General features: G+C 61.8%; 55 protein-coding genes, 1 tRNA gene and 1 pseudogene (1 of these 57 running past the window's edge). 26 read left to right on the forward strand and 31 right to left on the reverse strand.

The annotated features are described in order from the left end of the window. The 10 genes and pseudogenes from ASE04_RS10375 to ASE04_RS10415 all read left to right on the forward strand — a co-directional run. Nucleotides 1–722, forward strand: a 722-nt coding sequence (locus ASE04_RS10375; RefSeq protein ID WP_244490383.1) for a formyltetrahydrofolate deformylase, incomplete at both ends; no start/stop codon positions are given. A gap of 1 nt (nt 723) precedes the next feature. Next, nucleotides 724–967, forward strand: a pseudogene (locus ASE04_RS30955) (formyltransferase family protein); the annotation flags it as partial. Between the two features lie 97 nt (nt 968–1,064). Beyond that, nucleotides 1,065–3,992 (forward strand): aminotransferase, encoded by a 2,928-nt coding sequence (locus ASE04_RS10380; protein WP_056816166.1) that lies wholly within the window; start codon nt 1,065–1,067, stop codon nt 3,990–3,992. Nucleotides 3,993–4,509: 517 nt separating this feature from the next. Continuing rightward, complete coding sequence (locus ASE04_RS10385) at nt 4,510–4,704, forward strand: hypothetical protein (RefSeq protein WP_037130987.1); 195 nt, start codon at nt 4,510–4,512, stop codon at nt 4,702–4,704. A gap of 121 nt (nt 4,705–4,825) precedes the next feature. Next, the gene (locus ASE04_RS10390; RefSeq protein WP_056816169.1) at nt 4,826–5,842 is read left to right on the forward strand and encodes a P1 family peptidase; all 1,017 of its coding nucleotides are present in this window, start codon (nt 4,826–4,828) and stop codon (nt 5,840–5,842) included. Nucleotides 5,843–5,873: 31 nt separating this feature from the next. Further along, nucleotides 5,874–6,788: a LysR family transcriptional regulator gene (locus ASE04_RS10395; protein ID WP_056816172.1), complete on the forward strand. Its 915-nt coding sequence runs from the start codon at nt 5,874–5,876 to the stop codon at nt 6,786–6,788. A gap of 145 nt (nt 6,789–6,933) precedes the next feature. Then, nucleotides 6,934–8,463 (forward strand): ABC transporter substrate-binding protein, encoded by a 1,530-nt coding sequence (locus ASE04_RS10400; protein WP_200960707.1) that lies wholly within the window; start codon nt 6,934–6,936, stop codon nt 8,461–8,463. 42 nt (nt 8,464–8,505) lie between these two features. Further along, complete coding sequence (locus ASE04_RS10405) at nt 8,506–9,453, forward strand: ABC transporter permease (RefSeq protein WP_056816183.1); 948 nt, start codon at nt 8,506–8,508, stop codon at nt 9,451–9,453. Nucleotide 9,454: 1 nt separating this feature from the next. Next, the gene (locus tag ASE04_RS10410) at nt 9,455–10,315 is read left to right on the forward strand and encodes an ABC transporter permease (RefSeq protein WP_056816186.1); all 861 of its coding nucleotides are present in this window, start codon (nt 9,455–9,457) and stop codon (nt 10,313–10,315) included. A 28-nt stretch (nt 10,316–10,343) separates the two neighbouring features. Beyond that, nucleotides 10,344–11,735 carry an amidase gene (locus ASE04_RS10415; protein WP_056816189.1) on the forward strand — a complete coding sequence of 464 codons (1,392 nt, stop codon included), beginning with the start codon at nt 10,344–10,346 and terminating at the stop codon, nt 11,733–11,735. Here the strand turns inward: ASE04_RS10415 and ASE04_RS10420 are convergent. The 3 genes from ASE04_RS10420 to ASE04_RS10430 all read right to left on the reverse strand — a co-directional run bounded on the left by ASE04_RS10420 (nt 11,728) and on the right by ASE04_RS10430 (nt 14,449). Beyond that, nucleotides 11,728–12,585, reverse strand: a complete 858-nt coding sequence (locus ASE04_RS10420; RefSeq protein ID WP_056816192.1) for a C40 family peptidase — start codon at nt 12,583–12,585, stop codon at nt 11,728–11,730. The genes ASE04_RS10415 and ASE04_RS10420 overlap by 8 nt on opposite strands. A 10-nt stretch (nt 12,586–12,595) precedes the next feature. Further along, entirely contained in the window at nt 12,596–12,946 is a 351-nt protein-coding gene (locus tag ASE04_RS10425) for a MarR family transcriptional regulator (RefSeq protein WP_056816196.1), read from the reverse strand. Between the two features lie 114 nt (nt 12,947–13,060). After that, entirely contained in the window at nt 13,061–14,449 is a 1,389-nt protein-coding gene (locus ASE04_RS10430) for a leucyl aminopeptidase family protein (protein ID WP_056816199.1), read from the reverse strand. A gap of 142 nt (nt 14,450–14,591) precedes the next feature. Here ASE04_RS10430 and ASE04_RS10435 point away from each other — a divergent pair, with 142 nt between their 5' ends. Beyond that, nucleotides 14,592–15,416 carry a tetratricopeptide repeat protein gene (locus tag ASE04_RS10435; protein WP_056816204.1) on the forward strand — a complete coding sequence of 275 codons (825 nt, stop codon included), beginning with the start codon at nt 14,592–14,594 and terminating at the stop codon, nt 15,414–15,416. A gap of 4 nt (nt 15,417–15,420) precedes the next feature. On the opposite strand, the gene ASE04_RS10440 is transcribed toward ASE04_RS10435, so the two are convergent. The 10 genes from ASE04_RS10440 to ASE04_RS10485 form a co-directional block, all read right to left on the reverse strand. Beyond that, nucleotides 15,421–16,053, reverse strand: coding sequence for a LysE family translocator (locus tag ASE04_RS10440; protein WP_056816207.1), 633 nt, complete (start codon nt 16,051–16,053; stop codon nt 15,421–15,423). Between the two features lie 102 nt (nt 16,054–16,155). After that, on the reverse strand, nt 16,156–17,139 hold the full coding sequence (locus tag ASE04_RS10445) for a type II secretion system F family protein (protein ID WP_056816209.1): 984 nt from the start codon (nt 17,137–17,139) through the stop codon (nt 16,156–16,158). Between the two features lie 13 nt (nt 17,140–17,152). Next, nucleotides 17,153–18,160: a type II secretion system F family protein gene (locus ASE04_RS10450; RefSeq protein WP_056816212.1), complete on the reverse strand. Its 1,008-nt coding sequence runs from the start codon at nt 18,158–18,160 to the stop codon at nt 17,153–17,155. Between the two features lie 4 nt (nt 18,161–18,164). Continuing rightward, nucleotides 18,165–19,634, reverse strand: coding sequence for a CpaF family protein (locus tag ASE04_RS10455; RefSeq protein WP_056816215.1), 1,470 nt, complete (start codon nt 19,632–19,634; stop codon nt 18,165–18,167). A 29-nt stretch (nt 19,635–19,663) separates the two neighbouring features. Then, on the reverse strand, nt 19,664–20,941 hold the full coding sequence (locus ASE04_RS10460) for an AAA family ATPase (RefSeq protein ID WP_056816218.1): 1,278 nt from the start codon (nt 20,939–20,941) through the stop codon (nt 19,664–19,666). 16 nt (nt 20,942–20,957) lie between these two features. Beyond that, nucleotides 20,958–21,704 carry a CpaD family pilus assembly protein gene (locus ASE04_RS10465; protein ID WP_056816223.1) on the reverse strand — a complete coding sequence of 249 codons (747 nt, stop codon included), beginning with the start codon at nt 21,702–21,704 and terminating at the stop codon, nt 20,958–20,960. After that, entirely contained in the window at nt 21,701–23,203 is a 1,503-nt protein-coding gene (locus ASE04_RS10470) for a type II and III secretion system protein family protein (RefSeq protein WP_056816226.1), read from the reverse strand. Before ASE04_RS10470 ends, ASE04_RS10465 begins: the two co-directional genes overlap by 4 nt. A gap of 11 nt (nt 23,204–23,214) precedes the next feature. Next, nucleotides 23,215–24,030: a Flp pilus assembly protein CpaB gene (cpaB, locus tag ASE04_RS10475; protein WP_056816229.1), complete on the reverse strand. Its 816-nt coding sequence runs from the start codon at nt 24,028–24,030 to the stop codon at nt 23,215–23,217. A 107-nt stretch (nt 24,031–24,137) separates the two neighbouring features. Further along, a complete protein-coding gene (locus ASE04_RS10480; protein ID WP_056816232.1) occupies nt 24,138–24,653 on the reverse strand; it encodes an A24 family peptidase in 516 nt (171 codons plus the stop codon). Between the two features lie 77 nt (nt 24,654–24,730). Beyond that, on the reverse strand, nt 24,731–24,910 hold the full coding sequence (locus ASE04_RS10485) for a Flp family type IVb pilin (RefSeq protein WP_056816236.1): 180 nt from the start codon (nt 24,908–24,910) through the stop codon (nt 24,731–24,733). A 402-nt stretch (nt 24,911–25,312) separates the two neighbouring features. On the opposite strand from ASE04_RS10485, the gene ASE04_RS10495 reads away from it, so the two are divergent. The 7 genes from ASE04_RS10495 (at nt 25,313) to ASE04_RS10525 (ending at nt 30,740) form a co-directional block, all read left to right on the forward strand. Next, nucleotides 25,313–25,729, forward strand: coding sequence for a pilus assembly protein N-terminal domain-containing protein (locus tag ASE04_RS10495; protein WP_056816242.1), 417 nt, complete (start codon nt 25,313–25,315; stop codon nt 25,727–25,729). An 87-nt stretch (nt 25,730–25,816) separates the two neighbouring features. Continuing rightward, the gene (locus ASE04_RS10500) at nt 25,817–26,434 is read left to right on the forward strand and encodes a TadE/TadG family type IV pilus assembly protein (protein ID WP_056816247.1); all 618 of its coding nucleotides are present in this window, start codon (nt 25,817–25,819) and stop codon (nt 26,432–26,434) included. Then, nucleotides 26,434–27,015 carry a TadE/TadG family type IV pilus assembly protein gene (locus ASE04_RS10505; RefSeq protein WP_056816251.1) on the forward strand — a complete coding sequence of 194 codons (582 nt, stop codon included), beginning with the start codon at nt 26,434–26,436 and terminating at the stop codon, nt 27,013–27,015. Before ASE04_RS10500 ends, ASE04_RS10505 begins: the two co-directional genes overlap by 1 nt. 102 nt (nt 27,016–27,117) lie before the next feature. Then, nucleotides 27,118–28,338: a phosphopentomutase gene (locus ASE04_RS10510; RefSeq protein ID WP_056816255.1), complete on the forward strand. Its 1,221-nt coding sequence runs from the start codon at nt 27,118–27,120 to the stop codon at nt 28,336–28,338. Further along, nucleotides 28,335–29,303: an adenosine deaminase gene (locus ASE04_RS10515; RefSeq protein ID WP_056816259.1), complete on the forward strand. Its 969-nt coding sequence runs from the start codon at nt 28,335–28,337 to the stop codon at nt 29,301–29,303. The genes ASE04_RS10510 and ASE04_RS10515 overlap by 4 nt, the downstream gene beginning before the upstream one ends. Before the next feature lie 108 nt (nt 29,304–29,411). Further along, nucleotides 29,412–30,041 carry a uracil phosphoribosyltransferase gene (gene upp / locus ASE04_RS10520; protein ID WP_056816263.1) on the forward strand — a complete coding sequence of 210 codons (630 nt, stop codon included), beginning with the start codon at nt 29,412–29,414 and terminating at the stop codon, nt 30,039–30,041. A 159-nt stretch (nt 30,042–30,200) separates the two neighbouring features. After that, a complete protein-coding gene (locus tag ASE04_RS10525) occupies nt 30,201–30,740 on the forward strand; it encodes a TIGR02281 family clan AA aspartic protease (protein ID WP_056816266.1) in 540 nt (179 codons plus the stop codon). Between the two features lie 2 nt (nt 30,741–30,742). Here the strand turns inward: ASE04_RS10525 and deoA are convergent, their stop codons facing one another. The 9 genes from deoA to ASE04_RS10570 form a co-directional block, all read right to left on the reverse strand. After that, on the reverse strand, nt 30,743–32,050 hold the full coding sequence (deoA, locus tag ASE04_RS10530; protein WP_056816270.1) for a thymidine phosphorylase: 1,308 nt from the start codon (nt 32,048–32,050) through the stop codon (nt 30,743–30,745). Between the two features lies 1 nt (nt 32,051). Beyond that, nucleotides 32,052–32,828, reverse strand: coding sequence for a deoxyribose-phosphate aldolase (gene deoC, locus ASE04_RS10535; RefSeq protein WP_056816274.1), 777 nt, complete (start codon nt 32,826–32,828; stop codon nt 32,052–32,054). After that, on the reverse strand, nt 32,825–33,631 hold the full coding sequence (locus ASE04_RS10540) for a purine-nucleoside phosphorylase (protein ID WP_056816277.1): 807 nt from the start codon (nt 33,629–33,631) through the stop codon (nt 32,825–32,827). The genes deoC and ASE04_RS10540 overlap by 4 nt, the downstream gene beginning before the upstream one ends. Continuing rightward, nucleotides 33,628–34,017: a cytidine deaminase gene (locus tag ASE04_RS10545; protein WP_056816281.1), complete on the reverse strand. Its 390-nt coding sequence runs from the start codon at nt 34,015–34,017 to the stop codon at nt 33,628–33,630. The genes ASE04_RS10540 and ASE04_RS10545 overlap by 4 nt, the downstream gene beginning before the upstream one ends. A gap of 4 nt (nt 34,018–34,021) precedes the next feature. Next, entirely contained in the window at nt 34,022–34,993 is a 972-nt protein-coding gene (locus tag ASE04_RS10550) for an ABC transporter permease (protein ID WP_056816284.1), read from the reverse strand. A gap of 10 nt (nt 34,994–35,003) precedes the next feature. Then, entirely contained in the window at nt 35,004–36,107 is a 1,104-nt protein-coding gene (locus tag ASE04_RS10555; protein WP_056816289.1) for an ABC transporter permease, read from the reverse strand. Nucleotides 36,108–36,114: 7 nt separating this feature from the next. Then, the gene (locus ASE04_RS10560; RefSeq protein ID WP_056816292.1) at nt 36,115–37,626 is read right to left on the reverse strand and encodes an ABC transporter ATP-binding protein; all 1,512 of its coding nucleotides are present in this window, start codon (nt 37,624–37,626) and stop codon (nt 36,115–36,117) included. Between the two features lie 70 nt (nt 37,627–37,696). Beyond that, nucleotides 37,697–38,689: a BMP family lipoprotein gene (locus ASE04_RS10565; RefSeq protein ID WP_056816295.1), complete on the reverse strand. Its 993-nt coding sequence runs from the start codon at nt 38,687–38,689 to the stop codon at nt 37,697–37,699. 283 nt (nt 38,690–38,972) lie between these two features. Next, nucleotides 38,973–39,290: a hypothetical protein gene (locus ASE04_RS10570; protein ID WP_056816297.1), complete on the reverse strand. Its 318-nt coding sequence runs from the start codon at nt 39,288–39,290 to the stop codon at nt 38,973–38,975. 225 nt (nt 39,291–39,515) lie between these two features. Between ASE04_RS10570 and ASE04_RS10575 the strand changes: the two genes are divergently transcribed. Beyond that, nucleotides 39,516–39,605, forward strand: a tRNA-Ser gene (locus ASE04_RS10575). A 158-nt stretch (nt 39,606–39,763) separates the two neighbouring features. On the opposite strand, the gene ASE04_RS10580 is transcribed toward ASE04_RS10575, so the two are convergent. The 8 genes from ASE04_RS10580 to ASE04_RS10615 all read right to left on the reverse strand — a co-directional run bounded on the left by ASE04_RS10580 (nt 39,764) and on the right by ASE04_RS10615 (nt 49,057). Continuing rightward, nucleotides 39,764–40,117, reverse strand: coding sequence for a hypothetical protein (locus tag ASE04_RS10580; RefSeq protein WP_056816299.1), 354 nt, complete (start codon nt 40,115–40,117; stop codon nt 39,764–39,766). Nucleotides 40,118–40,298: 181 nt separating this feature from the next. Continuing rightward, complete coding sequence (pncB, locus tag ASE04_RS10585) at nt 40,299–41,603, reverse strand: nicotinate phosphoribosyltransferase (RefSeq protein WP_056816302.1); 1,305 nt, start codon at nt 41,601–41,603, stop codon at nt 40,299–40,301. A gap of 171 nt (nt 41,604–41,774) precedes the next feature. Continuing rightward, nucleotides 41,775–42,125, reverse strand: a complete 351-nt coding sequence (locus tag ASE04_RS10590) for a hypothetical protein (RefSeq protein WP_056816304.1) — start codon at nt 42,123–42,125, stop codon at nt 41,775–41,777. 90 nt (nt 42,126–42,215) lie between these two features. After that, nucleotides 42,216–43,175 carry a 2-hydroxyacid dehydrogenase gene (locus ASE04_RS10595; RefSeq protein WP_056816307.1) on the reverse strand — a complete coding sequence of 320 codons (960 nt, stop codon included), beginning with the start codon at nt 43,173–43,175 and terminating at the stop codon, nt 42,216–42,218. An 8-nt stretch (nt 43,176–43,183) separates the two neighbouring features. Then, nucleotides 43,184–44,821: an ABC transporter ATP-binding protein gene (locus ASE04_RS10600; RefSeq protein WP_056816309.1), complete on the reverse strand. Its 1,638-nt coding sequence runs from the start codon at nt 44,819–44,821 to the stop codon at nt 43,184–43,186. Then, a complete protein-coding gene (locus tag ASE04_RS10605) occupies nt 44,818–45,966 on the reverse strand; it encodes an ABC transporter permease (RefSeq protein WP_056816312.1) in 1,149 nt (382 codons plus the stop codon). Before ASE04_RS10605 ends, ASE04_RS10600 begins: the two co-directional genes overlap by 4 nt. Further along, nucleotides 45,966–47,060 (reverse strand): microcin C ABC transporter permease YejB, encoded by a 1,095-nt coding sequence (locus tag ASE04_RS10610; protein WP_056816315.1) that lies wholly within the window; start codon nt 47,058–47,060, stop codon nt 45,966–45,968. The genes ASE04_RS10605 and ASE04_RS10610 overlap by 1 nt, the downstream gene beginning before the upstream one ends. Before the next feature lie 158 nt (nt 47,061–47,218). Beyond that, nucleotides 47,219–49,057, reverse strand: a complete 1,839-nt coding sequence (locus ASE04_RS10615; RefSeq protein WP_056816317.1) for an extracellular solute-binding protein — start codon at nt 49,055–49,057, stop codon at nt 47,219–47,221. A 192-nt stretch (nt 49,058–49,249) separates the two neighbouring features. On the opposite strand from ASE04_RS10615, the gene mepA reads away from it, so the two are divergent. From mepA to ASE04_RS10645, 6 genes are all read left to right on the forward strand, one after another. Beyond that, the gene (mepA, locus tag ASE04_RS10620) at nt 49,250–50,323 is read left to right on the forward strand and encodes a penicillin-insensitive murein endopeptidase (protein ID WP_056816320.1); all 1,074 of its coding nucleotides are present in this window, start codon (nt 49,250–49,252) and stop codon (nt 50,321–50,323) included. Between the two features lie 85 nt (nt 50,324–50,408). Next, on the forward strand, nt 50,409–50,789 hold the full coding sequence (locus tag ASE04_RS10625) for a methylglyoxal synthase (protein WP_056816323.1): 381 nt from the start codon (nt 50,409–50,411) through the stop codon (nt 50,787–50,789). A 32-nt stretch (nt 50,790–50,821) separates the two neighbouring features. After that, a complete protein-coding gene (locus ASE04_RS10630) occupies nt 50,822–51,847 on the forward strand; it encodes a glucokinase (RefSeq protein ID WP_056816325.1) in 1,026 nt (341 codons plus the stop codon). 94 nt (nt 51,848–51,941) lie between these two features. Further along, complete coding sequence (locus ASE04_RS10635; protein ID WP_056816329.1) at nt 51,942–53,729, forward strand: ABC transporter ATP-binding protein; 1,788 nt, start codon at nt 51,942–51,944, stop codon at nt 53,727–53,729. 19 nt (nt 53,730–53,748) lie between these two features. Further along, a complete protein-coding gene (gene dapB / locus ASE04_RS10640; RefSeq protein WP_056816332.1) occupies nt 53,749–54,573 on the forward strand; it encodes a 4-hydroxy-tetrahydrodipicolinate reductase in 825 nt (274 codons plus the stop codon). Between the two features lie 19 nt (nt 54,574–54,592). Next, entirely contained in the window at nt 54,593–55,228 is a 636-nt protein-coding gene (locus ASE04_RS10645) for a 2,3-bisphosphoglycerate-dependent phosphoglycerate mutase (RefSeq protein WP_056816335.1), read from the forward strand. 159 nt (nt 55,229–55,387) lie between these two features. Here ASE04_RS10645 and phnF read toward each other — a convergent pair whose 3' ends face one another. Then, nucleotides 55,388–56,119, reverse strand: coding sequence for a phosphonate metabolism transcriptional regulator PhnF (gene phnF, locus ASE04_RS10650; RefSeq protein WP_056816336.1), 732 nt, complete (start codon nt 56,117–56,119; stop codon nt 55,388–55,390). Nucleotides 56,120–56,217: 98 nt separating this feature from the next. On the opposite strand from phnF, the gene phnG reads away from it, so the two are divergent. Further along, a protein-coding gene (phnG, locus tag ASE04_RS10655; RefSeq protein ID WP_056816338.1) for a phosphonate C-P lyase system protein PhnG crosses the window boundary here: on the forward strand, nt 56,218–56,567 show its 5' portion. It continues 118 nt past the right edge of the window; 350 of the gene's 468 nt are visible here — the first part of the coding sequence; the start codon lies at nt 56,218–56,220; its stop codon lies off the right edge, out of view.

The raw sequence follows: 56,567 nt of genomic DNA on the forward strand, positions 1-56,567 counted from the left end.
ACGGTAACCTGCCCATCGACGCGCGGGATTGTTGCGGCGATTTCGAACTATCTGGCCGACCAGGGCTGCAACATCACCGATTCCTCGCAGTTCGACGATCTGAGCACCGGCAGGTTCTTCACCCGCGTCAGCTTCATCTCCGAAGAAGGCGTGGCGCTGCCGGCGCTGAAGGAAGGCTTYGCGCCTGTGGCGGAGAAGTTCGGCATGGATGCCGAAATCTACGACGGCGATCAGCGCATGAAGGTGCTGCTGATGGTCTCGCGCTTCGGCCACTGCCTCAACGACCTGCTCTACCGCTGGAAGATCGGCGCACTGCCGATCGAGATCGTCGGCGTCGTCTCCAACCATTTCGATTACCAGAAGGTGGTCGTCAATCACGACATTCCCTTTTACCACATCAAGGTGACGAAGGAGAACAAGCCGCAGGCGGAAGCGCAGCTGCTCGATCTCGTCGACCAGACCGGAACGGAGCTGGTGGTTCTGGCCCGCTACATGCAGGTGCTGTCGGATGCGATGTGCCGCAAGATGTCCGGCCGGATCATCAACATCCATCACTCGTTCCTGCCGAGCTTCAAGGGTGCCAACCCCTACAAGCAGGCCTACGAGCGCGGCGTGAAGCTGATCGGCGCGACGGCACACTATGTCACCGCCGACCTCGACGAAGGTCCGATCATCGAGCAGGACACGGCCCGCATCACGCATGCGCAGAGCGCCGACGACTANCGGCGCGACGGCACACTATGTCACCGCCGACCTCGACGAAGGTCCGATCATCGAGCAGGACACGGCCCGCATCACGCATGCGCAGAGCGCCGACGACTAYGTCTCGATCGGCCGCGATGTCGAAAGCCAGGTGYTGGCGCGCGCCATCCAYGCCCATATCCACCGCCGCGCCTTCCTGAACGGCAACCGCACCGTCGTCTTCCCGGCAAGCCCGGGAAGCTATGCATCCGAGCGGATGGGCTAAGCCGGACAGGCACCTCTCCCGCGGGCATTCGATCTTGCCGATGGTAAGCATTTGATTATCTGCTTATCGTTGCGAATCGAATCGCGCGGGGGATTGCATGACTGATGAAACGCTTGCTCGGCGTCTTGAGCTTCCGCGTCCTGATGTATCGGCCGCGGACGCGTCGGATATTCTCCTGTCGCGGTACGGAATTTCGGGCGTCATCACCGAACTTGGAAGCCAGCAGGATCGGAATTATCGGGTCGAGACCGATGACCGCCGTTATGTCCTCAAGATTTGCCATATGGCCTACGAGACACTGGAGCTCGAGGCGCAGAACGCAGCGATCCGGCACATCGCAGACCAGGCGGGCGCACCGCGCGTTCCCCAGGTCGTGCCTTCGGCCGACGGCCAGGATATCGTTGCCGTTACCGTGCGCGAGCAGACGTTCCAGGTTCGGCTGCTCGAGTATCTGGATGGCGAAGGCCTGACCGGTCACAACCATCTGCCGGAAACATCGATCGCCGCGCTCGGCGCGGTCTGCGCACGGCTTGCAAGATCGCTCGCGGACTTCAACCATCCCGGCCTTGATCGCAATCTGCAATGGGATCTGCGCCGGGCCGGCCCGGTCGCGGTCCAGCTTTTGTCCGCGATAACGGACGGCGCCGCACGGGACCGGATCGCCAAGACGATGGTTTCGGCCGTACGCCGCATACAGCCCTTTGCCCCGGCGCTTCGCCTGCAGGCCGTGCATCACGACGTGACCGGCGATAACGTCGTCTGCCATCGCGACGAACAGGGGCGGCCGATCCCGGATGGCGTGATCGATTTCGGCGACATCATTCGCGGTTGGCTGGTCGGCGACCTTGCAGTCACCTGCGCGTCGTTGCTCCATCAGGCCAACGGAAATCCCCTGAATGTGTTGCCTGCGGTCAGCGCATATCAGGAAGTCTATCCGCTCAAGATCGAGGAATTGAGGGCCCTTTGGCCGCTGGTGGTGGCGCGCGCCGTCATCCTGGTCGCCAGCAGCGAACAGCAGATTTCGATCGATCCCGACAATGATTACGTCCGCACCAACCTCGAACTGGAGCGGCGCATACTGGATACGGCGACATCACGGCCGTTCGATCTCATGGAAGCCGCCGTTTTGAAGGCGGCGGGCACGGAGCCGACCACAGTCTCCACCGCCGATTGGCGGCCGCTCCTGCCTGATCTCGATATTGCTCAGATCGAGTATGTTGACCTCGGTGTCCAGAGCCCCCACTTTGCCGCGGGCAACTGGATGCAAACGGATATGGACTGGCGCATCCTGGCCCGCGCCGCGGCGAATGCCGGCGCTGCTGCAACGCGTTACGGTGAATACCGGCTTTCGCGCTCCGGTCTCCTCGCGGAGAAATCACCCGCCACCTATGCATTGCACTCGGATATCTGCCTTCCTGCCGGCGTGGCAGTCGCCGCGCCGTTTGCCGGCAATATCGACTGGCAGAATCACCACCTGATCCTGGCCGGCGAGGGGATCTCCCTGCACCTCGATGGCCTGGAGCTCGCGGTCGAGGCTGGAAGCACGGTCGAGGCCGGCGATGTGATTGGCGCCGTCTCCGGTGAGGCCTCCTCGCTCGGAGGGCTCCGGGTTCAGCTCTCGACCCTTCAGGGAACCGACGTACCGCTGTTCTGTACGCCGTCCGAGGCATTTGCCTGGGCCGCGCTTTGCCCTTCTCCGGCTGCGCTGCTGGGTGAAGGTGCCGAAGCGCCGAAACCGGCCGCCTCAAGTCTTCTCGCCAAGCGCCAGGCGCATTTCGCAAGCACGCAGAAGCACTATTATGCGACGCCGCCCGAGATGGAGCGCGGCTGGCGCGAGCACATGTTCGATGTCGAAGGCCGCGCCTATCTCGATATGGTCAACAACGTCAGCATCCTCGGCCACGGGCATCCTCGGCTCGCGGAGGCAGTCGGTGATCAGTGGCTGAGGTTGAACACCAATTCACGCTTCCACTACGCTGCCGTCGCGGATTTTTCCGAACGACTGGCATCGCTGGCACCGGAGGGTTTGGATACAGTCTTTCTCGTCAACAGCGGTTCGGAGGCCAACGATCTGGCGCTTCGGCTCGCATGGGCACATACCGGCGCCCGCAATATGCTGTGCCTTCTCGAGGCCTATCACGGCTGGTCGGTGGCGAGCGACGCCGTCTCGACGTCGATCGCCGACAACCCGCAGGCGCTGACGACGAGGCCCGCCTGGGTCCACCCGATAGCTTCGCCAAACACCTATCGCGGCGCGTTTCGCGGTCCCGATACGACCGGCGACTACCTTCTGGACGTCCTGGACACCCTGGGAGACATCGAGTCGAGGGGCGAGGGACTGGCCGGCTTCATCGCCGAGCCGGTTTACGGCAATGCCGGCGGCATCGCGCTCCCGGATGGCTATCTCGCAGCGGTCTACGCGCAGATAAGGGCGCGGGGAGGGGTGTGCATCGCCGACGAGGTCCAGGTTGGCTACGGCCGGTTGGGCCACCACTTCTGGGGCTTCGAGCAGCAGGGCGTCGTGCCCGACATCATTACCATCGCTAAGGGCATGGGAAGCGGCCATCCGCTGGGCGCGGTGATCACGACGCGCGCCATTGCCGATTCGCTCGAGAAGGAAGGTTATTTCTTCTCGTCGACGGGCGGCAGCCCTGTGAGCTCCGTGGTTGGCATGACGGTCCTCGACATCATGGCTGACGAGGAATTGCAGCGGAACGCGCGCGAGGTGGGCGACCATCTGAAGAGCCGCTTGGCGGCCTTGATCGACCGCCATCACCTGATCGGCGCGGTTCACGGCATGGGACTTTATCTCGGCGTCGAATTCGTTCGCGACCGCGAAACTCTCGAACCGGCCACCCGCGAGACGGCGGCGATATGCGCTCGCCTGCTCGATCTTGGCGTCATCATGCAGCCGACCGGCGATCACCTGAATGTGTTGAAGATCAAGCCGCCGCTTTGCCTGTCGATGGAAAGCGCCGATTTCTTCGTGGACACGCTGGAAACCGCTCTGTCGGAGGGGTTCTGATGCTTGCCGCGCTGCGTTAACCATTTAGGTCATTCTGAGTCTTTCCGATTTTTAATCAAATACCCCATTGCCGGAATCGGACGCTGTTCTTATGTCTGGCTGCGAGCGACGGAAGTGTCTGTCGTCACACGAATTGCATAAAGACATGGTACACGTCTTCTAGTCAGTTCAGGTGTGGCGGAATGATTTTTTCCCAATCGCCGACATTTTGACACGTTTCGGAATATGTTTCCGACAGACTGTCCGGTATTGTCTACTAATAATGTAGATTAAAGAAGACAGTCATCGCCGGTCCCGGCACGCTGGGGCCAACCGCAAGCACAACGCCAAACGAAAGGAACGAGACATGATGGAAATCGATATTCTTGCCGCGCTTCCGGGGCGTTGCGTGCTTGGAAATGACCGTCCGGGCGCCCTCTCCCGCCCGAACTGTCGAATGTGACCTAAGTCCCCCTCAACGGTTCAAGACAGTCAATTCGCCATCGCCGACGCATTCAGCGCGGCAGGAGTTCTATGCATGAAAAAAGAAGTTATCGAGTATGCGGGCGTTCCCGTCGGCATCGTCATCCCGGATGAGAACCGGCTCAAGTTTATCGCCGTGAAGTTTCACGTGCACGATCTGGACGAACAGCATTTCAGCTCGCCTGCCGAGGTGAAGCTTGCCATCCACGATCTGATGACGCGCCGCCATCCAAAACCGCTGCATGCCTGAGAACCAGGCCTGCACTACTCTTAAGAGTTTCGAGATTTAAAGACCGGTCCCGCAGATGCAGGGCCGGTCTTGTGTTTTCAGGCCCCTTGGGCTCCTATCGCGCGCTCCGGCCATATGAAGGATGCTGCGCGTGCCCAATCTTCTGACAGATATCGAGGGTGTTTCCGTCGGCCACGCGACCGATCTGCGCCTCGGTTCGGGCGTAACCGCAATCGTCTTCGACAAGCCTGCGGTGGCCTCTGGCGTGGTGCTTGGTGGCGCACCGGGCGGCCGAGATACCGCGCTCCTTGATCCCTCCATGACCGTCGGCGAGGTCGATGCCTTCGTGCTGTCAGGGGGCTCCGCATTCGGCCTAGATGCCGCCGGCGGCGTGCAGGCGGGCTTGCGCGAGGCGGGCAGGGGATTTCCGGTCGGCAACGTGCGCGTGCCGATCGTGCCGCAGGCAATTCTGATGGATTTGCTGAATGGCGGCGACAAGGACTGGGGCACGCATTCGCCATATAGGGAGATGGGCTACGACGCGTTTCGCGCTGCCACACCGGGAGCTTTCGCGCTCGGAACGATGGGTGCCGGGACGGGAGCGACGACGGCGACCTTCAAGGGCGGTCTTGGCTCGGCGAGTGCCGAAACGAGCAGCGGGCTTCGCGTCGCTGCGATCGTCGCCGTCAATGCGCTCGGTTCCGCCACTGTCGGCAACGGCCCGCATTTCTGGGCGGCTCCATTCGAGCGAAACGGCGAGTTCGGCGGCTTGGGTTATCCCTCTTCGATCGAAGAGGGCGATGTCGCGATGCGTCTCAAGGGCATGAACACGACCGCGACGACAATTGGCGCGATCGTCACTGATGCGGCCATCACCAAGGCCGAGGCGCATCGACTAGCGATCATGGCGCATGACGGGCTCGCGCGTGCCCTGTTGCCGGCGCATCTTCCGCTCGATGGAGACACGGTCTTCGCCGCATCGACGGGCGCTCGGCCGTGTCAGGGTATGGCTGACTTCCTCGAGCTCTGCCATCTCGCCACCCTGGTCATGGCTCGGGCAATAGCGCGCGGCGTGTATGAGGCAACGCCTCTTCCGGTCACGGGCGCACAGGAAGCCTGGAGCAGACGCTATCGCAATCGTCAGGGATCGCCTAAGTAAGGCGGAATTGCCTGCTGGCGGAGACAGTGAGATGCAGATTCGGGCCCTGATGTATTTCGACGAGCTGGTGCGCACGAATTCCATGCGCCAGGCGGCCGAGAATCTGAATGTGGCACCGACGGCGATCAGCCGGCAGATCGAGAATCTCGAGTATCACTTCGGCGCACCGCTGGTCGAGCGCAGCGCGCGCGGCGTCAAGCTGACCGCGGCAGGCGAGCTGCTCGCCGCTCGCGCCGGTCGCACCTTGCGGGAGCTCGATCATGTCGGGCAGCTGATCGAGGATCTGAAGGGCCTGCAGCGGGGGCGCGTCAGCATCTACGCGAACGGCGCGACCGTCGCAAACCTGCTGGCGCCGGCGCTGGCGGAGTTCAGCCTGAAATACCCGAAGCTTCGGTTCGAGGTGACGATAGCAAGTGCCCGGCAAGCGGTGGAGGCGGTCAATGCGGCCGAGGCCGATATCGCGATGATCCTGTTCGCGCCGCCGGTCTCCGGCACCAAGGTCCGGCTCCGCTCCGAAATCCATTATGACCTCATCGTCTCTCCCCGGCACGCTGCGGCCGACAGGGAAGAAGTGCAACTCAAGGATATAGCCGACTATGCATTGGCGCTGCCGGATCAGTCTTTCGGATTTCGGCAGGCGCTCGATGCATTGCTGGAAAAGGCGGGCCTGTCTCCCGAGCCGGTCTTCGTCACCAGTTCCCTGGAGATGCTGAAGGAACTCGTCCTCAGCGGTGCGGCCGTAACCCTGCTGCCGGCGCTGACCGTGCGGCGCGAGATCGAAGCCGGGCAGTTGGTGGCGGTACCGCTTGCCGCAAGAAGCGCCATTCGAACGCATGTCGATCTATGCGTCGCCCCTGACCGTCAGCTGTCTTTCGCGGCGACGAAGCTCCTCGACTTCATCGAGCGCTTCATGCGGGAACGCCAAGGTGGTGAACGCAAGAGCTGATCTTATGCCTTGCGTGAAAGACTAAATTCCGGTGTAGCTGTTTCCGCAACACTGAGCACACAATAACGACGTTGTGTGTGCACGGTGTCGATGTCACTCTTACCGCAAAGTCCGGCTGCCGAGCAGCGCGAGACAGGGGAACATGATGGTCAAGGTTTCATGCGCGCTTTCTGCGCGTCTTGTTCGGCACATCTCTTTGGCGACTGCCTTCGGCTTGGCAACAGGCTTCCTCGGCCTGACCCCCGCCGAAGCCGCAAAGACGACGCTGAGCCTTGGCATGACGATCGAGCCGACAGGCCTTGATCCGACGATCGCGGCGCCGGTGGCGATCGGTCAGGTAACCTGGCAGAACGTCTTCGAGGGTTTGGTGAGCATCGACGAAAGCGGCAAGGTTCAGCCGCAGCTCGCCACGAGCTGGGAGATCTCGCCGGATGGCCTGACCTACACGTTCAAGCTTCAGACCGGCGTGTCGTTTCACGACGGTGAAGCCTTCGATTCGGCTGCGGCGAAATTCGCCCTCGAACGCGCGCGTGGTGCCGACTCGGTCAATCCGCAGAAGCGCTTCTTCGCATCCATCGCATCGATCGATACGCCCGATGCGGAAACATTGATCCTGCATCTCTCCGAGCCGACGGGCAGCCTTCTCTACTGGCTTGGCTGGCCGGCATCGGTAATGGTCGCGCCGAATTCGGCAGCCGAGGACAAGACGAAACCTGTTGGCACCGGGCCGTTCAAGTTCGTCAACTGGGCCAAGGGCGACAAGGTCGAACTCGAGAAGAACCCGACCTATTGGAACAAGGCGGTATCGCCGAAGCTCGACAAGGTGACGTTCCGCTTCATCGCCGATCCCCAGGCGCAGGCCGCGGCATTGAGATCCGGTGACGTGGACGCGATCCCCGAATTCGGTGCGCCGGAACTGATGAACTCCTTCAGCGACGACGCCAAGCTCGTCACGAAGATCGGCAACACCGAGCTGAAGGTCGTTGCTGGCATGAACAATGCAGCCAAGCCCTTCAGCGACAAGCGTGTGCGCCAGGCGCTGATGATGGCGATCGACCGCAAGACGATCGTCGATGGTGCTTGGTCCGGCCTTGGGACACCGATCGGTAGCCACTACACGCCCAATGACCCTGGCTATATCGACCTCACCGGCAAGCTGCCCTATGATCCGGAAAAGGCCAAGGCCCTGTTGGCGGAAGCCGGCTATCCAGATGGCTTTACCTTCACGATCAAGTCTCCGCAAATGGCCTATGCGCCCCGTAGCGCCCAGGTCATGCAGGCGATGCTGGCCGAGATCGGCGTGACTATGAACATCGAGCCCACGGAGTTTCCTGCCAAGTGGGTCCAGGATGTGATGAAGGACCGCAACTACGAGATGACCATCGTCGCCCATGCCGAGCCGATGGACATCGACATCTATGCGCGCGATCCCTACTACTTCAACTACAAGAATCCAGCTTTTAGCGGCCTGATGAAGAAGGTTCAGGAAACAACCGATCCGGCGGTGCAGGCAAAGCTCTACGGCGAGGCCCAGACCATCCTGGCGGAGGATGTTCCAGCGCTCTATCTTTTCGTCATGCCCAAGCTCGGCGTCTGGGACCGGAAGCTGAAAGGCTTGTGGGAAAACGAGCCGATCCCGTCGAACGTGCTGAGCGGCGTTTCCTGGGAAGAGTGATCGTGGAGTTAGGATGAGGCGGGAAGCGGCAGGGAGCCTTGCATGTTAGCGCTGGTGTCGCGCCGTCTCGCGGGCCTTCTCGTGACGCTCCTCGTCGTCTCGCTGCTGATTTTCGCGGTGATGGATCTTCTGCCGGGTGATCCCGCGTCGATCATGCTCGGCACGTCGGCATCGCCGGAAACACTGGCGGCGCTTCGCCACGACCTCGGCCTGGATCAGCCGTTGATCCTGCGATACGGCCGCTGGCTGGCGGGGGTCTTCATGGGCAACCTCGGGCAGTCCTACACTTACGGCGTGCCGGTTGCGGGATTGCTCGTCGAGCGGCTTGCGGTCACGCTGCCGCTTGCGCTGCTGGCAATCGTCCTGTCGATGCTGATCGCCATTCCGCTCGGCGTTGCCGCTGCATCCCGGCGCGGCGGTGTTGCCGACGTGATCGCTTCGGTCTTCTCGCAGCTTGGCATCGCGGTTCCGGCCTTCTGGATGGCTCTTCTCCTCATCATCCTGTTTTCGACAACGCTCGGCCTCATGCCCGCTGGCGGTTTTCCGGGATGGAGCAGCGGTGTCTGGCCGGCGTTGCGTGCGCTGTTGATGCCGGCGATGGCGCTCGCATTGCCGCAGGCGGCCGTGCTGACGCGGGTGACGCGCTCCGCTGTGCTGGAGACCCTCCACGAGGATTTCACACGCACCGCGTTGGCAAAGGGGCTGTCTGCTCGCAAGGTCCTGTGGCGGCATTCCGTGCCGAATGCGCTGGTGCCGATCTTCACGATCCTTGGGCTGCAGTTCACCTTTCTCGTCGCCGGCGCGGTGCTGGTCGAGAATGTCTTCAACCTTCCCGGCCTCGGCCGTCTCGCCTATCAGGCGCTGTCGCAGCGCGACATCGTCGTCATGCAGGATGTCGTCCTGTTTTTTGCGGCACTGGTCATCATCATGAACTTCCTCGTTGATCTGTCCTATCTGGCGATCGATCCGCGGCTGCGAAAGGGGCTCTGAGATGGCGCCGATTGCCTGGGCCGAAGCGTTCACCAGCCGCCGCAGGAGATTGAGCCGGCGAACCAACCTTATGGCAGGTGCAGCGATCGTTGCGTGCCTTGTGCTGGTCGCCGTCGTCTCGTTACTGTGGACGCCGCTGCCGCCTGCCAAGATGCAGATCATTCACAAGCTCCAGCCGCCACTGTCGTTCGGATTGCTTGGCACCGATCAGTTCGGTCGCGATGTTCTTTCGATGCTGATGGTCGGTTGCTGGAATTCCCTGTCGATTGCCGTTCTGGCGGTTGGTATCGGCGGCACGATCGGCTCGATCGCCGGCATTTCTGCGGCGGCTTTTCGTGGCCCGTTCGAGAGCATCCTGATGCGGATATGCGACGTCATTTTCGCGCTGCCGCCGATCCTGTCGGCGATGATACTCGGTGCCTTTCTTGGGCCGGGACGCCTTACCGCCATCGCCGCCATCGCCACCTTCCTGATTCCGGTCTTCGCGCGCGTCACGCTGGCAAGTGCGTTGCAGGCCTGGAGCCAGGACTACGTGCTTGCAGCCCGCGCCATCGGCAATACCCGCCTGGCGATTTCCGTTCGCCATGTGCTGCCGAACATTGCCGGTCAGATCATCGTCCAGGCAACCATCCAGCTGGGGCTCGCGGTCCTGACCGAGGCCGGGCTCAGTTTCCTTGGCCTGGGCCTTGCTCCCCCGGCACCGACCTGGGGACGCATGCTCGCCGATGCGCAGACCTATCTCGCCCTGGCGCCCTGGCTGGCAATCCTGCCGGGCCTGGCGATTGCCTTGACCGTCCTCGGCTTCAACCTGCTCGGCGACGGCTTGCGGGATCTGCTCGATCCGAGGGAAGCAAGCCGATGACACCGGGCGACCACAGAAGGGGAGCGGGATGAGCGAGACGGATCTGACGATCAACGAACTGCGACGCCGTTTCGCCGAGAAGAGCCTGTCTCCCCTCGAATACTGGCTTGCGCTGGAAAAGCATATCGACCGCTGGGAACCCACCATCTGTGCGCTCTATGCTTTCGATCGCGACGCCGCACGCCGTCAGGCAGAGGCTTCGACTGATCGCTGGTGGCGCGGTGCGACGCTCGGCGTGCTCGACGGCATACCGGTGACCTTGAAGGAGCTTATCGCGACGAAAGGGCAGCCCATCCCGCTTGGGACGAAGGCGACCGAATTGAAGGCGGCGATGGAGGATGCCCCGGTTGCAGCCCGTCTTCGCGAGGACGGCGCCATCATCTTCGCCAAGACCACATGCCCTGACTACGGCATGCTGTCTTCAGGCCTGTCGAGCTTTCATCATCTCAGCCGCAATCCGTGGGACATCACCCAGAATCCCGGCGGATCGAGTGCGGGCGCGTCGGCAGCAGCTGCCGCTGGTTACGGTCCGCTCCACATAGGGACCGATATTGGCGGCTCCGTTCGTCTTCCCGCAGGATGGACCGGAATTTTCGGCTTTAAGCCGAGCCACGGGCGCGTACCGGTGGACCCCTACTATGTCGGCCGCTGCGCCGGGCCGATGACGCGCACGGTCGAGGATGCGGCGCTGGCGATGGCCACGCTTTCGCGCCCGGACTGGCGCGACGGCACCAGCCTGCCGCCGAACGATCTAAATTGGAGAGCGTTGCCTGATGATGTCGAAGGCCTGACGATCGGCCTCATGCTGGACGCCGGTTGCGGCCTGCCGGTCGACGATGAAATTCTGGTCGCCGTCGAAAAGGCCGCGCGCCGCTTCGAAGAGGCGGGGGCGAAGATCGTTCCTGTTGGGCCGGTTCTCAGCCGGTCGATGCTCGATGGATTAGATAAGTTCTGGCGGGCTCGCTTCTGGGGCGACATCGAAACCCTCGACGAGAGCCGCAGGAAAAGTATCCTTCCCTACATCTATAGCTGGGCTGTTGGAGCAGCCGGGATCAGCGGCGTCGAGGCGGTCAGGGGCTTCAACCAGACGATCGAGATGCGCAAATCGTGCGGACGGTTGTTTTCGGAAGTGGATGCCGTGCTCTCGCCGACCAATCCGATCGTCTCCTATCCGGCCGACTGGGCTTCGCCGACGAACGATCCGGCCAAGCCTTTCGAGCATATCTGCTTCACGGTGCCCTGGAACATGTCCGAGCAGCCAGCCGCTTCCATCAATTGCGGCTTTTCGAAATCGGGCATGCCGATCGGGCTGCAGATTATCGGGCCGCGTTTCGACGACCTGCGCGTTCTCGGCCTGTCGAAGGCCTTCGAAGAGTGGACGGGTGGCGTTGCCTCCTGGCCGCAGCCGCCGATCAGATGATCGGACGGCGGTATCCGGTCGGCTGTTCGTAGAGCCAGCCGATGCGTTTGATGGCCGCTTCGAAGTTTTCGCGGGCAACGGTCATGGTGTGGCCATTGGCGTGGATGATGGTCTCTGAATCTTCCATGGCGGCGACATGCCCTTTCCAGAAGACGAGATCGCCGCGTCGCAGCTCGGCCCGGTCGATTGGTTCGCCGAGCGCTGCTGCCTGCATGTCGGTGTCGCGCGGTGCCGCGCGTCCCGTCATCAGCATCGACAGCTGAACGAGGCCCGAACAGTCGATGCCGAGGCCGGAGCGCCCGCCCCAGAGATAGGGCGTTTCGAGGAAACGGGTGGCGATATCGACGTAGTCGTCCCCGTGCCCGGTGCCGACAGGTGCGACATGCTTTGCAAAGATCGCCGTGCCGTCTTCAAGCATTGCGTAATGATTGCCGCGTGCTTCCGCCTCGCCGACGATGCGGACACGGCTACCCATCGATAGAATCGAGCTGTAAGGCTTTCGCAGTTCGGGCTCGCGGTAAAGAAAAGTCCGCTGCACGGTTACGATGTGCGTGGCGGCGTCTCCCTGTTCGGAAAGCGCGCCTTCGGGCACATAGCCGACATAGCCATCCGACGATGCCTTGATCCAGCACCAGCCGTCGGCGCGGTCGAAGACGGTCACGTCCTCGCCCATCAGCAGCTCCGTGTCGATGCCGATAGCGTCGTCGGGGCGCGGCCGCAATCCGACCACAGGGACCGCGATGCGTGCCGGCGTTCCGTCCACGAAACGCGGGGCGTCCACCTGGCCGCGAAGACCGCTCTCCGCGAGATCGGGGCGATAGGCATGCAGGCGGCGATCAAGAATAGTCATGTCATTCCTCTTACGGCGAAAGGCGCCGACCCTGTTCACGCACCCGGTCGCCGAGCTTCTCGAGATAGAGCGCGCCGCCGACCGTTCGTTTGATCACGACATTCCGGCGATCCCGCTCGTCGCGGATGCGGTCCACCAGCCCGAGTTCCCCCATCGTATCAAGCGCTCTGGTGATGACGGGTTTGGTAACGTTGAGCTCAGCCGCCAGGCCGCGCACGGTGTGCGGCGGCGGCACCAGATAGATATGCAGCAGGATTGCCATCTGGCGCAATGTCAAATCGCGCTCATCCATCCGCACCTGATTGAGTGATACGCCGTACCAAAGTCCGAGTGCCTGGGAAGCTGTGAGTTCGATCGGCACGATCCCCCCGAAAAACGTTACGCATGCGTTCCATTTTCGGAGAGAGGGGGCGCAAGTGCAATGGGAGCGGCGTCATCGCCGCTCCGCAAGGTGAATAAAATTTTAACGAACCGCTTATCGCACGCTCTGGCGAATGTGGTGGTAGAGCGCCCGGATCGCCTGCGCTTCGCCGCCGCCGGGCGAGTGCGGCCGCTCGGAAGGGGCCCATCCGTAGATGTCGAAGTGCGCCCAGCTCTTGGTGTTGCTGACGAAGCGCTTCAGGAACAGGGCGGCTGTGATCGCGCCCGCCATGCCGCCAGCCGGTGCGTTCGTTATATCAGCGAACTTGCTGCGGATATCCTTCTCGTAGCCCGCATAGAGCGGCAGCCGCCAGAGCGGATCGTCCGTTTCGAAGCTTGCTTCCATCAGGTCCTGGGCGAGATCGGCATCGTCGGTGAAGAAGGGCGGCAGGTCCGGCCCGAGAGCCACGCGCGCTGCTCCGGTCAAGGTTGCCATGTCGATCAGGAGATCGGGCGATTCTTCGTCGGCGTAGGACAGTGCATCGGCGAGGATCAACCGGCCCTCGGCATCGGTGTTGTCGATCTGCACCGTGAGACCCTTGCGGCTGCGGTAGATGTCGCCGGGGCGGAAGGCGTTCGACGAGATCGAGTTCTCGACAACAGGAACGATCACCCGCAGATCGACCTTCAGCTTTGCGTCCATGATCATCAGCGCGAGGCCCATGACGTTCGCCGCGCCGCCCATGTCCTTCTTCATCAGCGCCATGGAGGCGGCAGGCTTGATATCGAGGCCGCCCGTGTCGAAGCAGACGCCCTTGCCGACGAGGGTGATCTTGCGATGTCCCTTCTTGCCCCAGCGAAGTTCGAGCAGTCGCGGCGCATCGGCGCTGGCGCGGCCGACCGTGTGGACGAGCGGGAAATTCTGCCGCAGGTCGTCGCCGCTGACCACGTTGATCTCGGCCTTGTAGTGCGCGGCGAGACCACGGAAAGCGGCTTCGAGTTCGTTCGGGCCCATGTCGTTGGTTGGGATGTTGATCAGGTCGCGCGCGAGGAACACGCCGGCAAGCTGCCGGTTGATATCCGCGCCATCGGCGTCGCGCGGGATCATCAGCGTGGCGGCAGGAGATTTCTCGGATTTATAGCGATCGAACCGATAGCTGCCGAGGCCGAAACCGAGAGACAGGCGGTTTGCTGTCAGGGGAGCGGTTTCGATGTGCCAGTCTCCGGCGGGTAGCGCGCGCGCCAGCGTGCCGGTGATGTAAGGTTGCTCCGACGGATTGGTGCCAAGACCGAAGAGCGCGCCGCCGAGGTGACCTTCGGCCGTGGGGATCAGCAGCAGCGAGCCGCTATCCGCCTTGTAGCCGGCCTTCTTTGCCCAATCGAGCGCAATCGGATCGATCGTTGCCGTCTCGATATGGGCAGGCGTGACCGCGAAGATCGGCAAGGTCGAGCCACCTTTGGTGTTGAAAGGGGTCGGTCTTTCGATGAACTGATAGGGGGCCATGATTATCCTTCGGGGCGTCCGGGAATCGCTTTTTAACGGTCTGTTAGGGTTAACAGATTATTGCTGGAGTGAAGATTGCGTCAAAGCCTTTCCCTGTTTCGCTTTGAGGTCCGGCGCCGATATCCGATTTCAGGAAAACGCGATGCCTGCCTTGGCCTACACCCATTTCAAATACCGCATTTTCCAGGGCACTGCCGCGGTGCTCGTCGTACTCGCCCTGAGCGGCTGCAACACCACCAAGGATCGGATGACGACCGGTTCGGTGCCGCAGCTTAGCAAACCCGTCGAGACGATGAACGACCAGGAGGTTCGCTCCGCGACGGATCGGATCGGCCAGGCCTACGAGAAAAACCCGCGTGATCCGGTCAACGGCGTCAATTATGCCAATCTCTTGCGTATGCAGGGCAGGGATGCCCAGGCGCTGGCGGTCATGCAGCAGGTTGCCATCGCCAATCCCGCGGACCGCAATGTTCTGGCGGCTTACGGCAAGGCCCAGGCGGCCGCCGGCCAGCTGCAGCAGGCGCTCGACACGATCGGCCGGGCGCAGACCCCTGACCGCCCGGATTGGAGGCTGATATCTGCCGAAGGCGCCATCCTCGACCAGCTCGGCCGTTCGGCCGAAGCGCGTCAGCGTTATCGCGATGCACTGAATATCCAGCCGAACGAACCGTCCATTCTCTCCAATCTCGGCATGTCCTACGTCCTGACAGGCGACCTGCGCACGGCCGAAACCTATCTCCGCCAGGCTGCGGCGCAGCCATCGGCAGACAGTCGTGTTCGCCAGAATCTGGCGCTTGCCGTCGGTTTGCAGGGACGCTTCCCGGAAGCAGAGCAGATCGCACGGCGCGAACTCACGCAGCAGCAGGCCGAGGCGAACGTCGCCTACCTCAGGGGCATGCTTTCGCAGCGGAATTCCTGGCAGAAGCTCGCGTCGAAGGATGCCGGCGAAAGCACCGGCACCAACTGACGCGTCAACGGCCGCTCACGCCTGAAACGACGAGTTCCAATCCCAGCCCTGCCATGACCGCACCCGCCGTGCGGTCGATCCACGCCTTGGTGGCGAGGTAGACCTGTCGTGGGTGGTGTGCGGAGAAGGCCAGCGCCACGATCGAATACCATCCGGCCTCGACGGCGAACACGCCGACGGGAAGCGCCAGCATCAGTCCAAGAGGCACGGTCTTCGGAAGCAGGGCGGCAAAAATGCCGGCGTAGACCACGACGGTCTTCGGGTTGCTGATCTGCGTCAGCAGCGCGGTCATCAAGCTTCGGCCGGGAGCAGGTTTCAGGGTCGCCGTTTCACCGATGTCGAGCGGCTTGCTCGCGCCGCGCCAGATATTCAGTGCGATCCACGCAAGATAGGTTCCGCCGGCGATCTTGAGCCCGATATAGAGCCATTCGAACTGCGAGAGCAGCGCCGTCAGGCCCGCCAGGGCAAGAATACTGAAGAGAGCGCCACCGATCCCCATCCCCAAGGCGGCGGCAAGGCCGTCCACGCGCGAGCGGGACACGGCGATCCGCGATACCATGACGAAGCTCGGACCAGGGCTCATCGCGCCGATCGACAACGCGGCAATGATGCTCAGAAAAATGCTTGCGGAAGACATCGGCAGCTCCGGGACAGTGCGACGAGACAGCGTCAGTGCGTCTCACACTTCACGCCCCTTGTCGATGTCTGTCCGCGCGGGCCACCCGTGTGCGTCGTTCGACTAGAACTTGTCCGAGACCTGGATACCGGCCGGTCCGAGAATAACCGCGACGAGAACAGGCAGGAAGAACAGGATCATCGGCACCGTAAGCTTCGGCGGCAGGGCAGCGGCCTTCTTCTCGGCCTCGTTCATCCGTTCGTCGCGGCCTTCCTGCGCCAGCACGCGCAGAGCCTGCGAGACCGGCGTACCGTAACGGTCGGCCTGGATCAGCGCCTGCACAACCGATTGCACGATCGGGATCTGCGTGCGGATGGCGAGGTTTTCGAGCGCCTGGCGGCGGTCCGGCAGGAACGACAGCTCGGCGGTGGTCAGCACCATTTCCTCGGCGAGCGGCGGGGATGCCTCGCCGAGTTCTTCCGAGACGCGCCGCATGGAGGCCTCGATCGAGATACCGGATTCGACGCAGATCAGCATGAGATCAAGCGCATCGGGCCATGCGCGCTTGATCGAGTGCTGTCGCTTTTTCATCTTGTTGGAGATGAAGATATTCGGGGCATAGAAGCCGAGATAGGCGAAGCAGAGCGTCGCGAGGAAGCGGACGGGTGTCGGCTTGTCGGCGAGATGATCGAGACCGAAGACCCAGAAGACCGCAACCCCGAAAAACAGGAAAGGCAGCAGGAAGCGCGCGACCAGGAAGGTGTTCAGCGCATTCTCCGAGCGATACCCGGCTGCGCGGAGCTTGTTCATGGTGTTTTCGTCGACCAGGGCTTCACGCAGGTTGAAGCGTTCGACGATCTGGCGAACCGATCGGTTGTTCTGGGTACGTAGCGATGCCTTGCCGCCTGCCTCGGCGTTCATGCGGGCGCGTTCGCGGGCGCGGATCTGTTCGCGCTCGGTCGAGACCTCCTTCATGCGCTTGGCGAGGTCGCCACGCTCGAAGAAGGGAATGGCAAGCGTGTAGAGGCTTGCGAACACTGCGACCGCGACAAGCACGGCGATCAGCATGGAGGGATTGGTCAAACTGCTGGCGAGATCCGATGACATCGCACTTCCTCGGCTAGATATCGAAATTGACCATGTTGCGCATGACGAAGATGCCGATCGACATCCACACGCCCGAAAGGCCCATGATCAGGTGTCCACGTGGATCCGTGAAAAGGATCATCATGTATGCTGGCGACGTCATGTAAACGAGCAGCGCCACGATGAACGGCAGTGCGCCGATGATCACCGCAGAGGCCTTCGCCTCCATCGACAGTGCCTTGACTTTCGCCTTCATCTTCTTGCGTTCACGCAGAACCTTCGCAAGGTTTCCGATCGCTTCGGAAAGGTTGCCGCCCGCCTGCGACTGGATGGCGATGACGATGGCGAAGAAGCTGACTTCCTGAAGCGGCATGTGATTGGCCATGCGGCCGCAGGCATCGGGCACGCTGAGCCCGACCTGCTGCGATTCCACGACACGCCGAAATTCGCCTCGCACAGGCTCCTTGCCTTCGCCGGCAACCAGGCGGATGGCGTCGTTGAGCGGGAGGCCCGACTTGATGGAGCGCACGATGACGTCGAGCGCGTTTGGAAACTCGTCGAGAAACTTGTTCTGGCGACGCTTGACGAGGAAGCCGAGTATCCAGCGCGGCAGGCCGAGGCCGGCAACCACAGGAATGCCGAGCACGACCATGACGGGGGCGTCGGCGAGAAAGGCGACGAACATCAGGACGAGGCCGAAGATCGCGCTGAACATGTAGAAACGGCCGGGCGTGAGCGTAAGGCCGGCCTGGGTTAGCCTGGATTTCAGTGTCAGTTTCTTCTTGGCGTTTTCCTGCTGGCGCTTCTCGAGCTCCTTCAGGTTGTCCTGAACCGACTTGCGCCGCTTCGACAATTCCTGCACGCGGTCGCGGGCCGCCTTGATGTTGGCGCGGTCGGCGTCTGCGGACGCTACGCGGCTGACCCGGTTGGCAGCCTTCTTTTCGGTCTCCATTCTCGAAAACAGGAAGGCATAGCAGACACCCCCCGCCGAAACGGCGGCAAGCAGGATGATCGCAAGCACTGTCGGATCGAGACCGAACATTTCACTAATCCTTCGACTTTTCTTCCATTTCGTCGAGCGCGGCCGCGAGGCGCTTCTCCTCGTTGAAATAGCGGGCGCGATCCCAGAAATGCGGCTTGCCGATACCGGTCGACTTGTGCCGGCCGACCAGGCGTCCGCCGGCATCTTCGCCTTCGATCTCGTAGCGCATGAGATCCTGCGTGATGATCACATCGCCTTCCATGCCGATCACCTCGGTGATCTGCGTGATACGGCGCGAGCCGTCGCGAAGACGGGCGGCCTGAATGATCACGTCGACCGATCCCGAGATGATCTCGCGCACCGTCTTGGCGGGCAGGGTGAAACCGCCCATCGCGATCATCGATTCGATACGGCTAAGGCATTCGCGCGGCGAGTTCGAGTGGATCGTTCCCATCGAACCGTCGTGGCCGGTGTTCATCGCCTGCAACAGGTCGAAAACCTCGGGTCCGCGCACTTCGCCGACGATGATCCGTTCCGGACGCATACGCAGGCAGTTCTTGACGAGATCGCGCATCGTGATCTCGCCTTCGCCTTCGATGTTCGGCGGGCGGGTTTCGAGCCGGACGACATGCGGCTGCTGCAGCTGCAGTTCGGCCGTGTCTTCGCAGGTGATGACGCGCTCGTCGGTATCGATGTATCTGGTCAGGCAGTTGAGAAGCGTCGTCTTGCCGGAACCCGTACCGCCTGAAATGACGACATTGCAGCGGACGCGGCCGATGATCTGCAGCAGCGTCGCGCCTTCCGTGGTGATTGCACCGAAGCGTACGAGCTGCTCGAGCGTCAGCTTGTCCTTCTTGAACTTACGGATGGTGAGAGCCGGGCCATCGATCGCAAGTGGCGGCGCGATGACGTTGACTCGCGAGCCGTCGGGCAGGCGCGCGTCGCAGATCGGGCTCGATTCATCGACGCGTCGGCCGACCTGGCTGACGATCCGCTGGCAGATCGAGAGCAGCTGCGAATTGTCGCGGAACCGGATCTCGGACTCGATGGTCTTGCCGCCGACTTCGATGAAGGTCTGGCCGGCGCCGTTGACCATGATGTCGGCGATGTCGTCGCGCGCAAGCAGCGGCTCCAGCGGCCCGTAGCCGAGAACGTCGTTGCAGATGTCCTCAAGCAGTTCTTCCTGCTCGGAGATCGACATCGCGAAGTTCTTGATTGTGATGATATCGTTGACGATATCACGAATTTCCTCGCGCGCGCTTTCTCCGTCGAGCTTGGCGAGCTGGGAAAGATCGATCGTATCGATCAGCGCCGAGAAGACCTGCGCCTTCGTATCGTAATATTCGTCGGTGCGGGCAGGGCGCTTGCGCTGCGGCGTCTGCATCGGCGGAGGCGCGACCTGCTGGCGTGTGGCCTCACGCTGAGGTTCGGCAAGGATTGCCGGCCCCGAGGACGATGGTGTCGCAACAGGCGCGGGGGGCGCGACTGTGCCCCCTGCCTTGCCAAAACCCTCGTTTCCGCGTTTTCCGAACATGAACTATTCCAATCCGCTCTCGGCTGATCTCATTTGCGCTTCAGCAGACCAAGAAGACCGCCCTTCTTTGCCTTCTTGACAGCGATACGGCCGGTCACGATGTGCGCCAGTTGTGAGAAGGTTTCCGCCGTCGGCGACTTTGCATCCATTTCCGATATCATCCGGCCGCTGTTGGCAGCCGTGCCGAAGAGGTTGCTGTCGAACGGGATGATCGCGATCGGATCCGTCTCCAGCGGCTCGCAGAAGTCGGAGGGCGTAATCTCCGGGCGCTTAGGCATGCCCACCTGGTTGAGGATGAGGTGAGGCGCCTTGTCGTTCGGCCGCATCTTGCGCAGCGCATCCATCATGTTCTTGGTGTTGCGCAGGTTTGCGAGATCCGGGGACGCGCAGATGACGACTTCGTCGACACTGCCAAGAACCGAACGCGTCCATTCCGACCACGCATGCGGGACATCGAGAACGGTAACGGGCGCACTGCGCTGCAAGACGTCCAGAACCGGTTGGAATGCCTGTCCCTCGAAATCATAGGAGCGGTCGAGGATGGAAGGCGCCGCGAGCAGCGAAAGATGCTCCGAGCACTTCGTCAGCAGACGGTCGAGAAAGACTTCGTCGAGACGCTCGGGCGCGTAGACGGCTTCGGCGATGCCCTGCGTCGGATCCTGGTCGAAGTCGATGTTTGCCGTACCATAGGGCAGGTCGAGATCGGCGAGGATGGTTTCGGTCGAAAACAGGCGCGAGATGCCGAAAGCGCAGTTGTGGGCGATCGTCGATGAACCGACCCCGCCCTTGGCGCCGATGAAGGCGATGCTTCTGCCAAGCGGCTCCGCATCTGGATCGACGAAGATTGCCGCCAGCGCCGACATCAGGTCGGCCATGCCGACCGGCTGAACCATGTATTCGGAAATGCCGTTGCGGATGAGCTCGCGATAGAGCGAGATATCATTGTGATAGCCGACGACGATGACCTTCGTCGAAGGATCGCAGACCGAAGCGAGCGGTGCCAGTTCGCTGAGCAGGCTGCTGCTCGTCGCACGCGTTTCGAGAATGATCAGGTTTGGCGTCGGCGCACCGGCAAACATGTTTGCCGCCGCGGCGATGCCGCCGCTCGTCACGCGCATGCTGACCTTCGACATGCGGCGATCGTTGCTGCAGCGCTCCATCGTGCGTTGCAGTTCCTCGCTTTCGCAGAAGGCGTGAATGGAGATGCGCGGCAGCGGTCGCATGCCTTCGAGCTCCGCCATGCGCATCGCGTCCTCTGCGTGCCGGAGTTCCGCGGTATTCTTGATCTCGTATTCGACCGTGCTCATCGTCAATCCTTACCGATCAAAAGGTGCTTGAGCCGGAGGCAGCAACATCATCGATCGTCGTGGTCGTTTCGCGATATTCCTTGATGGCGGCGTTGCGGCGCGTCGCATCGATCGGGGTCATGCCACGCGGCGCGACCAGGTCTTCCGGGTTCGCGATCTGTGCGGCGAGGTTGTTCTGCGTGGCGCAGCCGAAGTTGTAATAGTTCTGGTTGCTGAAGTCGTTGATCATGTCCTTCGGCCACTGGCCGCACTGCGAGGTCATGGCCGTTGTGCCGACGAAGGTCAGCCGGATCGGCGCGGAATCGCCGGTGGCGCCGGCACCATAGGAGCTGTTGACGATCTTCGAGCTTGAGATGCCGCGCGCTGAAAGTTCGGCGCGAACCTGCCCGCGCAGCTGGCGTGCGGCCGCGGCGTTCGGCGAGCCTTCAGGCGTCATCAGGTAGACTGGGCCTGTCGCTCTGGAGCCGTAATTCTGGGCGAAGCCACGGATCATGTCACGCTGCGCCGTGTTGAGGCGTCTGTCCGTCGAGGCAACCGGGATGTCCACGGATTGCTCCGCTTCGGTAACGACGATGGGGTGGCGCTGGCGATAGTCGTCAGGAATGCCGCCGGTGGTCAGGTCGTCATGCGATGCGCAGCCCGAAAGGAGAGCAGCGGCCATCGCCGCAACGGCGACCACGCACCTGGATTTTGCGATGCGGGTCGTGCTGTTCCGAGTCATCGAATGATCTCTATCTCTTGTCATTGCTACCGCTCCGCTCATTTGTAGATGAACCCGATCGAGCCGTGGAACTGCGCGTCGGCAACAGGCGTCTGGTGCCCGTAGACCTTGTTCACGCGGTTGAGGAAGAATGCCGCGCCATCGTTTTCCGGGCTGAAGTTGTCGTCCGGGCGATTGAGCTGGTTGCGTGCGACCGGGCGTACCAGATACGGCGTCGCGATGATCACGAGCTCGGTTTCGTCACGTTCGACGGTGCGCTGGCGAAACAGCGTGCCGAGCAACGGAATCTTGTTGACGCCTGGCGTGCCGTTCGAGGTCTGGGCAACGTTGTCGCGGATCAAGCCGGCGAGCGCGATCGAGCCGCCCGAGGGAAGCTCGACGGAGGTTTCGGCCGAACGCCGCTGATAGGTCGGCGTCGAGCCGGAGACCGACGGCGCCGGTTCCGACACATTGGTCTTGATCTGCAGGCTGATGCGCCCCGAGGAGAGCACGACCGGTTTGAAGGCGAGGTTGATGCCGTAGTTGTAAGGAACGATCGTGACGTTGCCGTCGTTGTCGGTCGTCGAATAGAGGACCTGACCACCGGAGTTGAACGTCGCGGCCTGGCCTGAGATCGCGGTCAGCGTCGGTTCGGCCAGCGTCTTGACGACCTTCGCCTGTTCCAGCGCGCTGAGATAGGTCGAGATGTCGTATTTGCCGATCGAGCTCTTGAACAGTGCTGCCAGGCCGCCGCCGATGGTTGCCGTGGCGCTGTCGACGTTTGGAGATCCGAGCTGCGCGACCGATAGGCCCTTCGAGTTGGAAACCAGGTTGTCGAAGCCGAGCTGCTTGAGGATTTCGCGACGCACTTCGGCGATCGTCACCTTCAGCGTTACCTGGTCTTCGCCTTCGATCTTCAGGAGATTGATGACCTGCGAGGTTTGTCGGCCTTCGGCAAAGAGCGCGACGGAGCTGTCGCCGCCCTGGCCGCTCGCGGTTTCCGTTCGGGTGGTCGCTTCGCCGCCCTTCAGGAAGACCTGGGCGAGATCCGCGGCCTGCGCCGCGTCCTGCGGCGTGCGCACCGTGCCTGTCAATACGATGTTGTCGGAGACGATCTCGACGTTGATGTTGGAATCGGGAATGAAGCGGCGCAGATTGCTTTCGAGCCCGGCGACATCGCGTTCGATGGCGATGTCGAGGCTGACGATCTGCTGTCCGTCGGCGCCGAAAATGAAGATGTTGGTCTGTCCCACGGTCTTGCCGAAAAGGTAGATGCGGCGCGAAGAACGGGTGACGGCATCCGCCATCGACGGGTCGGAAACGAGGATATCATGCGCATCGACAGGCAGATCGACCACGATCGCCTTCTTCAACCCGAGCTTCAGGCTGCGGTGCGCGCCTGGGCCGGCCTGCGTGATGGTGACCATGCCATCGGACTCGGCAAGTGCCGCGCGCACGCCGAAATCGCCGGGCAGGAAGCCCGGCGCCATGCCGGTTACACCGATCGCCAAGGATAGGCAGCCCGCCAGCAAAGGCTTTATGTACCGCGTTGAATTGCCCATTAGCGTTTCCTCTACTCGGCCTTTGCCGCGCCGGTGCTGTCGGTGACGATCGCTCCGGATTTGATGACCTGGACGATCGAGCTGCCGTTGTCGCCGCTCAGCAGGTAGTCGGCTGCGGTCGTATCCTGCTCGCGCGCATCGGCAACGGAACGAAGCGCCAGTGAAAGCCGGTCCGCCATCTGCTGTGCAACGGCCAGGACTTTCGTCTGGTCGGGAGTGAGCTCCAGCGTCGCCGTCGTGCCGACGACGGACTTGGAGCCGTCTTCTTTCTCCTGGATCTGCTGGTCGATGGCGAGAATACGCACGTTGCTCAGCACGGTTTCGGTGAGATACTTGTCACCGCTCTTGGCCTTGCGCACCATGATGACGTCGACGCGGTCGTTCGGTAGGATGAAGCCGCCCGCACCTGTCGCAACTGAGATTTCGGTCGCCACCGCACGCTTGCCGGATGGCAGCAGCGACGACATGATCTTGCTGCTGGAGTCGGCGATCTTCTCCGCGCGAACCGGTTCGCCTTCAAAGATCGGCAGGCGCACGACGGCGCCCTGCATATCCTTGATGGCTTCAGGCTTTTCCGATTCGGTGATGAAGCCCTGGACAACGCCGCCCTGCGGCCACGGCATCCAGTGTACGGCCTTGTCGTCGAGGCGCGCACCAACCGGCAGGTTGGCACTCGAAACGAGCACGTTTACGGTCGGCTCTTTCTCGACGACGGATTGTACCTGGGTAATGACCGACCCGCGCCCGGCAAGGCTCATCGCGAGTATGCCGGCGAGGCCGGCAGCCACGACGGCCACTCCAAGTATTAGAATTCGGGCGGGTTTCATTGGTCATTCCCCGGAGATTCGAGATATTCGTCCCGGAGAATGGACCCCAATTGGTGTAATTATGGTTAACGAAAGCCTTCGGATTTAGGTTAATTCTACCTTAATTCCTAGGATTTCACGGCTTCCAGCGCGGCGAGAAACAGCGGGCTTTGGGGGAAGGCAAGAAAGCCTCCGATCGCGATCGCTATACCGTAAGGAACCTTCTTGGCCGTAAGGATGGAATGGGGAACCGGCAGGCCGGTCGCCAGTATGACATCCGAATACATCCGGATCCCAAGAATAACGAGGGTAACGGCGCCGCCGATGATGCCGACATAGACGACGAAAGCGGCAAGCGAGGGATCGTATCCGAACCAAAGTGCAGCGGCTGTCAGGAGCTTCGCATCTCCGCCGCCCATGACGTTCAGCGCGAAGAGCGCGAAGCAGGCGGCAAACACGGCGGCAGCGGCTAGGAGGTGCATGCCGATGGCGGCTGGCGGCAGACCCGCCATGAAGGCGATCGGAACAAATGCTGCGGCGAGGATGATCGATACCCTGTTCGGGATCGTCATCGTGAGGATATCGGACACTGCGGCGATCGCCAGGCACAGCGGGAAAATCAGAAAAATTGCCGCTTCAGTCATATTCGCTCCCCAAGCACTAGAGGCTCACGGTCATCTGCCCGTGAGCCTCTGAGAACAAAATTCGCACGCAGTGCTAATCAGGTCGGCGTCTTGCTGCTGATCGTGTTCGACAGGTTGTTGAACATGATGTTCAGTTTGCTGCCGAGAGCGGATGCACCGGTGATGAGCGCTACGGAAATGAGCGCTGCGATCAGGCCGTATTCAATTGCGGTCGCGCCGGATTCGTCCTTGAGAAAACGGCTTACAAGCTTGGTCATGATAACTCCTAACTCCAGTTGATGTTCAGCACGTCCGCCAACTGTTTGCCGTTGATCGGATTGGCCTACCCTAGCGAGTGGCGCTTTCCATCAACTTAAAGAATTGAGTTACCGATACGTAAACAGGATTAGCGCTTTGAATATGGTAAGTGTTGCCTTCGAGCGAAGCTTAAAATTCGAAGTATTATCGCCTAACGTCTTCTTGATACTATAGGAGTTCCTGGAAACCACGGTTTTCGCCGTTCGCTCGTGTCGCCGCCTGTGCTGGAACGCTCCGTGCCACATGCTCCAAATCGAGCCTATCTCGCGCCCTACAAGATGAATCATTATCGGTTAAATCTTCGTTCACCATTTTTTCCCATGCTGGCGCTAGGTTCCATTAAGATCGCGAAAGAAAAGTGGATGTCACCGAGCGGCAAAAGGATATTTCTCGCCAGCGCTTTTGCCGTCGCGGGTCTCTCACACGCGGCCGTAGCGCAGCAATCCGAAATGCTCCGCGTCTATATGGATCAGGCGCGCGTGTTGAAGCTTGACCGTCCTGTCAGCAAGGTCATCATCGGCAATGCCAAGGTCGCCGACGCGACGGTCGCCGACCCCAAGACGATCGTGTTGACCGGCAGAAGCTTCGGCAGCACCAATCTTGTCCTTCTCGATTCGGACGGCAACGCAATTCTTGACGAGAGCATCCTCGTCTCGATCGACGAAGCGAACACCGTGCGTGTTTTCCGCCAGACGGAACGGACGGTCCTGTCCTGCACGCCGAATTGCGAGCAGCACAGCGCGCCCTCGAACGAAACCTCGGCCGCAGCAGCCAACTAAGCTCGTTAAACTTCTGAGCCGCTCTGAAACGAAAAATCAACGCTCGTCGCGTAAGACTGCGCGATCAAAGCTGTTCGGACAAAAACCATGACGGAATTGGATCAGACAGCGGAAGGGGCCAGACGGCGGGGATGGACACGTCGACGGTCAATTGCCGCTTTCGCGCGCTCTCGCGATGGATCGGCGGCGATCGAGTTTGCCCTGCTCGCGATTCCCTATTTCATGATTGTCTTCGCGATCATCGAGACCTTCGTCGCCTTCGCGGGCGAACAACTCGTTTCCAGCGCTGTCGATACGCTGAGCCGCAAGATACGGACGGGTCAGATCACGCTTGCGAACACCGACCGCACGGCATTTCGCACTGCGCTCTGCAACGAGATCTCCGTCCTGATCAAATGCTCGACGACAGAGGCCGCCACGCCCAACAAGCTTTATGTCGACGTGCAGAAGTTCTCGACGTTCGCGGCCATCCCGACAACCATTCCGAAGGTGTCGACGGCGAATTACGCGGATATCAACACTTCAGCCTTCCAATACGCGCCGGGCGGTGCCGGGACCATCAACATGGTCAGGGCCTACTATCGCTGGCAGGTCATAACAGACCTTATCCGTCCCTACATCTCCAGCGTACGGCCCGCCGATGGCTCGTCGGCCTATTTCCTCATCGTCGCGACCGCGGCTTTCCAGAACGAGCAGTATCCGTGATGGCCTTTCGTAACGCTCTTCTGAAATTGAGAAGACTCGGCGCTCGTTTCGCGAGGGATCGCGAGGGGGTCGGTGCAATCGAGTTCGCCATCCTGTTTCCGATCCTCGTCGTGCTCTATGTCGGTGCGTTCGAGATTACCATCGGATTGAGCCTCAGCAAGCGCGCCGCGCGATCGGCGGCGTCGGTTGCCGACGTCGTAACCCAGCAGCAGAGCGTCACGAAGTCCTGGCTGGCCGATATGCCCTCGGTCGCAAGTGCGATCTTTGCTCCGTACCCGACAACGGGAATGACGCTGAAGATTACCGGCATCACGATCGACTCGTCCGCCAATCCGAAGGTCAAGTGGTCCTGGGCCCAGGACAACTCCGCGCCCTATGCCGCAAACTCGGCGGTCACGGTGCCGACGGATCTGAAGAAAGCAAGCAGCTTCCTTGTTCGTGCCGAGATCACAGTGCCGTACCAGCTGTTCCTCTTCGCGTTCGCGCCGAACCTCGTGTCGAAGCAAAGCACTCTGACGATCAGCCGGACCTACTACTATCGCCAGCGTCAGGGTGACGACGTCGCCTGCAGCGATTGCTGACGGCTCCGTTCCCCGCGATATTTGCCAAGTCACCACGACCGATATAAGGCTTGGCCTTTCGCAGCCTGCAGACGTCAGGCGCGCTTTGCTATCGGGTGAACCATGCCGCGTGCTTTTCTGTTCGTTCTGGATTCCTTCGGAGTCGGCGGTGCGCCTGATGCAACGACCTATGGTGACGAGGGCGCCAATACGCTCGGCCATATAGCGGAATTCTGCGCCGCCGGGGCAGGGGACCGCGAAGGGCTGCGCGCTGGCCCGCTGCAGCTTCCGAACATGTCGGCGTTGGGGTTGCTGCATCTCGCGAAGGCCGCTTCCGGTCGCTTCCCGGCAGGAATGCCGGTGCCCGAGAAGATTTACGCGACCTACGGCTCCGCCAACGAGGTCTCCCGCGGCAAGGATACGCCGTCAGGCCACTGGGAGATCGCCGGAACGCCGGTGACTTTCGACTGGGGCTATTTTCCCACTGAGGGTGATGCGTTTTCGCCCGACTTTCTGGATTCGCTGTGCCGCGCCGCCGATGTGCCCGGTATTCTCGGCAATTGCCACGCATCGGGGACCGATATCATCGCGCGCTTCGGCGAAGAACACATCCGGACCGGCAAGCCCATCTGCTACACCTCGACGGACTCGGTCTTTCAGGTTGCCGCGCATGAGACGCATTTCGGTCTCGACCGGCTGATGACCTTCTGCGCGATCGCGCGTGCGCTGCTCGACCCGATGAACATCGGGCGGGTCATCGCTCGCCCATTCGTCGGCGAGCGGGCGGCAAGCTTTGAGCGAACCGGAAATCGTCGCGACTTCTCGGTTCCGCCACCGGAGCCGACGCTGCTGGACCGTCTGGTAAAGGAAGGGCGTAACGTCCATGCCGTCGGCAAGATCGGCGACATCTTTGCCCATCAGGGCGTCTCGCGGGTGATCAAGGCCAACGGCAACCAGGCGCTGATGGACGCGACGCTCGACGCGATGGATACCGCCGAGGATGGCGACCTGGTTTTCACCAATTTCGTCGATTTCGACATGGTCTATGGCCACCGTCGCGATGTTCCGGGCTATGCGGCAGCCCTTGAGGCGTTCGATGCCCGCCTGCCCGAAGTCGGCGGCAAGCTGAAGCCCGGCGACCTTGTTATTCTGACCGCCGATCACGGCTGCGATCCAACCTGGCGCGGCACGGATCATACCCGCGAACGGGTGCCCATCATTGCCTATGGCCCGGGGCTCCGCCCCCGCGATATCGGTATTCGCTCGACCTACGCCGACATCGGCGAGACGATCGCCCGGCATCTGCGCATACCGACCGGCCAGCATGGGAGAAGCTTTCTATGACCGGCCATTTGAAGAAGGTCGAACTGCACTGTCATCTGGAAGGGGCGGCTCCTCCCTCCCTGACATTGGGGCAGGCCCGCAAATACAACATCGACATCGCCGAACACCTGAAGGACGGAGCCTACGTCTGGCACGACTTTGCAAGTTTCCTGCAGTGCTACGACAAGATTTCCGAAGTCTACAAGACCGAGGAAGACTATGCCCTGCTGACGGAAACCTATCTCGGCGAGCTCGCCTCGGTCGGCACGATTTACAGCGAGCTGATCGTCTCGCCCGATCACGGAAAGCGCATCGGCCTTGGCGCCGACGCTTACATTGCCGGCGTCTGCGAAGGCATCCGCCGGGCGGAGGCTGCAAACGGAATCGTGGCCCGGCTGATCGTCACAGGTGAGAGGCACTTCGGTCCCGACAGCGTTGTCGGCGCCGCCGAATATGCCGCGAAAGCACGCAACCCGCTGATCACAGGCTTCAATCTTGCCGGCGAGGAACGCATGGGCCGCGTCGCGGACTACGCCCGGGCGTTCGACATCGCGCGCGATGCCGGTCTTGGGCTGACGATCCACGCGGGTGAAGTCTGCGGACCGTTCAGTGTCGCCGATGCGCTTAATGTCGTGCGTCCGTCCCGCATCGGTCATGGCGTGCGGGCGATCGAGGATGAAGCCCTGGTGCGCCGCCTGGCGGAGCAGGGCACGGTTCTCGAAGTCTGCCCCGGCTCGAACATCGCATTGCAGGTCTTTCCGGATTTTGCCGCCCACCCGCTGCGACGCCTCAAGGAGGCAGGCGTGCGGGTGACCATCAGTTCCGACGATCCGCCGTTCTTCCATACGTCGCTTGCGCGCGAGTATGATCTCGCGGCGAGCGCCTTCGGCTTTAGCGATAGCGAGATCGACGAACTGACGCGCACAGGCCTTGAATCAGCCTTTGTGGACGAAGAGACGCGCAGGACGCTTCTGGCACGCCTCTGAGCGTCCCTGATTGGGGATCAGTAATGCAAATCGTCGTCCGCTCTTGCAGCGGACGCGATTTCCATGAAAGAAACATCCTATAAGAATAGCTAAAGAAAGGGCTCGGCCATGGACGGCGTTACGGTCATCGATCATCCGCTTGTGCAGCACAAACTCACCATCATGCGGCGCAAGGAAACATCGACCGGAAGTTTCCGTCGCCTGTTGCGCGAGATATCGACGCTGCTGTGCTACGAGGTCACCCGCGACCTCGAGCTGACGATGGAAACAATCGAGACCCCCATGCAGGCCATGGAGTCGCCGATCCTCGAAGGCAAGAAGCTCGTTTTCGCGTCGATCCTTCGCGCCGGAAACGGTCTCCTGGAGGGCATGCTCGATCTCGTTCCGTCGGCCCGCGTGTCGCATATCGGCGTCTACCGCGACCACGACACGCTGCAGCCCGTCGAGTACTACTTCAAGGCGCCCGAAGACATTTCCGAGCGTTTGATCATCGTCGTCGATCCGATGCTTGCCACCGGCAACTCGTCCATCGCGGCGATCGAGAAGCTCAAGGAGCGCGGCGCCCACAACATCCGTTTCCTCTGCCTGCTGGCGGCGCCGGAGGGCATCAAGAATTTCCGCGAGGCGCATCCCGACGTGCCCGTCTTCACGGCGTCGATCGACAGCCACCTGAATGAACAGGGCTACATCGTGCCGGGATTGGGCGATGCCGGCGACCGGATGTACGGCACGAAGTAACTAACGCGCCATTTACCAGATGTTGGTGGTTGATGCCCCGGAAGGACCTTCCGGGGCATTTTCATTGAGGCATTAGTAACTTGTCAGCAATTGTGGCGTAGCACCTAGAGACATGGCCTCGCATGATGCGCGGTTTATACAGGAAGGATTTCTGTCTCCATGCTCGTGCGTACGATCATATTCGCAAGCATTGCCGCAGTGCTTGCCAGCCAGGTTCCGTCGTTGATCGGGGCTACCGGCGGTGTTTCCCGTCCAGATCCTGCGGTCTCTGCGAATTATGTTTCCGGCGCCGTCGATACGGTCCAGCCGTCTCAGGCTTCCACGTCCCTCGGCACGATGCGCCTGCAGGCTGATGCCCAGGGCCATTATACCGGCGATTTCAGGATAAACGGTCGTCAGGTGCAGGGCCTCATCGATACCGGCGCCACCTATGTCGCCTTGAACGAAAGCCTCGCGCGCCGTCTCGGCTATACCGCCAATCAGTTGGACTTCCGCTACGCCGTCAGCACCGCCAACGGCCAGACGAAAGCCGCGCACGTCACACTGGATCGCGTCGAGATCGGCGGCATCCGCGTTCGCGACGTCGAAGCCTTCGTCCTGCGAGACGAGGCGCTGTCTTCGACGCTTGTCGGCATGAGCTTCCTCAAGAAGCTCGGATCCTATTCCGTCGCCGACGGATCGCTCAGCCTAAAGCAATAGCATCAGAGACGTTGCGAGATGACGGCGGCGAGCACAGGCTCGCTGTCGGCGATCCTGTAGGTGCTCTTCAGCGCGGCCGCCGCGGCAGATGCCGCGTCTCTCGTTGCTGCGTGAACGAACCCGATCGGAGCGCCTTTCTCGACATAGGTGCCGATGGGCGGGAGCTCGGAGAAGCCGACGCGGCTATCGATCTTGTCGTTGGGATGTCGTCGTCCGCCGCCGAGATCGATCACCGTCATGCCGATCTGGCGGGCGTCGCACGAATGCAGCCAACCCGATTGCTCAGCCGTAACAGGAAGGATGCAGGGCGCGGTCTGAAGATAGGCATCGGGCTTCTCCAGCAGATCCAAGGGTCCGCCGAGCGCGTGCACCATCCGGCCAAAGATCTCCGCCGCTTTGCCCGAGGAAAGCGCGTCCAGCGCCTTGGCAGTCGCGCTCTCGGCTGTCGCAGCAAGGCCGGACGCCGTCAGCATCTCGCCGGCGAAGGCAAGCACGACCGCTTCCAGCCGCGTGCCTTTCTTACGTCCGCCAAGAAAATCGAGGCAATTCCGGATCTCAACGGCATTGCCTGCGGCATCGGCGAGCGGTTGGTTCATGTCGGTGATGAGTGCGGACGTCCTCACGCCCGCGCCGTTCGACACCTCGACCAGCGACCGCGCCAGCACCTGCGCGTCCTCGGGCTCCATCATGAAGGCGCCATTGCCGACCTTGACGTCGAGCACCAGTGTCTGCAGGCCCGCCGCCAGCTTCTTGGAGAGAATGGAGGCCGTGATCAGCGGTATCGAATCCACCGTCGCGGTCACGTCCCTGATGGCATAGAGCTTGCCATCCGCAGGCGCGAGCGCGCTGGTCTGGCCGATGATCGCGCAGCCGACCTCTCTGACCGTCTTGCGGAAGAGGGATGCATCGGGCGTGATATTATAGCCCGGAATGGACTCCAGCTTGTCCAGCGTGCCGCCGGTGTGGCCAAGTCCGCGCCCGGAAATCATCGGTACCGCGAGCCCGCAGGCTGCCGCAATCGGCGCAAGCATCAGCGAAACATTGTCGCCGACGCCGCCGGTCGAATGCTTGTCGGCAATCGGTCGGTCGATATCGCTCCAGTTCAGGGTGTCGCCGGAGGCCGCCATCGCCTGCGTCAGGGCGATGACCTCGTCGCGGGACATGCCCTTGAACCAGACGGCCATCGCGAAAGCGCCGATCTGGCCCTCGGAGAGATCGCCCGCCGCCAGTGCGGAGATGAACGCGCGAATATCCTCTGCTGATAGCGTGCCGCCGTCCCGCTTCCGCCTGATGATTTCCTGCGGGATCATCCTAGTAGCTCGATGCCGCCGATTGTGTCGATTGCGTTCCGCCGAGAACGGCAAGGATATCGTCCAGCAGGCTCGATGCACCGAAGCGGAAGGTCGAAGGCATCGGCCAGTCCGGTGCCATGATCGTCTCCGCGAGGCTGAGATAGAGGGCCGCATCAGCGACCGATCCGATGCCTCCGGCCGGCTTGAAGCCGACCTTGCGGCCGCTGTGGCGGATCGCCCGCAGCATGATGTCGGCCGCTTCAAGCGTCGCGTTGACCGAGACCTTGCCCGTCGACGTCTTGATGAAATCGGCACCGGCCTCGATCGCCAGTTCGGATGCGCGGCGGATCAGCGCCGGATCCTTGATCTCGCCCGTCTCCAGGATGACCTTCAGCAGCACCGGTTCAACGCATTCAGCGCGCACCGCTGCGACCATGTCGGTCACGGCTTTGCCGCTGCCCGACATGAACGCGCGATAGGGGATGACAAGGTCGATCTCGTCGGCACCGTCGGCAATCGCTTCGCGCGTCTCGGCCGCGACATCGGCCACTTCCATCTCGCCGGACGGAAAGTTGACGACAGTCGCGATCTTCACGGAATGCCCGCTGCCGAGAATGGCGCGGGCGTGCGCGACGAAACGCGGCCAGATGCAGATGGCGGCCGTATTGCCGTACGGCGTCTGTGCCCGCGCGCAGAGCGCGTCGATCTGGGCTTCCGTGCAATCGTCCTTGAGGTTCGTCAAGTCGAGAAGGGAGAGGGCGACCGCGGCCGTTTCCTTGAGGGAATGGTTGCTCATTGTTCGTTTCCTCCAGCTGCGATCATGTCCTTGAGGATGGCAGCGAGACGGGCGCCTCCAACAGGCGCCATGTCCTTGGTTTCGTCGTGGCTGAGTTCGGAGCCGGTCATGCCTGCGCCATAGTTGGTGATAACGGAGGCCGCCGCAACCCTCATGCCAAGCATGCGAGCGATGATGACTTCGGGAACCGTCGACATGCCGACGGCATCTGCGCCGAGGATACGCGCCATGCGTATTTCCGCCGGCGTCTCGAAGCTCGGACCCGAGAACCACATGTAGACGCCTTTGGCGAGCGGGATGTTGGCCCGTTTCGCAGCGCGTTGCATCGCTTCCGTGAGCCCGGCGTCATAGGCGTTGGTCATGCCGACGAAACGCCTGTCGCTTTCCTCGCCGATCAACGGGTTCATGCCGGAATGGTTGATATGATCGGAGATCTGCATCACCGACCCGGGCGGCATCTCCTCACGCAGCGAGCCGGCCGAATTGGTCAGGATGAGGGATTCGACGCCGAGCGCCTTCAGCACCTCGAGCGGCGCGCGCATGGCGGCTGCATCACCCTTCTCATAGAAATGCACCCGGCCAGAAAGCATGATCACGGAAACGCCGCCGAGCGAGCCGACAACCACTTCGCCAGCATGGCCGGAAACGGCGCTGACCGGGAAGCTTGGGAGATCGCCGTAGGGTATGCGCACGGTATCCTCCAGCTGGTCGACAAGCGAGCCGAGACCGGAGCCGAGCACGATGCCATAGCGCGGGGAATGGCTGCCCAGTCTGCCGGTCAGCAGGTCAAGCGCCGCCTTCATCCGAGTTCCGTTTCGAAGCTGAAGGGCAGGAGCTCATCCATCGTCATGGTCTTCTTCACGCCGGCCTCGTCGCAGAGATAGATGCGGGTTTCCTTCGACGCGAACTCCGAGATTTTCTGCCGGCAGCCGCCGCAGGGCGGGCAGAGCGGCAGCTTTTCGGCAATGACGGCCATCTCGACGATCTTCTTGGCGCCGCCCATGATCATCGCGCTGATCGCGGTGGGTTCGGCGCACCAGCCTTGCGGGAACGACAGATTTTCGATGTTGGCGCCGGTATAGACCTTGCCGTCCTCGGCGCGGATCGCCGCGCCGACGGGGAATTTGGAGTAGGGCGCGTGGGCAAAGGCCATGGCGCCGCGTGCGGCTTCGAAAAGATCGTGCGACATGTTCTCAACGTTCCTTCGTGTAGGGGACGCCACCGGCCTTCGGCGGGATGGCTTTGCCGATGAAACCGGCCAGCAGGACGCAGGTGAGGATATAGGGCAGGGCCTGGAAGATCTGCACCGGCACCTCGCCGATGCCGGGGATAGGCTTGCCCTGCATGAAATTGCCGAGTGCGTCGAGGAAGCCGAACAGCAGGCAGGCAAACATGACCGGAACCGGCTTCCACTTGGCGAAGACCAGCGCGGCAAGCGCGATGTAACCTTTACCCGCCGACATGTCCTTGATGAAGGCTGCGGATTGGGCGATGGCGAGGTAGGTGCCGGAGAAGCCGCAGAGAATTCCCGCGCACATGACCGATCGATAGCGCAGCCAGCTGACGGAAATGCCGGCGGTGTCGACCGCGCCCGGATTTTCGCCGACCGCGCGCAGGCGAAGGCCGAAACGGGTCCGGTAAAGGATCCACCAGGAGAGTGGCACGGCAAGAAACGCCAGATAGGTCAGGATATTGTTGCCCGAGATGACGTTCGCATAGAGCGGCCCGATGATCGGGACCTCGCGCATTGCGTCAGCGCCGGGAAGTACGATCGGCGAAAACCGCGCCTCGGGAAGGAGTTGCGGGGTTCGTCCCCCCTGGCCGAACCAGGCGCCACCGAGAACGATGGTGATACCGGCGATGAAGAAGTTGATCGCCACGCCTGAGATGATCTGGTTGCCGCGATTGGTAATCGACGCAAAGCCGTGCACGAGGCTGAGAGCCACCGAGCAGATGATGCCGGCGCCGAGGCCGAGCCACGGCGAACCCGTCAGATAGGCGATACAGGCGGCCGCGAAGGCCGATCCCAGCATCTTGCCTTCGAGGCCGATGTCGAAAACGCCTGCTCGTTCGGAGAAGAGCCCGGCAAGGGCCGTGAATATCAGCGGAATCGACAGGCGGATCGTCGAGCTCAGAACGCTGATGAAGATGTCATAATAGTCCATCGCGCGCTCCTTACGTGGCCTTGAACTGCTGGTAGACGCGCACGAGCGCCGGGCGGAACATGTATTCCAGCGCGCCGGCAAACAGGATCACCAGACCCTGGATGACCAGGATCATCTCGCGCGTGATGGTGGGCATCTCGAAGGAGATCCAGTCGCCGCCCTGATAGAGAATGCCGAAAAGGATCGCGGAAAAGACGATGCCGACAGGGTGGTTGCGTCCCATCAGCGACACGGCGATGCCGACAAAGCCCGCGCCGCCGACGAACTCGACCTGCAGGCGCGCCGACGAGCCCATGACCGGGTTGAGCGCCATCATGCCGGCGAGCGCGCCCGACAGCAGCATCGCGATCATGACCGTCCGTGCATAGGGAATGCCGGCATACGAGGCAGCACTTGGGCTGACGCCGAGCGTGCGCATCTCGAAGCCGAGCTTCGTCCGCCAGATCAGCAGCCAGACGAAATAGGAGGCCACCAGCGCGATGATGAACGACACGTTGAACGGCGCCGCGCCCAGCTTTGCGCCGAACATGTTCATCAGCCAGCCGAGTTTCGGCAGCTGGCCGCCTTCGAGGAAGGTGCGGGTCTCAGGCGCCATCTTGCCCGGAACGATCAGGACATGCACCAGCAGATACACCATCAGCGCCGCGCCGATGTAGTTGAACATGATCGTCGTGATGACGATGTGGCTGCCGCGTTTGGCCTGCAGAAATGCTGGAACGAAGGCCCAGGCCGCGCCGAAGAGCCCTGCGCCGATGACCGCCAGCGGCATCGTCACGTACCACGGTACGTAATGGTCAAGAGCCAGCGCCACCAGCGCGCAGCCGAGGCCGCCGAGATAGGCCTGGCCTTCGGAGCCGATGTTGAACAGCCCGGCATGGATCGCGACGGCAACCGAGAGACCGGTGAAAATGAAGCTCGTTGCATAGTAGAGCGTGAAGCCGATGCCTTCGCCGCTGCCGAGGGCTCCTTCGATCAGGAGCGACAGGGCGCCGAGCGGGCTTTCGCCGATCAGCCAGACGACGAAGCCGGAGATCAGGAAGGCAACGACAAGGTTCAAAAGCGGAATGAGGCCGTAATTGATCCAATTGGGAAGCGGGACGGAAGCAGTGCTCATAAAGTCCTCACGCGGCAATGCCGGCCATCATCAGGCCGAGGGTCTGTTCACCGGCATCGGGCGTCTTCTCGCCGACCACGTGGCCGGCAAACATGACAAGGATACGGTCGGAAAGGGCGCGAATTTCGTCGAGTTCGACGGACACGAGCAGGATTGCCTTGCCCGCATCGCGCATCTCGATGATGCGGCGATGGATGAACTCGATGGCGCCGATATCGACTCCGCGCGTCGGCTGACCGATAATCAGCGCCGTCGGATCGCGTTCGATCTCGCGGGCGACGACGATCTTCTGCTGATTGCCGCCGGAGAAATTCGCCGTCTTCAGGCGCGGGTTCGGCGGGCGGATGTCGTATTTTTCGATCTTCTCCATCGCGTCCTTGCGGATCGCCTCGAGATCGAGCAGCGGTCCCTTGCTGTAGGCCGAATTGCGATGGTAGCCGAGCACCGAGTTCTCATACTCTTCAAACTTCAGCACGAGGCCCATGTGGTGGCGGTCCTCGGGGATATGCGCAAGGCCGAGTTCGCGCAGGCGCGCGGGGTCGGCCTTGTCGATCGGCTGGCCGTCGAGGAAAATCTCGCCGGAATGCGGCTTGCGGATACCGGCGATGGCTTCCAGGAGCTCCGACTGGCCGTTGCCGGCAACCCCGGCAACCCCGACGATCTCGCCGGCCCTGACGTCGAACGAGACATTGTCGACCATGACGACGCCACGGTCGTCCTTCACCGTCAGATTGCGAACGGAGAGGATGACCTTGCCCGGACTGGACTCGCCCTTCTGCACGCGCAGCAATACGCGCCGTCCGACCATCAGTTCAGCAAGCTCTTCCACGGTCGTTTCAGCCGTCTTGCGGGTCGCGACCATTTCGCCGCGCCGCATCACCGACACCGTATCGGTGATCGCCATGATCTCGCGCAGCTTGTGAGTGATGAGAATGACGGTCTTGCCCTGATCGCGCAGCACGCCGAGAATCTTGAATAGATGGTCGGCTTCGGCTGGCGTCAGAACGCCGGTCGGCTCGTCGAGGATGAGGATTTCGGCGCCGCGATACATCGCCTTCAGGATTTCGACGCGCTGCTGCAGGCCGACCGGGAGCTGCTCGATCAGCGCATCCGGGTTGACCTCGAGGCCGTATTCCTTCTCGAGCCGCTTCAGTTCGGCGCGGGTCGATGCCACGCCCTTGGCGAGCAAGGCTCCGCCCTCGGCACCGAGCATGATGTTCTCGAGCACCGTGAAATTATCAACAAGCATGAAGTGCTGATGCACCATGCCGATACCTGTGGCGATCGCCGCTTGGCTGTCCTTGATCGTCACGGCCTGGCCGTTGACCCGGATCTCGCCCTGGTCAGCGTGGTAGAAACCGTAGATGATCGACATCAACGTCGATTTTCCGGCTCCGTTCTCTCCGATGATGCCGTGGATCGTGCCTTTGGCGACGGTGAGGTTGATGTCTTTGTTGGCGTGGACGGCACCGAATTTCTTGTCGATGCCCACAAGTTCGATAGCAGGCGTGTCAGTCACAGCAGGCTCCAGATACGAAAAGGGCGTACGGCGAAATCAAATTCGCCATACGCCCAATTTCAGGCGCGGATCACTTCGGGCAGGCGTTGTCCGATGTGTAATCGTGAACCTTGACGGTTCCTGCGATGATGTCGGCCTTGGCCTTTTCGACGGCTGCCAGCATTTCAGGCGTGATGAGGGCCTTGTTGTGCTCGTCGATAGCAGCCGAGACGCCGTCTTCCTTGACGCCGAGCGACTGTACGCCACCGGTGAACTTGTCAGCCTTGGTGTCGGCGTAAGCATTGTAGACAGCGAGGTCGACGCGCTTGACCATCGAGGTCAGGACCGAGCCCGGATGCAGGTAATTCTGGTTCGAATCGACGCCGATCGAGAATTTCTTGTTGTCGGCTGCGGTCTGCAGAACGCCGAGACCCGTTGCGCCGGCTGCCGCGTAGATCACGTCAGCGCCCTGGTCGATCTGGTTCTTGGTGAGTTCGCCACCGCGCACCGGGTCGTTCCAGGCGGCACCGGTCGTGCCGGTCATGTTCTGGAACACTTCCATCTTGGCATTGGCGGCGCGCGCGCCCTGCTCGTAGCCGCACTCGAACTTGCGGATCAGCGGAATGTCCATGCCGCCGACGAAGCCGACCTTGCCGGTCTTCGACGCCATGCCGGCGAGAACGCCGACGAGGTAGGAACCTTCTTCTTCCTTGTAGACCACCGAGCGAACATTCGGCTTGTCGACGACGGCGTCAACGATGATGAACTTGGTGTCGGGGAATTCGGCCGCAACCTTTTCGATTGCCGAGGTCCAGGCGAACGAGACGGCGACAACCGGGTTGAAGCCGCGGCTTGCGAAGTTGCGAATTGCCTGCTCACCCTGCGTATCACCGGTGGGCTCGAAATCGCGATAAGCGATACCGGTTTCCTTCTTGAACTTTTCCGCGCCGTTGTAGGCGGCTTCGTTGAAAGACTTATCGAACTTCCCGCCGGTGCCATAGACGAGAGCTGGCTTGACGTCGGCGGCCAGCGCCGTCGTGGACATGGCAGCCACGGCGAGGAGAGTCAGAAGGGATTTTTTCATGAGTTGCAGCCCTGTTGTTTCTATTTGTTTGGGTCCTCCCGCAAGCCCGTTTTCAGGCATGTCTGCGGAACCACCGACCTCCCCCGAGGCCTGGCTTGCCGCATCCTTGCATGGCTCAAAAAAAAATTCACGAGAAATTTTTCGGCTGGTAAAAATTTGCCGAGAATGCCGAAAATCGTCTCACACGAGCTTATTTTTGTTCAGAATCGCCCACTGGTTGCGGTTTTTCTATACATATTAGCCAAAGCAGCGACGCGGCGGGATTTCATGCAACTGGGCTTCTTCAGGCGGCGAAACGGCCCGCGAGTGGCAGCTTCTTGTAGCCGACCATCCACAATAGCAGCGACAGGACCAGGAACACCGCGAAAGCCGGTTGGAGCATCAGCCATTGGAAGGCGAGCGTATAGAAACGCGGATGAACATAGTAGGAAATCGATGACTGCAGATCCTGCAACGACGTTGCGTTGAGATCTTCCCACGCCTCTCCCATCGACGTTATCACCACGGACGAAGCGGCGACGGACTGGATGGAATCGATCGTTCCGGCGATCACGGCAACGGCCAGGGCAACAAGACTTGCCAAACGCAATAGGAAACGCATCGATCACTCCGGCCATTCAACATCGCGACGCCGCCTGCTTCAGCGAGGATTTTCCAGCTTGCACAGGACGTAGAGGCCTGCAAGCGAAACTGCAAACGGCGGCTTCCACGCACTTTTGCTGGAAGAAGTCAAAAAACTGTTAGATTTAGGTTGATCGCGGAAAATTCATCGGTATATATCGCGCCGTTCCAACGATTTGCGTTTCGCGACGCAGATCAAGCAGCAGGACAGGTGGCCGAGTGGTTTAAGGCGCACGCCTGGAACGCGTGTGTACGTGAAAGCGTACCGTGGGTTCGAATCCCACCTTGTCCGCCATTTTCCAAACCAGAATAATGCTAATCGTTTTCGGGCTTCGCCCAGTGCGAAGCGCCGGCAAATCGCGCCTCGACAGGCTTCCATTGAAAAACCCGCCGCATGCTGTCGCGCACGGCGGGTTCAAATCGAATTATCTCAGAACGCGCTCCAGGTGCCGGTTAGCGGCAGACGCGCATGCTTTCCATGTGCCAGCCGCCGTCATAGGCGTTCGGTACCTGACGATCCTCGAACCAGCAGCGCGGCGGCGGCGGTGGGGGCGGCGGGTCGATGTAGCGCGGACCACGGTCGTTGGCGATCGAACCGGCGATCAGCCCGCCGATGACGCCGGCAGCCAGGCCACCGGCGATGGCTGCGCCCGTATTGTCGTGGTGATGCCTGCGCTGGGGCGGCGGGGGCGGATAGTCGCCATAGGGCGGACGACGCCACTCTTGGGCCGCGGCCGGCGCAGCCGTTGCGACGAGGCTGCTGGCAGCCAGTGCAGCCGCAATCGTGGACAACAGTATCTTCTTCATCATGTCTCCAGTTGAGATTAAGCCAGGGCCCAACCCGTTGGTAGGTCACACCGCTGCGCTTAACGGTTCATGAACGATATAAGCCGCCCGACGGTGGCTCTTACGCACCGCGACGCTTTGCCACCACTCTCCGACGAGATTGGGGCAATATGAAAAACCTGCTGCTGATAGGACTTTTGGCCTAGACGAGCACTTCCTGATCGACGCGATCTTCCGTTCCGAAGAACTTCAGGTAACGCTGGACCTCGGCCGGGTCGCCGGTCGCCTTTTGCGGATTGTCCGAGAGCTTGACCGCAGGCCTCCCGTTGGCGTCGCTGACCTTGCAGACGATGGAGATCGGGTTCAGCCCGGAGATCTCGGTCGGTGCGCAGCCGGCAAAGTCGTTGGTGAGGTTGGTGCCCCAGCCGAAGCTCATCCGCACCTTGCCCTCGAAATGCTTGTAGGTGTCGATGATGGCATCGACATCCAGCCCGTCGGAGAAGATCAGCAGCTTCTGGCGCGGATCACGACCCATCTTCTTCCACCAGGCGACGATCTTCTCGCCACCTTCGATCGGCGGCGCGCTGTCCGGCCGGAAGCCGGTCCAATCGGCGACCCATTCGGGCGCGTCGCGCAGGAAGGCGGTCGTGCCGAATGCATCCGGAAGGACGATCAGCAGATTTCCGCCATAGAGCTTGTTCCAGTCCCGCAACACCTTGTAGGGTGAATTGCGCAGCTCTTCGTCGGTCTGGGCAAGGGCTGCGGCAACCATCGGCAGCTCGTGGGCGTTCGTGCCCACGGCTTCGAGATCGGAGTCCATTGCGAGCAGGACGTTGCTGGTGCCGGTAAAGGCCGGACCGATGCCTTCCTTCAGCGCCTCGACGCACCAGCGCTGCCACAGGAAGCTGTGGCGGCGGCGCGTACCGAAGTCGGAGATGCGCAGGCCCGGCAGTTCGCGCAGCCGCTCGACCTTCTCCCACATCCGCGCCTTGGCGCGGGCGTAGAGCACATCGAGCGTAAACGGTCCAAGCGCCTTCATGGCGGTGCGCGAGCGCAACTCATTGATGATGGCAAGCGCCGGGATTTCCCACATGGTCGTGTCCTTCCACGAACCGTGGAAGTCGAGCACATATTGGCCGTCGCGCTTCGACAGCTCGTATTCAGGCAGCTGGAAATGCGAAAGCCAGGCGAGAAATTCGGGCTCGAAGATCTGCGCGCGTCCGTAAAAGCTGTTACCAGCCAGCCAGATCGTCTCTTTCTTGGAGAGCCGCAGCGAACGCGCGTGGTCGAGCTGCTCGCGCAGTTCGCCCTCATCGATCTCTTCTGCCAGCCGTACGCGCTTGGTCCGGTTGATCAGCGTGAAGGTTGCGTTGGCATCCGGATAGAGCTTCCAGATCATCTGCAGCATGAGCAGCTTGTAGAAGTCCGTGTCGATCAGGCTGCGAACAATCGGATCGAGCTTCCAGGTGTGGTTATAAACGCGCCTTGCGATATCGGTCTTGGCCATGAACTCCGCCCATTCCCGAACCAGGCATATGCGTCATAAGCCCACGCACGAAGACCGGCTCGTGCGCTTCTTATCGAAAAATCAGCCGGTAAAGTCCAGCGCAAACAGAAGAACACCCTGCCGGCTGTCCGACAGGGTGTCTGGTGGTGACCGCCTTGATCCGCCCCGTTCTTATTGTGCAGGCGTCTTCGGCGGTGCCGGCGCGGTATTCGTAGCCGCAGGCTGAGACTGCGTTTCGGTCGGAACAGCGTTGCCGTTCTGCACTGCCGGCGATGGCGGCGGCGCCGGCTGCTCCGACTGCATCTGCTGTCCGGGCTGCTGCGGAGCAACGTCCGCTGCTTCCTTCTTGCCCCAGATCTCCACAGGGATCCAAACGATGAAGGCAAGCACCAGAGCTGCGAGCAGGACCACGAGAATGCGCGTGCCTGAACGGCCCTGCTTCGCGTTCACAGGTGAAATCGTCTCCTCGGCGTGAAGCTTTTTGTCTGCTTCTTCCCAGCGCGTTTCCGTCTGGTGAGCCATGCTTTTCTCCTTCCGATGTCGCGCGAGCCATCATCGGCCCGGCAACTCATCTCGAAGGAAAACGAACGGCAAGCAGCATGGTTCCTGCCGTCAGTAGCCGCGCTGCCGGTCAACGACGAACTGCAGCGGCTCGCCACCCTCGTGGCGGGCGATCTGGCGCTCGACGTGCCGGAAGAGGGCGGTTTCGTCGGACACGGCCGCATCGTGCGGCGTGATGAACACGTTCTCCAACCCCCAGAGCGGATCGTCGGAGGCAAGCGGTTCCACCGCGAAGACGTCGATCGACGCGCCGCCGAGCACGCCGCCCTCAATGGCGACGACGATGTCCGATTGCACCTGGCTCTTGCCACGACCGGCATTGATGAACACAGGTTTGCCGAGCGCACCGCCCTGCCGCAGCTTCGAAAACAGCGCCGCGTTGTAGAAGCCTGTTGTCTCCGGCGTCAGCGGCAGCAGGCCGACGAGGAAATCGGTCTTTGCGAGGAATTCATCGAGCTGCCCGGCATCGAACGTCTCGACGCCGTCGATATCCTTGCGGCTGCGCGACCATCCGATGACGTTGAAGCCCATGACCTTCAGCTTGTATGCCGCATCCTGCCCGAGCACGCCGAGGCCCATGATGCCGACGGTAATCTCTGACGCCTCGGGCGGAACTAGCTTTCCCCAGATGCGCGACCGCTGATCCTTGTCATGCTGATGCTGCTGGCGAAGATGCATCAGGCACTGCATCACCACCCATTCGCTCATTCGTGTCGTCAGGCTACGGTCGGAGAAGCGAACGATCGGGACGTCGGGCAAGCCCGGCAGGTTCATGAAGCTGTCGACGCCGGCGCCACCCGAGAAGATGACCTTCAGATTGGGTGCACGGGTGAAGAGGTCCGCACCTGGCTTCCAGAGAAGCGCATAGTCGATACGGGTCAGGTCGCGATCCTTGTTCACAGGATCCGCGAGACTGATGCTGCCGCGATCCGGAAAGGCGGTTTTCAGGATGCGGGCAACGGTGTCAGGGTCGAACTTCAGGTCGACGAGAATGGGTGGCTTTGCGGACATGATCGTCTTTACTGTTGCACGGCGGGCGTCGGGACCGCCTCTATGTTGAAGGCGGCAGCCATCAGCGCCTTGGTATAGTCGTCCTTCGGCGCGCCGAAGATATCGGCGGATGATCCCTGTTCGACGACCTTGCCGAAGCGCATGACGATGACATCGTTTGCCAGCGCCTTCACCACCTTCAGGTCGTGGCTGATGAAGAGATAGGCAAGATCGTGCTTCGTCTGCAGATCGCGCAGCAGATCGACAACCTGCGCCTGGACGCTCATGTCGAGCGCCGAGGTCGGTTCGTCCAGCATCACGAAGCGGGGTTTCAGCACCATGGCGCGGGCAATGGCGATGCGCTGGCGCTGTCCACCGGAGAACTCGTGCGGATACCGCCACCGGGTTAGCGGATCGAGCCCGACTTCCTCGAGCGCCCAGCAGACGCGCTGGTCGCGCTCTTCGTAGGAGAGCGAGCGCTCATGCACCTTCAACCCCTCGGCGATGATATCGCCGACCGACATGCGCGGGCTGAGCGAGCCGTAGGGATCCTGAAACACCACCTGCAACTGGTTGCGAAGCGGCCGCATCTCCGTAAATGAATAGTCGGCTATGTCCTTGCCGACGAAGCTGATCCGGCCCTGCGAGGAGATCAGCCGTGTCAGCGCAAGGCCAAGCGTCGTCTTGCCCGAACCGGATTCGCCGACGACGCCGAGCGTCTGTCCGGCACGCAGTTGCAGGTCGATGCCATCCACGGCCTTCACGTGATCGACAACCTTGCGCATCAGCCCTGATTTGATCGGGAACCAGACGCGGATATCCGATCCCTGCATTACGATCGGCTTCGAGGCGTCCGCAACCGGCGGTTCGCCGCGCGGTTCGGAGGCGAGCAGATGCCTTGTGTACTCGTGCTGCGGATTGCGGAAGACCTCTTCCACGGTACCGGTCTCGACGATCTTGCCCTTGGTCATCACGCAGACCCGATCCGCGAACTTGCGCACGATCCCGAGGTCGTGGGTGATGAACAGCATGGACATGCCATGCTGCCCCTTCAACTGCCGCAGAAGTTCGAGGATTTGCGCCTGCACGGTGACGTCGAGCGCGGTCGTCGGCTCGTCGGCAATCAGAAGCTCCGGCCGGTTGGCGAGCGCCATGGCAATCATCACGCGTTGCCGCTGCCCACCCGAGAGTTCGTGCGGATAGGCTTTCAACCGCTTTTCCGGCTCACGAATGCCGACCTGATTCAGCAATTCGAGTATCCGCTTGCGCGCCGCCTTTCCCGTGAGGCCCTGGTGGAGTTCGAGAATCTCGGCAATCTGCTTCTCGATCGAGTGCAGGGGGTTGAGCGAGGTCATCGGCTCCTGGAAGATCATCGTGACGTCGTTGCCGCGCACCTCGCGCAACGCCTTGTCGGATGCCTTCAGGAGGTCCTTGCCCTTGAACAGGATTTCGCCGGAGGGATGGCTCGCGGAGGGGTAGGGCAGCAAACGCAGGATCGAGTTGGCGGAGACCGATTTGCCCGAACCGGACTCACCGACCAGCGCCACCACCTCGCCCTTGCGGATATCGAAGGAGACGCGATCGACAGCCAGCGATGTTTCGCCGCTCTGATGAAATGCCACCGAGAGATCGCGAACGGACAACAGTGTTTCGGCAGCGTCACTCATTGAAACGTCTTCCTCGGATCGAATGCATCACGAACCGCCTCGCCGATGAAGATCAACAGCGACAGCATGATAGACATGGCGAAGAACGCGGTCAGCCCAAGCCACGGCGCCTGCAGGTTGGCCTTGCCCTGCGCGATCATCTCGCCGAGCGAAGGCGAGCCCGGCGGCATGCCGAAGCCGAGGAAGTCGAGTGAGGTCAGCGTGGTGATCGAGCCCGACAGGATGAACGGCAGGAAGGTCAGCGTCGCCACCATCGCGTTCGGTAGCAGATGCCGCCACATGATCGTCCGATTGCCGACGCCCAGCGCCCGCGCAGCCCTGACATATTCGAAATTGCGCGCGCGCAGGAATTCCGCCCGCACGATGCCGACGAAACCGACCCAGGAGAACAGCAGCATGATCCCGAGCAGCACGAAGAAGCCGGGCGGCAGGATCGCCGCGATGATCAGCAGGATGTAGAGCACCGGCATCGACGACCAGATTTCGATGAAGCGCTGCAGCAACAGGTCGGTCCAGCCACCAAAATAGCCCTGGATCGCGCCAGCAGTGACGCCGATGACGGCAGAGAAAATCGTCAACACCAAGCCGAACAGCACGGAGATGCGGAAGCCGTAGATGACGCGGGCAAGCACGTCACGCGCCTGATCGTCGGTCCCGAGCCAGTTGAGATTGCCGAAGTTGCAGCCGGGATCGGCCGCTCCCTGCGGATATCCGGAGCAGCGCTCCTCCTTGCTCATCAGCCAGAAGGGCGCGGTCGGCGCAGAATGCGGGATATTCGAGTTGACCGAACGATAGGAGTAGTGGATCGGCGGCCAGATCATCCAGCCATTGGCCTTGATCTCGTCGGAGATCACGTCGGAGCGGTAGTCGGTCTCGGCAAGGAAGCCGCCGAACTTCTCTTCCGGATAGTTGACCAGCACAGGAAACAGGATTTCGCCCTTGTAGGAGGCGACGATCGGCCGGTCGTTGGCGATGAACTCGGCAAACAGGCTGAGCACGAACAGCACGAGGAACAGCCACAAGGACCAGTAGCCGCGCCGGTTGGCCTTGAAGTTCTTCCAGCGTCTGATGTTGGTCGGCGACAGCAGGCCCTTGCGCGGCGGCTTGACCGGGGTTGCGGTCGTCGGATTGGCGGCGGTGTCCATCAGACGTCCCTCCGCTCGAAGTCGATGCGCGGATCGATCCATGTGTAGATCAGGTCGGAGATCAGGCTGACGAACAGGCCGAGCAGCGAGAAGATGTAGAGCGTCGCAAACACGATCGGGTAATCGCGATTGACGACAGAGAGATAACCGAGACGCCCGAGACCATCGAGCGAGAAGATGTTCTCGATCAGCAGCGAGCCGGTGAAGAAGGCGGAGATGAAGGCGCCGGGAAAGCCGGCGATAATGATCAGCATGGCGTTGCGGAACACGTGGCCATAGAGCACCTGTCGTTCGTTCAAGCCCTTCGCGCGGGCCGTCACTACATACTGCTTCTTGATCTCCTCGATGAAGGAGTTCTTCGTCAGCAGCGTCGTCGTCGCGAAGGCGGCCAGCGACAACGAGATCAGCGGCAGTGCCAGGTGCCAGAAGTAGTCGAGCGGTTTCTGCCACCAGGCCAGCTGGTCGAAATTGTCGGAAACGAGGCCGCGCAGCGGGAACCAGTCGTAGAAGGATCCGCCGGCAAAGAGCACGATCAGCAGGATACCGAACAGGAAGCTCGGCACCGCATAGCCGATGATGATGATACCCGAAGTCCAGACGTCGAAGGTCGAGCCATCCTTGACCGCCTTGCGGATGCCGAGGGGGATGGAAATGCCGTAGGAGAAGATCATGATCCAGATGCCGAGCGAGGCGGACACCGGCAACTTCTCCTTGATCAGCTCGAGAACCGTCGTGTTGCGGAAGAAGCTCTCGCCGAAATCGAAGCGGATATAGTTCCACATCATCTCGCCGAAGCGCGTCAGCGGCGGCTTGTCGAAGCCGAACTGCTTTTCGAGCTTGGCGATCAGTTCCGGATCAAGCCCCTGGGCGCCCCGATATTTCGAGCTGCCTTCGTCAAGGCCGCCGCCGCCGAGAAGGTCGCCGCCACCGCCGGAAAGGCGCGAGTCGGCGCCTTGCGCATCGCCGGTCAGCTGCGCGATCACCTGCTCGACCGGACCGCCGGGTGCGAACTGGATGACGGTGAACGAGATGGCCATGATGCCGACGATTGTCGGGATCATCAGAAGCAGGCGGCGAAGAATATAGGCTCCCATCAGCGAGCGGCCTCCGGGGAGTTCTGTCGTAGGCTGTCCAGTCTAACGCCGCTCAATCCTCAAGCCTTCCTCTGCCGATCCGTCCCGGCGCTGATCATGGTCCGAAGTGATTCGGTTGGTCCATTTGGAGCCCAGCCGTCAGGTCAATGCAAGTCCGCTCATTTCTTGGCGGAAGACGACCACCAGACATCAGGGAAACCGGTTGAATAGGTTGGATAGTCGGCCGGCCGGGTGATCGTGTTCCAGTAGGTGATCGACTGCGTGTCGCGGTAGAACAGCGGCACGACATAGTGGCCCGCCATCAGCACGCGGTCGAGCGCCTTGATCGCCGCCACCTGCTCGTCCCGACTAGGCGCGAAGATCACCATGCGGATCAGCGCGTCGATCGCCGGGTCGGAAATGCCGGCATAGTTGCGCGAGCCCTGCTGGTTGACTGAGCCGGAACCCCAGTAGTCCGCCTGTTCGTTGCCGGGGTTCATCGTTTCGGCCCACACGTTCCAGATCATATCGTAGTCGAAGCTGCGCACCCTATTGGTATACTGCGAGGCATCCACGGTGCGCACCCGCACATCGATGCCGATCTTCTTGAGGTTGTTGGCGTAGGGCACGGCCCAGCGCTCGAAGATCGGGCTCGAGAGCAGGATCTCGAAGCTCATCGGCTTGCCGGTCTCAGTATTGACCATACGGTTGCCCTTGATCTCCCAGCCGGCCTCCTTGAGCAGCTTGATCGCTGTGCGCAGGTTGTCGCGACTTTTCTGCGCGTCGCCGCCAACAGGGTTCGAATAGGCGGTAGTGAAGACCGAAGGCGAAAGCTTGTCCTTGAGGCCGTTGAGGATCTCCAGCTCGCGCCCCTGAGGCAGCCCGGAAGAGGCGAGCTCGGTGTTCCAGAAATAGCTGTCGATGCGCTTGTAGCTGTTGAAGGCGACGGTGCGGTTCAGTTCCTCGAAGTCGAAGCCGTAGTTCAGCGCCTCGCGCACCTTCTCGTCCTTGAACGTGTCACGACGAGTGTTTAGCACCATTGCCTGCATGATGCCGGTGGCGCGCAGCGCATTCGGCACGTCCTCTTTCTTCACGCGGCCTTCCTTGACGGCCGGGAAGTCATAGCCTGTCGCCCAGCGCGCCGCGAGCGTCTCCTGCCAGAAGTCACTGTTGCCGGCGCGGAAAGCCTCGAACTCCACGTCGCGGTCGGCGTAATAGGTGTAGTTGATCGAGCCGAAATTGTTCTGCCCGACATTCACGTTGAGGTCCTTGCCCCAATAGTCGTCGCGCAACTCGTAGCGGATCGTCGCTCCCGCCGAGAACGCCGCGATCTTGTAGGGGCCGGAGCCCATCACCGGTTCCAGCGTGGTCTTGGCGATATCGCGCGGCTTGCCGTCAGGCCCGGTGCCCTCCCACCAGTGCTTCGGCACCACGACCAACTGCCCGAGGATATTGGGCAGCTCCTTGTTGTTCTTCTCATCAAAGGTGAAGGTCACGTCGCGCTCGCCCGATTTCTCGGCCTTCACCACATGCTTGTAGTAGTTGGAGGCGAGCGGGTTGAGTTCCTTTACCTTGTCGAAGCTGAAGATCACGTCCTCTGGCGTGACAGGCTTGCCATCCGCCCACTTCGCCTCGGCGCGCAGCCGGAACGTCGCGTTCGAGACGTCGTCGGGAAAGGAAAGCCCCTCCGCCAGCAGGCCGTAGGACGCAAGCAACTCGTCGTCCGCCGATTTCATCAGCGTCTCGAAGGGCAGCGTCAGGCCAACGGCGGCTTGACCCTTGGAGAGCAACGGATTGAACGTGTCGTAGGTGCCGGATGCCGAAAGCCTGAGATTGCCGCCCTTCGGCGCATCCGGGTTCACGTAGTCGAAATGCTTGAAGCCAGGCTTGTATTTCAGCTCGCTGATGACTGACGTACCGATCTTGAAATCCAGGTCCTGAGCCGTCGCGGCGAGCGGCAGCGCCAATGTGCCGAAAAGAGAAAAGACCACACCAAGTTTCGACCACGTAAGCGCCATTCGCCAACCCCGATTGTTTTCTGCTTCCGCCGACAATAGGCGAAAAGCAGGCGAAAAACAGGTGAGCCAACAGTTTTTGTCCGGACGGAAGCGGAACGGATTTTGTGAAACATCGATTCACCAAAATTCGATTTCACGTTAGATTCAGCGCAAATCACTCGATTTGAAATCAGCAGATGTTCGGGAAATGGCATGGCTCTTCGTATAGCGCAGGTATTTCGCTCTTTCGTTCAATTGACCTTGGCGGGGGCGATTGGTGCGGGTCTCGTTGCCGGTGATGTCGCCGCGCAGCAGAAGCAGCCCAGTCCGGGCAGCGCCAAGGCGATTTTCGGTTCGGTCGAGTTGCCGTCCCAAGGCCCTGCAGAACCCTATGGTTTCTATGCCAAGGGCTGCATGACCGGCGCGGTCGCCCTGCCGACCGATGGGCCGACCTGGCAGGCGATGCGCCTTTCCCGCAACCGGCGCTGGGGCAATCCGGCGATGATCGCCCTCCTCGAGCGACTCTCCCGTGATGCCGCGAAATACGACGGTTGGCCGGGTCTTCTCGTCGGCGACATCGCGCAGCCGCGCGGCGGCCCGATGTTCAACGGCCACGCGTCGCATCAGATCGGCCTCGATGCTGATGTGTGGCTGACGCCGATGCCGTCTCGTCATTTGACGGCGGAGCAACGGGAGGCGCTGCCGTTCACGACGATGCTGCAGAAGGGCGCCTTTCTGACGATCAATCCAAACGTCTGGAGCGAGTCTCGCGCCCGTCTGCTGATGCGCGCCGCAAGCTATCCGCAGGTCGAGCGCATTTTCGTCAATCCGGCGATCAAGAAGAAGATGTGCGATACCTGGACGGGAGATCGCACCAATCTCGGCAAGCTGAGGCCGGAATATGGGCACGATTCGCATTTCCATATCCGCATCAAATGCCCTCCGGGCGATGCGAGCTGCAAGCCACAGGCGCCGGTCGTTGCCGGTGACGGATGCGACAAGTCGCTGGCCTGGTGGTTCACCAAGGAGCCGTGGGCCGCGCCGAAGCCGCCGAAACCCGGCGCCAAGCCGGTCAAGCCGCGCGAAGTGATGGTGTCTGATCTGCCGAAGGCTTGCGCGGCGGTTCTCGCTGCGCCATCGGTGGCATCCGTCCGTGCGGCGACCTACGGCGGTGCGTCCGCGGCGGAATCGCTCACCGTTGCACCGGCGGCGGAACCGGCCGCAACGTCAGACGAAGCGCTGCCGGCACTCGGTCCGGTTCCGGATGACAAGCCTGCGGATCAGTGAGCCGGTACCGGGTCGTCTTTCAAATCGCAAACTCTTCGTATAGAAGCGCCAAATCGATTTAATTCTAGGGCGGAGGTCTCTTTTCATGGCCGGCGGCAAATGCCTCGCATTGATTGCGCATGACCAGAAGAAGGATGACATGGCGGAGTTTGCCCGCCGTCACAAGGAAGCGCTGAAGAACTGGCGCATCGTTGCCACCGGTACCACCGGCGGCCGTGTCCTCGAGGCGGCGCCGGAACTCGACGTCACCAGGCTGAAGAGTGGTCCTCTTGGTGGCGATCAGCAGATCGGCGCGCTGATTGCGACCGGCGAAGCGGATGCGATCATCTTCTTTGTCGATCCGCTGACGCCGATGCCGCATGATGTCGACGTCAAGGCTTTGATGCGCCTTGCGATCGTCTATGATATTCCGATGGCCCTCAACGAGGCGACGGCCGACAGGCTGATAGCAGACCTTCACCTTTAATCGGCAAGATGCGCGCACTTACGGAACCTGAGATGCTACAGTCCGACACCAACGAAGCCAGAATGCCCTATCCGATCCTTATCGGCGACATCGGCGGCACCAACGCCCGCTTCGCGATCATCGCCGATGCCGATGCGGAGCAGATCAATTTTCCGAACGTCCGGACAGCGGACTTCGAGACGATCGACGATGCCATTCGCGCGGCGATCATGGAAAAGAGCGCCATCAAGCCGCGCTCCACGATCCTGGCCGTCGCCGGCCCGATCCGCGAGGACGAAATTCCGCTGACCAACTGCGATTGGGTGGTACGCCCGCGCACGATGATCGAGGGTCTCGGGCTTGAGCACGTGCTTGTCGTCAACGACTTCGAAGCGCAGGCCCTGGCAATCGCTCATCTCTCCGACGAGCATCGCGAGCGCCTGGGCGAGGCGTCCGGAGACGTTGTCGCCTCTCGCGTGGTGCTCGGTCCGGGCACCGGTCTTGGCGTCGGCGGCCTGCTGCATGCGCAGAACACCTGGATTCCTGTCCCGGGCGAGGGCGGGCACATCGATCTCGGACCGCGCAGCAAGCGTGACTACGAAATCTTCCCGCACGTCGAGGCGATCGAGGGGCGCGTATCCGCCGAACAGATTCTCTGCGGCCGCGGCATCGTCCATCTCTACCGGGCGATCTGCGCTGCCGATGGCATCGAGCCGGCTTACAGTGATCCAGCCGATATCACCTCGCATGCGCTGGCGGACACCGACAAGATCGCCGTCGAGACGGTTTCCCTGTTCTCGACCTATCTTGGCCGCGTTGCCGGCGACATGGCTCTCGTCTTCATGGCACGCGGCGGCGTCTTCCTGTCGGGCGGCATCTCGCAGAAGATATTGCCGGCCCTGCGCCGTCCGGAATTTCGTGCCGCCTTCGAGGACAAGGCGCCGCATTCCCGGTTGCTCGCGAAGATCCCCACCTATGTCGTTACCCATCCGCTCGCGGCTCTGGCAGGACTGTCGTCCTTTGCCCGCAGGCCGGAGAGCTTCGGCGTTTCGACCGATGGCCGTCGCTGGCGGCGCTAGGCGGCTCTAGCCAAATGGGCGGCAACTCTTTATAGAGCCGCCCGAGCGTGCGCTGCAGCTGCGGCGCACAGGTCCGAGACAGGAAACCCGATTTTTGCCGTCACCCGATACTTCGCAGCGACCCGTTGACAGCAGCACGGTTACCGCCGTCCTGAAGCGTATTATTGCCGAAAATGGACGCGAGCATATCTGGGGCTATGCGGTTGCGATCACATGTCTGGTGATTGTCGCGCTCTCGACAGCCTTTACCGCCTGGATCATGCGGTCCGTCATCGATGAGGCCTTCGCCAATCGCCGCGCCGATATGGTCTGGATCATCTGTCTTTCGATTTTCATTGCCTTCGTGCTGCGCGGTTTTGCAAGCTACGGCCAGGCCGTGGCCTTGTCGAAAGTCAGCAACAACATCGTGGCGCGCTATCAGCGCCGCCTCTACTCGCATTTGATGTCGCTATCGGTCGGCTTCTTCAACGAGGCCCGTTCGGCGCGCATCGCCGCCCAGGTCAGCCAGAATGTCAGCGGCATCGGTGATGTCCTGAACCTGACGGTCACCTCGACCGCGCGCGATCTTCTGACCTTCGTTTCGCTCATCGGCGTCATGGTCTATCAGGATCCCCTGCTCAGTCTGGCGGTCTTGGTTCTCGCGCCGCCGCTGCTGATCGCGCTCCGCTATCTGTCCCGGCGTCTGCGACAGGCGACCAAGGAGGCAATCGACCTCAACAGCCACGTGCTCGGCGCGATGCAGGAAACCATCCAGGGTATTTCCATCGTGAAGGCTTTCACGATGGAAGCCGAGCTCGAAGGCAAGGTCAACAAGATCATCACGGCTGCGGAAAGCCGAGCCAACAAGATCGCCCGCCTTTCGGAACGCAACGCACCGATGACGGAAAGCTTCGCCGGCCTTGCTGTCGCAAGCGTTCTCGCGTATGCCGCCTACCGGTCGATCTATTTCAATGCTCCTCCGGGCGCATTCTTTTCGTTCGTCACCGCGCTCCTGCTTGCCTACGACCCAGCGCGTCGGCTGGCCAAACTGCAGGTGCAGATGGAGCGCGCGGCCGTCAATGCGCGCATGATCTACGAGCTCCTCGACATGGAGCCGAGGCAGCGCGATCTGCCTGACGCGAAGCCGCTGGTTGTCACTGCGGCGCTCATCGAGTTTCGCGACGTTGCCTTCGGCTATGGCGATGAAAACGTTCTGAATGGCCTGAACTTCGTTGCCGAAGGCGGCCGCACCACGGCGCTGGTCGGACCGTCGGGGGCCGGCAAGTCGACGATCATCAATCTCATTCCGCGTTTCTATGATCCGAAGTCGGGATCGATCCTGATCGACGGTCAGGACATCGCGCATGTCACGAAGCAGTCGCTGCGCCAGCAGCTCGCCTACGTGTCGCAGCAGCCCTATCTCTTCGAAGGTTCGATCCGCGACAACATTCGCTACGGTCGGCCGGAGGCCACCGATGCGGAAATCGAGGAAGCCGCCCGTCTTGCCTACGCGCACGAGTTCATCCTCGCCCAGCCGCAGGGTTACGATACGCCGGTCGGCGAAAACGGCGTAACGCTGTCAGGCGGCCAGCGTCAGCGCCTGTCGATCGCGCGTGCGCTTGTGCGCAATGCACCGATCCTGCTGCTCGACGAAGCGACTTCCGCCCTCGATACGGAATCGGAAGCTGCCGTCCAGAAGGCGCTCGAAGAGGCCATGACCGGCCGCACCGTCGTCGTCATCGCTCACCGCCTTTCGACCGTCGTCCGCGCCGACAAGATTGTCGTCATGCAGCAGGGCAGGGTCGTCGAGGAGGGCACGCACGAGGCGCTTGCGAAGCGTGAGGACGGTCTCTACGCTCGCCTCAACAACCTTCAGAGGCCGGCAGCCTCGGAATTATTCTGAGACAAGGTAGTGTGGTGACATGAGTGATGCTGCGATGAAGCTGGTGGTAGTTGGTGCAGCAGGTCGCATGGGGCAGGCGCTCATTCGGTTGGTCCACGAGATCGATGGCGTGACCTTGCATGCCGCCGTCGCCCGCCCGGGCTCGGCCTTCGTCGGCAAGGATGCCGGCGAGATCGCAGGCCTTGGGCCGAACGGCGTCATCATCGGCGACGATCCGCTGGCGGCTTTCCTGCATGCCGACGGCGTTCTGGATTTCACCACGCCCGCGACGACCAACGAATTTGCAGCACTCGCAGCTCAGGCCCGCATCGTCCATATCATCGGCACGACAGGCTGCTCGACCGAGGACGAGGCGAAGTTCGCAGCCGCCGCCCGCCACGCCCGCGTTGTCAAGTCGGGCAACATGGGCCTCGGCGTCAATCTCTTGAGCGTCCTGGTCGAACAGGCCGCCCGCGCGCTCGATCCCGCCGATTGGGATATCGAAGTTCTCGAAATGCACCACAAGCGCAAGGTCGACGCCCCCTCGGGCACCGCCCTCTTGCTCGGCGCGGCTGCCGCCAAGGGGCGCGGCGTCGATCTCGCGACCCATTCCGTCCGCGTCCGCGACGGCCACACCGGCCCGCGCGAAGCAGGCACGATCGGTTTTGCCACGTTGCGCGGCGGCTCGGTCATCGGCGAACATTCGGTCGTTTTCGCCGGCGAAGGCGAGTTGGTCACCATGTCGCACAGCGCCGGCGATCGTTCAATCTTTGCGCGCGGCGCCGTCAAGGCCGCCCTTTGGGCGCGCGACAAGAAACCCGGTCTCTATTCCATGCTCGACGTGCTCGGGCTTTCCCAACGCTGATCTTTTTGGAGGCATTTTCATGAGTGGTACCCTCGTCCTCGTTCGCCACGGCCAGAGCGACTGGAACCTCAAGAACCTTTTCACCGGCTGGAAGGATCCGGAGCTCACCGAGCTCGGCGTTCAGGAAGCCAACACCGGTGGCAAGGCGCTTGCCGACTACGGCATCAAGTTCGACATCGCCTTCACGTCTGATCTGAAGCGCGCGCAGGACACGCTGAAGATCATCCTCGACAATGTCGGCCAGCAGGGCCTTCAGACGATCAAGGACCAGGCGCTCAACGAGCGTGACTACGGCGATCTCTCCGGCCTCAACAAGGACGACGCCCGCGCCAAGTGGGGCGAAGAGCAGGTCCACATCTGGCGCCGCTCCTACGACGTTCCCCCTCCGGGCGGCGAAAGCCTGCGCGACACCGGCGCCCGCGTGTGGCCCTACTATCTGACGGAAATTCTGCCGCGCGTCCTGCGTGGCGAAAAGGTACTGGTCGCCGCCCACGGCAATTCGCTGCGCTCGCTCGTCATGGTCCTCGACAAGCTGACCAAGGAACAGATTCTCGGCGTCAACCTCGCCACCGGCGTTCCCATGGTCTACAAGCTCAATGCCGACTCCACGGTCGCTTCCAAGGAAGTGCTCGGCGACATGTCCGGCGCGCACTAAGCGCTCATCTGGTCGCGCCAACACGCTCTGCCCTCATCCCGGCCTTGTGCCGGGATCCAGTCAACCCAAGTCCTTGGGTTGAAAGACCAAGTCCGGGATGAGGGATGCAGGGGCCACCCACGCCCACACTGCGTCCAAGCCATGCTGCTAAGATAGCCATCAATTCTCGATCGTGAACTGCACACGGTCGGCGGCAAACCGGCTGATCGCGTATTGGACCGGAACGCCCTCAAGGTCAGTGTTGACGGCCTTGGTGATCAGCAGGATCGCGCCGGGCGACAGTTCGAGCGCTGCCGTATCCGCCTCGTCGGCATGGACGGCGGTGATCTCGGTGGTCGCGCGCACGTAGTCGGGTAGTCCAAGCTCGGCAAAGGCCTTGGTGATGGATTCGGTCCGCTTGTAGGCATCCGGCATGCCGCCGAAGCGCCCGGCGGGAAACCACGCCGTTGCGCAGGAGACCGGGCTGCCGTCCGCCTTGCGAACCGTTTCCATGCGGATCACAGGCTCGCCTGGCCGGATCTTCAGGCCGCGCGCAACTTCCGCATCGGCCTTCTCCTCCGAATAGGAAAGCAGCAGGCCGCGCATCTCGCGCGCCTGCTCCCCGATGCCTGCGGTAAAGCGGGTGCGCTTGGTGATCGGAAAGTTCAGTCGCTCCTTGCGCTCGATCAGCGTGCCGCGTCCCTGCACGGCGCGCACGATCCCTTCCTGGGCAAGGGCCGCGATCGCGCTTCTGACCGTGTGGCGGTTGACGCCGAACTGCAGCGCCAGCACCGTCTCGGGCGGCACCATGCCTGTCTCGTCATAGGCGCCGGCGCTGATCGCCTGGCGAATACGGTCGGCGATCTGTCGCCACAGCGCCACGCCCGTCTGTCTCTGTACCTGCCCAGCCATTTTGCCCCTTGATGTCACACGCTTGTCATCTCGCCGATTTAAGCCTAATCATATCTTGTATAGTTGTCTATATCAATAGACATTTAAAGGATGTGGCGATGACCTTAGCGGAAAAGAATGAGCCGGAAGCAGCGGGGCGCAAGCGCGTCGTCGACCTGCTTGCGCGCGCGGAGCGGCAGGAGCTGGTCGAGGCGTGGGACAAGCTGGCGGAAAAGCCTGCGGCCCAGCCGGTGCGCGGACCGGAAACAGGCCTCGTCATGGTCCGTGGCCGCATGGGCGGCGGCGGTGCGCCGTTCAACCTCGGTGAGGTGACGGTCACCCGCGCCACCGTGCGCCTGGCATCTGGCACCGTCGGTCACGCTCAGTCGCTTGGCACGGATCGCGAGAAGGCCCGGCTTTCCGCCATCTTCGACGCGCTCTGGCAGGAGCAGGCGACGCAATCCTTCGT

Origin of the sequence: Rhizobium sp. Root708, assembly GCF_001429725.1 — a bacterium.
Lineage (GTDB): Bacteria > Pseudomonadota > Alphaproteobacteria > Rhizobiales > Rhizobiaceae > Rhizobium.

Bases quoted from the DNA above. Each gene is read 5' to 3' on its own strand.
- ASE04_RS10625 (WP_056816323.1), top strand. From the start codon at position 50,409: ATGGCCGGCGGCAAATGCCTCGCATTGATTGCGCATGACCAGAAGAAG.
- ASE04_RS10470 (WP_056816226.1), bottom strand. From the start codon at position 23,203: ATGGGCAATTCAACGCGGTACATAAAGCCTTTGCTGGCGGGCTGCCTA.
- phnF (WP_056816336.1), bottom strand. From the start codon at position 56,119: ATGGCTGGGCAGGTACAGAGACAGACGGGCGTGGCGCTGTGGCGACAG.
- ASE04_RS10395 (WP_056816172.1), top strand. From the start codon at position 5,874: ATGCAGATTCGGGCCCTGATGTATTTCGACGAGCTGGTGCGCACGAAT.
- deoC (WP_056816274.1), bottom strand. From the start codon at position 32,828: ATGAGCAACCATTCCCTCAAGGAAACGGCCGCGGTCGCCCTCTCCCTT.
- ASE04_RS10415 (WP_056816189.1), top strand. From the start codon at position 10,344: ATGAGCGAGACGGATCTGACGATCAACGAACTGCGACGCCGTTTCGCC.
- ASE04_RS10495 (WP_056816242.1), top strand. From the start codon at position 25,313: ATGTCACCGAGCGGCAAAAGGATATTTCTCGCCAGCGCTTTTGCCGTC.
- ASE04_RS10450 (WP_056816212.1), bottom strand. From the start codon at position 18,160: ATGTTCGGTCTCGATCCGACAGTGCTTGCGATCATCCTGCTTGCCGCC.
- mepA (WP_056816320.1), top strand. From the start codon at position 49,250: ATGGCTCTTCGTATAGCGCAGGTATTTCGCTCTTTCGTTCAATTGACC.
- ASE04_RS10405 (WP_056816183.1), top strand. From the start codon at position 8,506: ATGTTAGCGCTGGTGTCGCGCCGTCTCGCGGGCCTTCTCGTGACGCTC.
- ASE04_RS10565 (WP_056816295.1), bottom strand. From the start codon at position 38,689: ATGAAAAAATCCCTTCTGACTCTCCTCGCCGTGGCTGCCATGTCCACG.
- ASE04_RS10550 (WP_056816284.1), bottom strand. From the start codon at position 34,993: ATGGACTATTATGACATCTTCATCAGCGTTCTGAGCTCGACGATCCGC.
- cpaB (WP_056816229.1), bottom strand. From the start codon at position 24,030: ATGAAACCCGCCCGAATTCTAATACTTGGAGTGGCCGTCGTGGCTGCC.
- ASE04_RS10445 (WP_056816209.1), bottom strand. From the start codon at position 17,139: ATGTCATCGGATCTCGCCAGCAGTTTGACCAATCCCTCCATGCTGATC.
- ASE04_RS10385 (WP_037130987.1), top strand. From the start codon at position 4,510: ATGAAAAAAGAAGTTATCGAGTATGCGGGCGTTCCCGTCGGCATCGTC.
- ASE04_RS10440 (WP_056816207.1), bottom strand. From the start codon at position 16,053: ATGTCTTCCGCAAGCATTTTTCTGAGCATCATTGCCGCGTTGTCGATC.
- ASE04_RS10505 (WP_056816251.1), top strand. From the start codon at position 26,434: ATGGCCTTTCGTAACGCTCTTCTGAAATTGAGAAGACTCGGCGCTCGT.
- ASE04_RS10570 (WP_056816297.1), bottom strand. From the start codon at position 39,290: ATGCGTTTCCTATTGCGTTTGGCAAGTCTTGTTGCCCTGGCCGTTGCC.
- ASE04_RS10390 (WP_056816169.1), top strand. From the start codon at position 4,826: ATGCTGCGCGTGCCCAATCTTCTGACAGATATCGAGGGTGTTTCCGTC.
- deoA (WP_056816270.1), bottom strand. From the start codon at position 32,050: ATGATCCCGCAGGAAATCATCAGGCGGAAGCGGGACGGCGGCACGCTA.
- ASE04_RS10645 (WP_056816335.1), top strand. From the start codon at position 54,593: ATGAGTGGTACCCTCGTCCTCGTTCGCCACGGCCAGAGCGACTGGAAC.
- ASE04_RS10430 (WP_056816199.1), bottom strand. From the start codon at position 14,449: ATGGCCCCCTATCAGTTCATCGAAAGACCGACCCCTTTCAACACCAAA.
- ASE04_RS10555 (WP_056816289.1), bottom strand. From the start codon at position 36,107: ATGAGCACTGCTTCCGTCCCGCTTCCCAATTGGATCAATTACGGCCTC.
- ASE04_RS10455 (WP_056816215.1), bottom strand. From the start codon at position 19,634: ATGTTCGGAAAACGCGGAAACGAGGGTTTTGGCAAGGCAGGGGGCACA.
- upp (WP_056816263.1), top strand. From the start codon at position 29,412: ATGGACGGCGTTACGGTCATCGATCATCCGCTTGTGCAGCACAAACTC.
- ASE04_RS10460 (WP_056816218.1), bottom strand. From the start codon at position 20,941: ATGAGCACGGTCGAATACGAGATCAAGAATACCGCGGAACTCCGGCAC.
- ASE04_RS10400 (WP_200960707.1), top strand. From the start codon at position 6,934: ATGGTCAAGGTTTCATGCGCGCTTTCTGCGCGTCTTGTTCGGCACATC.
- ASE04_RS10525 (WP_056816266.1), top strand. From the start codon at position 30,201: ATGCTCGTGCGTACGATCATATTCGCAAGCATTGCCGCAGTGCTTGCC.
- ASE04_RS10580 (WP_056816299.1), bottom strand. From the start codon at position 40,117: ATGAAGAAGATACTGTTGTCCACGATTGCGGCTGCACTGGCTGCCAGC.
- pncB (WP_056816302.1), bottom strand. From the start codon at position 41,603: ATGGCCAAGACCGATATCGCAAGGCGCGTTTATAACCACACCTGGAAG.
- ASE04_RS10615 (WP_056816317.1), bottom strand. From the start codon at position 49,057: ATGGCGCTTACGTGGTCGAAACTTGGTGTGGTCTTTTCTCTTTTCGGC.
- ASE04_RS10435 (WP_056816204.1), top strand. From the start codon at position 14,592: ATGCCTGCCTTGGCCTACACCCATTTCAAATACCGCATTTTCCAGGGC.
- ASE04_RS10410 (WP_056816186.1), top strand. From the start codon at position 9,455: ATGGCGCCGATTGCCTGGGCCGAAGCGTTCACCAGCCGCCGCAGGAGA.
- ASE04_RS10595 (WP_056816307.1), bottom strand. From the start codon at position 43,175: ATGTCCGCAAAGCCACCCATTCTCGTCGACCTGAAGTTCGACCCTGAC.
- ASE04_RS10590 (WP_056816304.1), bottom strand. From the start codon at position 42,125: ATGGCTCACCAGACGGAAACGCGCTGGGAAGAAGCAGACAAAAAGCTT.
- ASE04_RS10600 (WP_056816309.1), bottom strand. From the start codon at position 44,821: ATGAGTGACGCTGCCGAAACACTGTTGTCCGTTCGCGATCTCTCGGTG.
- ASE04_RS10465 (WP_056816223.1), bottom strand. From the start codon at position 21,704: ATGAGCGGAGCGGTAGCAATGACAAGAGATAGAGATCATTCGATGACT.
- ASE04_RS10420 (WP_056816192.1), bottom strand. From the start codon at position 12,585: ATGACTATTCTTGATCGCCGCCTGCATGCCTATCGCCCCGATCTCGCG.
- ASE04_RS10515 (WP_056816259.1), top strand. From the start codon at position 28,335: ATGACCGGCCATTTGAAGAAGGTCGAACTGCACTGTCATCTGGAAGGG.
- ASE04_RS10380 (WP_056816166.1), top strand. From the start codon at position 1,065: ATGACTGATGAAACGCTTGCTCGGCGTCTTGAGCTTCCGCGTCCTGAT.
- ASE04_RS10510 (WP_056816255.1), top strand. From the start codon at position 27,118: ATGCCGCGTGCTTTTCTGTTCGTTCTGGATTCCTTCGGAGTCGGCGGT.
- ASE04_RS10610 (WP_056816315.1), bottom strand. From the start codon at position 47,060: ATGGGAGCCTATATTCTTCGCCGCCTGCTTCTGATGATCCCGACAATC.
- ASE04_RS10540 (WP_056816277.1), bottom strand. From the start codon at position 33,631: ATGAAGGCGGCGCTTGACCTGCTGACCGGCAGACTGGGCAGCCATTCC.
- ASE04_RS10545 (WP_056816281.1), bottom strand. From the start codon at position 34,017: ATGTCGCACGATCTTTTCGAAGCCGCACGCGGCGCCATGGCCTTTGCC.
- ASE04_RS10485 (WP_056816236.1), bottom strand. From the start codon at position 24,910: ATGACCAAGCTTGTAAGCCGTTTTCTCAAGGACGAATCCGGCGCGACC.
- ASE04_RS10500 (WP_056816247.1), top strand. From the start codon at position 25,817: ATGACGGAATTGGATCAGACAGCGGAAGGGGCCAGACGGCGGGGATGG.
- ASE04_RS10605 (WP_056816312.1), bottom strand. From the start codon at position 45,966: ATGGACACCGCCGCCAATCCGACGACCGCAACCCCGGTCAAGCCGCCG.
- ASE04_RS10630 (WP_056816325.1), top strand. From the start codon at position 50,822: ATGCTACAGTCCGACACCAACGAAGCCAGAATGCCCTATCCGATCCTT.
- dapB (WP_056816332.1), top strand. From the start codon at position 53,749: ATGAGTGATGCTGCGATGAAGCTGGTGGTAGTTGGTGCAGCAGGTCGC.
- ASE04_RS10480 (WP_056816232.1), bottom strand. From the start codon at position 24,653: ATGACTGAAGCGGCAATTTTTCTGATTTTCCCGCTGTGCCTGGCGATC.